The 41,021-nt window shown below is 38.1% G+C and carries 35 protein-coding genes, 1 tRNA gene and 2 pseudogenes; 24 read left to right on the top strand and 14 right to left on the bottom strand.

Annotated elements, in window-relative coordinates; translation table 11 throughout:
• Positions 1 to 51: 51 nt before the first annotated feature.
• Positions 52 to 125: transfer RNA gene (locus CBF29_RS11930), tRNA-Pro, on the top strand.
• A 154-nt stretch (positions 126 to 279) separates the two neighbouring features.
• Here CBF29_RS11930 and trpB read toward each other — a convergent pair.
• Positions 280 to 1,497 (bottom strand): tryptophan synthase subunit beta, encoded by a 1,218-nt coding sequence (gene trpB, locus CBF29_RS11925; RefSeq protein WP_211334298.1) that lies wholly within the window; start codon positions 1,495 to 1,497, stop codon positions 280 to 282.
• Positions 1,498 to 2,203: 706 nt separating this feature from the next.
• Between trpB and CBF29_RS11920 the strand changes: the two genes are divergently transcribed.
• From CBF29_RS11920 to gor, 5 genes are all read left to right on the top strand, one after another.
• Positions 2,204 to 2,680, top strand: coding sequence for a CtsR family transcriptional regulator (locus tag CBF29_RS11920; RefSeq protein WP_126809948.1), 477 nt, complete (start codon positions 2,204 to 2,206; stop codon positions 2,678 to 2,680).
• 4 nt (positions 2,681 to 2,684) lie between these two features.
• Positions 2,685 to 5,171: an ATP-dependent Clp protease ATP-binding subunit gene (locus tag CBF29_RS11915; RefSeq protein WP_126809947.1), complete on the top strand. Its 2,487-nt coding sequence runs from the start codon at positions 2,685 to 2,687 to the stop codon at positions 5,169 to 5,171.
• A gap of 166 nt (positions 5,172 to 5,337) precedes the next feature.
• A complete protein-coding gene (locus CBF29_RS11910; protein WP_126809946.1) occupies positions 5,338 to 6,264 on the top strand; it encodes a peptidase U32 family protein in 927 nt (308 codons plus the stop codon).
• Positions 6,265 to 6,266: 2 nt separating this feature from the next.
• Entirely contained in the window at positions 6,267 to 7,511 is a 1,245-nt protein-coding gene (locus CBF29_RS11905; protein WP_126809945.1) for a peptidase U32 family protein, read from the top strand.
• Between the two features lie 201 nt (positions 7,512 to 7,712).
• Positions 7,713 to 9,062, top strand: a complete 1,350-nt coding sequence (gor, locus tag CBF29_RS11900; protein ID WP_126809944.1) for a glutathione-disulfide reductase — start codon at positions 7,713 to 7,715, stop codon at positions 9,060 to 9,062.
• Between the two features lie 137 nt (positions 9,063 to 9,199).
• On the opposite strand, the pseudogene CBF29_RS11895 reads toward gor, so the two are convergent.
• The 5 genes and pseudogenes from CBF29_RS11895 to CBF29_RS11875 all read right to left on the bottom strand — a co-directional run.
• A pseudogene (locus CBF29_RS11895) lies at positions 9,200 to 9,636 on the bottom strand (recombinase family protein); the annotation flags it as partial.
• 447 nt (positions 9,637 to 10,083) lie between these two features.
• On the bottom strand, positions 10,084 to 10,572 hold the full coding sequence (locus CBF29_RS11890) for a PTS sugar transporter subunit IIA (RefSeq protein WP_126809943.1): 489 nt from the start codon (positions 10,570 to 10,572) through the stop codon (positions 10,084 to 10,086).
• Between the two features lie 26 nt (positions 10,573 to 10,598).
• Positions 10,599 to 12,164: a PTS transporter subunit EIIC gene (locus CBF29_RS11885; RefSeq protein WP_126809942.1), complete on the bottom strand. Its 1,566-nt coding sequence runs from the start codon at positions 12,162 to 12,164 to the stop codon at positions 10,599 to 10,601.
• A 70-nt stretch (positions 12,165 to 12,234) separates the two neighbouring features.
• Positions 12,235 to 13,560: a 6-phospho-alpha-glucosidase gene (locus tag CBF29_RS11880; protein ID WP_126809941.1), complete on the bottom strand. Its 1,326-nt coding sequence runs from the start codon at positions 13,558 to 13,560 to the stop codon at positions 12,235 to 12,237.
• A 142-nt stretch (positions 13,561 to 13,702) separates the two neighbouring features.
• Positions 13,703 to 14,446, bottom strand: a complete 744-nt coding sequence (locus tag CBF29_RS11875) for a MurR/RpiR family transcriptional regulator (RefSeq protein WP_126809940.1) — start codon at positions 14,444 to 14,446, stop codon at positions 13,703 to 13,705.
• A gap of 414 nt (positions 14,447 to 14,860) precedes the next feature.
• On the opposite strand from CBF29_RS11875, the gene CBF29_RS11870 reads away from it, so the two are divergent.
• The 7 genes from CBF29_RS11870 (at position 14,861) to CBF29_RS11840 (ending at position 25,140) form a co-directional block, all read left to right on the top strand.
• A complete protein-coding gene (locus CBF29_RS11870) occupies positions 14,861 to 16,186 on the top strand; it encodes a family 4 glycosyl hydrolase (RefSeq protein WP_126809939.1) in 1,326 nt (441 codons plus the stop codon).
• A 16-nt stretch (positions 16,187 to 16,202) separates the two neighbouring features.
• Positions 16,203 to 17,762: a PTS transporter subunit EIIC gene (locus tag CBF29_RS11865; protein WP_126809938.1), complete on the top strand. Its 1,560-nt coding sequence runs from the start codon at positions 16,203 to 16,205 to the stop codon at positions 17,760 to 17,762.
• A gap of 26 nt (positions 17,763 to 17,788) precedes the next feature.
• Positions 17,789 to 18,583, top strand: coding sequence for a MurR/RpiR family transcriptional regulator (locus tag CBF29_RS11860; protein WP_126809937.1), 795 nt, complete (start codon positions 17,789 to 17,791; stop codon positions 18,581 to 18,583).
• A 1,415-nt stretch (positions 18,584 to 19,998) separates the two neighbouring features.
• Complete coding sequence (locus CBF29_RS11855; protein WP_126809936.1) at positions 19,999 to 21,426, top strand: PTS mannitol transporter subunit IIBC; 1,428 nt, start codon at positions 19,999 to 20,001, stop codon at positions 21,424 to 21,426.
• A 59-nt stretch (positions 21,427 to 21,485) separates the two neighbouring features.
• The gene (locus tag CBF29_RS11850; RefSeq protein WP_126809935.1) at positions 21,486 to 23,537 is read left to right on the top strand and encodes a BglG family transcription antiterminator; all 2,052 of its coding nucleotides are present in this window, start codon (positions 21,486 to 21,488) and stop codon (positions 23,535 to 23,537) included.
• A gap of 11 nt (positions 23,538 to 23,548) precedes the next feature.
• The gene (locus CBF29_RS11845; RefSeq protein ID WP_126809934.1) at positions 23,549 to 23,992 is read left to right on the top strand and encodes a PTS mannitol transporter subunit IIA; all 444 of its coding nucleotides are present in this window, start codon (positions 23,549 to 23,551) and stop codon (positions 23,990 to 23,992) included.
• Positions 23,989 to 25,140 carry a mannitol-1-phosphate 5-dehydrogenase gene (locus CBF29_RS11840; RefSeq protein WP_126809933.1) on the top strand — a complete coding sequence of 384 codons (1,152 nt, stop codon included), beginning with the start codon at positions 23,989 to 23,991 and terminating at the stop codon, positions 25,138 to 25,140. Before CBF29_RS11845 ends, CBF29_RS11840 begins: the two co-directional genes overlap by 4 nt.
• Positions 25,141 to 25,497: 357 nt before the next feature.
• On the opposite strand, the gene CBF29_RS11835 is transcribed toward CBF29_RS11840, so the two are convergent.
• The 4 genes from CBF29_RS11835 to CBF29_RS11825 all read right to left on the bottom strand — a co-directional run bounded on the left by CBF29_RS11835 (position 25,498) and on the right by CBF29_RS11825 (position 28,380).
• Positions 25,498 to 26,052 (bottom strand): NADPH-dependent FMN reductase, encoded by a 555-nt coding sequence (locus CBF29_RS11835; protein ID WP_126809932.1) that lies wholly within the window; start codon positions 26,050 to 26,052, stop codon positions 25,498 to 25,500.
• A gap of 88 nt (positions 26,053 to 26,140) precedes the next feature.
• A complete protein-coding gene (locus tag CBF29_RS11830) occupies positions 26,141 to 26,794 on the bottom strand; it encodes a CPBP family intramembrane glutamic endopeptidase (RefSeq protein ID WP_126809931.1) in 654 nt (217 codons plus the stop codon).
• 267 nt (positions 26,795 to 27,061) lie between these two features.
• The gene (locus tag CBF29_RS13805) at positions 27,062 to 27,235 is read right to left on the bottom strand and encodes a hypothetical protein (RefSeq protein WP_170170070.1); all 174 of its coding nucleotides are present in this window, start codon (positions 27,233 to 27,235) and stop codon (positions 27,062 to 27,064) included.
• Between the two features lie 344 nt (positions 27,236 to 27,579).
• Positions 27,580 to 28,380: a helix-turn-helix domain-containing protein gene (locus CBF29_RS11825; RefSeq protein WP_126809930.1), complete on the bottom strand. Its 801-nt coding sequence runs from the start codon at positions 28,378 to 28,380 to the stop codon at positions 27,580 to 27,582.
• A 257-nt stretch (positions 28,381 to 28,637) separates the two neighbouring features.
• Between CBF29_RS11825 and CBF29_RS11820 the strand changes: the two genes are divergently transcribed.
• On the top strand, positions 28,638 to 29,225 hold the full coding sequence (locus CBF29_RS11820; protein WP_126809929.1) for a helix-turn-helix domain-containing protein: 588 nt from the start codon (positions 28,638 to 28,640) through the stop codon (positions 29,223 to 29,225).
• A gap of 218 nt (positions 29,226 to 29,443) precedes the next feature.
• On the opposite strand, the gene CBF29_RS11815 is transcribed toward CBF29_RS11820, so the two are convergent.
• Complete coding sequence (locus tag CBF29_RS11815) at positions 29,444 to 29,974, bottom strand: LURP-one-related/scramblase family protein (protein WP_211334297.1); 531 nt, start codon at positions 29,972 to 29,974, stop codon at positions 29,444 to 29,446.
• Positions 29,975 to 29,995: 21 nt separating this feature from the next.
• Complete coding sequence (locus CBF29_RS11810; protein WP_126809928.1) at positions 29,996 to 30,865, bottom strand: Cof-type HAD-IIB family hydrolase; 870 nt, start codon at positions 30,863 to 30,865, stop codon at positions 29,996 to 29,998.
• A 193-nt stretch (positions 30,866 to 31,058) separates the two neighbouring features.
• Here CBF29_RS11810 and CBF29_RS11805 point away from each other — a divergent pair, with 193 nt between their 5' ends.
• The 4 genes from CBF29_RS11805 (at position 31,059) to CBF29_RS11790 (ending at position 34,418) form a co-directional block, all read left to right on the top strand.
• Positions 31,059 to 31,730 carry a uracil-DNA glycosylase gene (locus CBF29_RS11805; RefSeq protein WP_126809927.1) on the top strand — a complete coding sequence of 224 codons (672 nt, stop codon included), beginning with the start codon at positions 31,059 to 31,061 and terminating at the stop codon, positions 31,728 to 31,730.
• Positions 31,731 to 31,852: 122 nt separating this feature from the next.
• Positions 31,853 to 32,830, top strand: a complete 978-nt coding sequence (pta, locus tag CBF29_RS11800) for a phosphate acetyltransferase (protein ID WP_126809926.1) — start codon at positions 31,853 to 31,855, stop codon at positions 32,828 to 32,830.
• 157 nt (positions 32,831 to 32,987) lie between these two features.
• Positions 32,988 to 33,467 carry a tRNA (adenosine(37)-N6)-threonylcarbamoyltransferase complex ATPase subunit type 1 TsaE gene (tsaE, locus tag CBF29_RS11795; protein ID WP_170170069.1) on the top strand — a complete coding sequence of 160 codons (480 nt, stop codon included), beginning with the start codon at positions 32,988 to 32,990 and terminating at the stop codon, positions 33,465 to 33,467.
• A gap of 69 nt (positions 33,468 to 33,536) precedes the next feature.
• On the top strand, positions 33,537 to 34,418 hold the full coding sequence (locus CBF29_RS11790) for an alpha/beta hydrolase (protein WP_126809925.1): 882 nt from the start codon (positions 33,537 to 33,539) through the stop codon (positions 34,416 to 34,418).
• 393 nt (positions 34,419 to 34,811) lie between these two features.
• On the opposite strand, the gene CBF29_RS13885 is transcribed toward CBF29_RS11790, so the two are convergent.
• Positions 34,812 to 35,003 (bottom strand): hypothetical protein, encoded by a 192-nt coding sequence (locus CBF29_RS13885; protein ID WP_211334296.1) that lies wholly within the window; start codon positions 35,001 to 35,003, stop codon positions 34,812 to 34,814.
• A 150-nt stretch (positions 35,004 to 35,153) separates the two neighbouring features.
• Positions 35,154 to 35,816, bottom strand: coding sequence for an alcohol dehydrogenase catalytic domain-containing protein (locus tag CBF29_RS11785; RefSeq protein WP_211334295.1), 663 nt, complete (start codon positions 35,814 to 35,816; stop codon positions 35,154 to 35,156).
• Between the two features lie 200 nt (positions 35,817 to 36,016).
• On the opposite strand from CBF29_RS11785, the gene CBF29_RS11780 reads away from it, so the two are divergent.
• The 6 genes and pseudogenes from CBF29_RS11780 to CBF29_RS11755 form a co-directional block, all read left to right on the top strand.
• The gene (locus tag CBF29_RS11780) at positions 36,017 to 36,559 is read left to right on the top strand and encodes a helix-turn-helix domain-containing protein (protein ID WP_126809924.1); all 543 of its coding nucleotides are present in this window, start codon (positions 36,017 to 36,019) and stop codon (positions 36,557 to 36,559) included.
• Between the two features lie 16 nt (positions 36,560 to 36,575).
• The gene (locus CBF29_RS11775; RefSeq protein ID WP_126809923.1) at positions 36,576 to 37,673 is read left to right on the top strand and encodes an ABC transporter ATP-binding protein; all 1,098 of its coding nucleotides are present in this window, start codon (positions 36,576 to 36,578) and stop codon (positions 37,671 to 37,673) included.
• A 21-nt stretch (positions 37,674 to 37,694) separates the two neighbouring features.
• Positions 37,695 to 38,492, top strand: coding sequence for an ABC transporter permease (locus CBF29_RS11770; RefSeq protein WP_126809950.1), 798 nt, complete (start codon positions 37,695 to 37,697; stop codon positions 38,490 to 38,492).
• Positions 38,489 to 39,322: an ABC transporter permease gene (locus CBF29_RS11765; RefSeq protein ID WP_126809922.1), complete on the top strand. Its 834-nt coding sequence runs from the start codon at positions 38,489 to 38,491 to the stop codon at positions 39,320 to 39,322. The genes CBF29_RS11770 and CBF29_RS11765 overlap by 4 nt, the downstream gene beginning before the upstream one ends.
• Positions 39,319 to 40,392 carry an ABC transporter substrate-binding protein gene (locus CBF29_RS11760; RefSeq protein ID WP_126809921.1) on the top strand — a complete coding sequence of 358 codons (1,074 nt, stop codon included), beginning with the start codon at positions 39,319 to 39,321 and terminating at the stop codon, positions 40,390 to 40,392. The genes CBF29_RS11765 and CBF29_RS11760 overlap by 4 nt, the downstream gene beginning before the upstream one ends.
• Before the next feature lie 371 nt (positions 40,393 to 40,763).
• A pseudogene (locus CBF29_RS11755) lies at positions 40,764 to 40,895 on the top strand (IS256 family transposase); the annotation flags it as partial.
• Between the last annotated feature and the right edge of the window lie 126 nt (positions 40,896 to 41,021).

Genomic DNA, 41,021 nt, shown 5'->3' with positions numbered 1-41,021 from the left:
CGGATCAGAAGGTTAGGGGTTCGACTCCTCTTGGGTGCGTTTGAAATAGTACGGGAAGTAGCTCAGCTTGGTAGAGCACTTGGTTTGGGACCAAGGGGTCGCAGGTTCGAATCCTGTCTTCCCGATTATATTAAAAAAACTCTGTAAACCATATGGTTTATAGAGTTTTTTGGTTGTTTGTCAGCTCTTCGCCAAATAGTGTTACGAGGTCTAAATTATCACCTCATTCAATGTTCTAAACGGCGATAAAGATAGCAAATCCCCCAACTGTCTTCTGCTTTATCGGGTACCGTATTTTTCGATGATATAATCCATGTCTTTATCACCTCTGCCGGAGAGGTTGATAAGAATCGAACCTTTGCCCATGTTTTTAGCCAGCTTCATTCCGTAAGCTACGGCATGGGAGCTTTCGATTGCCGGGATGATTCCCTCCATTCTGGAGAGTTCAAAAAAGGCGTCAATAGTTTCATCATCACTTATGCCATCGTATTTCACTCTACCGAGATCATGCAAGAAGGCGTGCTCGGGACCGCTGGACGGATAATCCAGACCTGAGGCAACTGAGTAGACAGGGGCAGGATCGCCATTTTCATCTTTCAGCATAATGCTGTTGAAACCGTGCATGACACCCTCCTCGCCATAGGTTAGACTGGCGGCATGATCCCCCAGTTGAATACTTTTACCAAAAGGTTCCACACCGTAAATGTCAACAGGATCGTTGAGGAAGCCCGAAAACAAGCCCATTGCATTGGAACCGCCGCCGACACAGGCAACCACTGTATCAGGAAGTTCACCGGTCATTTCAAGAAACTGTTCCCTTGCTTCGATACCCACCACACTTTGGAAGTCTCGCACCATCATCGGGAATGGGTGGGGACCGACGACTGAGCCGATACAGTAGATCGCCTCCTTGTATTCCTCAGCATAAGCCTTAAAAGCAGCATCCACAGCTTCCTTTAAGGTGGCAAGTCCATCAGTAACTTCAATGACCTTGGCACCTAGGATTTTCATTCTGGCAACATTGGGTGCCTGTTTTATAATATCTACTGAGCCCATGTAAACGTCACATTCCAAGCCAAAGTATGCGGCAGCAGTGGCAAGAGCGACACCGTGCTGACCTGCCCCCGTTTCTGCGATCACCTTTTTCTTGCCCATGTATTTGGCAAGCAGCACTTCGCCCATACAGTGGTTGAGCTTATGTGCCCCAGTGTGGTTCAAATCTTCACGTTTCACATAAAGCTGGACATTTCCCAGTTTGCCGGACAGTCTTTCCAAATAAGAAATCGGCGTCGGTCTTCCTTGAAATTCCCGGCGGATGCGGCGGAGTTCACTGATAAATTTTGAAGATTTACAAATAGTCTGATAGGCATCATTGATTTCATTCATCGCAGTCTGTAGTTCGGGAGGGATATAGGAACCGCCGTATTTGCCGAAATAGCCATTGTCATCGGGATAGTTTTTAAAATAGGTGTCAAATTCAATATCGTTAAATTTCATTTTCTTTTCCTCCAAATAGATAAAGTTTAGGTTGATTTTGGTTTGATTCTTATTTTCTTGTTTGATTTTTCTACTAGGCGCGGGGAGCGCCACCAGCGTTTGGTAAACAGCATACTATGACCTCCTAAAATTGAAAAACTCCTTTGACTGATATTTCATGTCAAAGGAGTTCGGGGAAACAAAAATCGCCCTTGACAGAAAAAAACTGCTCTGTCAAGGACGAATAACTACACATACAGTACGAGACTATTCGCGGTGCCACCTTGATTCACGGCATGAGCCGTGCTCTTAGCAGGATACTAACATATCCCCGGCAATTGACGTATGCCAGACGTTGCAGAATACTTTGGGATTTTCCCAGTTGACTGCACCCTCAGCGGTCCATTTGACAACTTGTTTCTTACCTGACTCTCAGCACCACAGGCTCTCTGTAAAGGCATTATTGCCGTTATCTCCGCATCAACGGTTTGGTTTACTAAATTGTCTGATATTGTAGCATCGGAAAACTTTTCTGTCAACAGGTATCGCTGAACAGCTACAAATCTCCTGTCTTTTAACGATAAGCATTTTGTTATAAAAAGTCCGATGGAGCAGGTTTCTTATTTAAGCAGATTTTTTTTAACAATCAAACTTCTTTCCCTTTAACAGCAAGTTTTGTATAATACTAAGTAAGGTCAAATATAGTCAAGAAGCAAGGTGAATACATATGAGTCATCAAAGTATGTCGGATTTGATTGAACAGTATCTAAAATCAATTTTAAATGAAACGGAAGAAGAAATTATTGAAATTCGCCGCTCAGAAATGGCAGATTTGTTTAGCTGTGTGCCATCTCAAATCAACTATGTGATTAATACGCGGTTTACTTTGGCTCAGGGCTATACCGTTGAAAGTAAGCGAGGCGGGGGCGGCTATATTCGCATTCAGCGTGTGGAATTGAATTCACATGATGAGGTGTTATCTTATTTGCGGAAAAGCATTGGCGACCAATTGACGTATAAGGATGGTGTGGCTGTCCTACAGCAATTGTATAATTATGATATTATAAGTAAAAGAGAAGCAGAGTTGCTAGTGTCTATAATCAGTTATGAAGCAATCGGCAAGCAAAATCCGAGTGAAGATAATGTCAGGGCTGCTATAATAAGGGCGCTGTTGGATCGTCTTCGTTACGAAGAAAAGAGGTAGAGATATGGAGCGGACATTTACAGAAAAAGCAAAGAAAATATTATTAATTGCTCAAGAGGAAGCAAAAAACTTTCGCCATCAGTCGGTGGGGTCTGAGCACTTATTGTTAGGTTTAGTGATTGAGCAAGACGGTGTGGCAGGTAAAATATTACGTCAATTGGATGTTCAAGAAGAAGATTTGCGTGATGAAATTGGCAATTTGACAGGCTATGGCACCATGAGGAAAAAACAAGCTATTCCTTACTTGCCCTACTCCCCAAGAACGAGACAAATTTTAGCTTTCTCACAAGATGAAGCTAAAAGATTACGTTCTTCTCAAGTAGGGACTGAACATATTTTGCTGGGCATTTTGCGAGATGAAGAAATTTTAGCCTCGCGAATCTTAAAAAATTTCGGGTTGGATTTGGCTAAGACTAGGCAAATGGTTCTTAAAAAGATGGGATTGACTGAAGGCAAAGGAATGAAAACGGGCAACCGCAGACCAAACATGCGAGAAGCCAATTCGATAGAAGACAGCAGCACACCGGTTTTAGACTCCTTGGCTCGTGATTTGACTGCCCTAGCAAAAGCTAAAAAAATGGACCCTGTGGTAGGGCGTGAGAACGAAGTCAAACGTCTGATTCAAATACTAAGCCGAAGAACGAAAAACAACCCTGTTTTAGTCGGGGAACCCGGTGTAGGTAAAACTGCGATTGCTGAAAGTTTGGCACAGAAAATCATTGAAGGCTCCGTGCCGGAAGAAATGACGTCTAAACGCCTGATGATGCTGGATATGGGGTCGGTAGTTGCCGGAACTAAGTATCGTGGCGAGTTTGAAGATCGGATGAAAAAAGTTGTCGAGGAAATTTATCTTGACGGCAACGTGATTTTATTTATTGATGAACTTCACACGTTGATCGGTGCGGGGGGCGCAGAAGGGGCAATTGATGCGTCAAATATTTTAAAACCCGCTTTAGCCCGCGGAGAATTACAAACAGTGGGTGCCACGACGTTAGATGAATATCAAAAATACATAGAGAAGGATTCCGCTTTGGAGCGCCGTTTTGCAAAAGTTCAAGTGGATGAACCTTCGGCTGAGGACACTGTGGAGATCTTAAAAGGGATTCGGCCAAAATACGAAGAACATCATAAGGTGAACATTACCGATGAGGCGCTGGAAGAGGCGGTAAATTTGTCCGTTCGTTACATCACTTCCCGCCAGCTGCCGGATAAAGCCATTGATTTGATTGATGAAAGTGCGGCTAAAGTGAGACTAAGCGATTCGGATAAAATCTCCCCGAGAGTAGCTCTTATGGACAAACTGGAAGAACTTCGGGAGGCAAAAGAAGCAGCCATTTTGGAGCAAAACTTTGAATCAGCTTCTGCGTTGAGAAAACAGGAAAAACGTCAACAGGAAAAACTTTTGAAGTATGATCAAGCACAGGCAGAAAAAAATAGTTATGAGCGCTCAGTGACAGTTATGGATATTGAGGAAGTGGTGTCTCAATGGACAGGAATTCCTTTGCAACAGTTGGAAAAGAAAGAAAGTGAACGTCTGCTGAACTTGGAAAAGGTTTTGCACCAGCGAGTGGTGGGACAAGAAGAAGCAGTAGAAGCTGTTTCCCGGGCGATTCGCCGGGCGAGAAGTGGATTGAAAGACCCTAAACGGCCCATCGGCTCCTTTATGTTTTTAGGACCTACAGGAGTTGGGAAAACAGAATTGGCAAAAGCTTTAGCGGAAGCCATGTTCGGGTCGGAAGATGCGTTAGTGCGGGTCGATATGTCAGAATATATGGAAAAGCATACGACTAGCCGATTGATCGGCTCTCCTCCAGGCTATGTTGGTTATGATGAGGGTGGTCAGTTGACAGAAAAAATTCGTCAAAAACCATATTCAGTCATCCTTTTTGATGAGGTGGAAAAAGCCCACCCAGACATATTTAACGTGCTGCTGCAAGTTTTAGATGATGGTCATTTAACGGATGCTAAGGGACGCCAAGTAGATTTCAAAAATACGATTTTGATTATGACCTCAAACGTTGGGGCAACGGCCTTAAAAGAAGATATTTCTGTTGGCTTTAATGTTCTTGATATCACTCAAGACCATAAAGCAATGCAAGATAAAATCATGGAAGAACTGAAAAAAGCTTTCCGTCCGGAATTTTTAAACAGAGTGGATGAAACGATTGTTTTCCGTTCTTTGATCAAAGAAGAATTGCGTGAGATCGTAAAAATCATGTCTCGTTCTGTGATCGAACGTCTGGCAGAGCAAAATATCGAGTTGAAAATCACCTCGAGAGCGCTGGATGTGATTGGTCAAGTCGGCTTTGATCCCGAATACGGTGCTCGGCCGCTGAAACGTGCGTTGCAAAAAGAAATTGAAGATAAACTTAGTGAAGAACTGTTGTCAGGTAAGATTGCTACAGGAGATAAAGTGACCATCGGTGCCACGAAAGGCAAAATCACGGTCAATGTGAAAACCCCTGCACCAGAAAGAAGTCTGCCGGTATAATCAGTAAAAACTGCCGGCTGTCGACAATGAAGATAGGACTGTTATATTTAAGAGTAATTCTGCTTAAATATAACAGTTTTTTGATGGTGGCAGTGATGAAAACATCTTGGTTTTTCATGAAACTTGTGATAGGATAGCAATGATTATTGAGGGGAGAATTTTGATAATGAAGATTAACATTACCGCTACAGTAGAATCAATATCTCAGGCTGAGAAACTTTTAGAAGCGGGAGTAGATACTCTTTATTTTGGCGGTAAGACGTTTGGCTTAAGATTGCCGTATAACTTTTCGTTAGAGGAACAGCAGGCGCTGACGGAACTTTCACACCGGTTCGGCAAAAAAGTGACGATAGCGGTGAATGGTTTGATGCATCCAGAGAAGATGGCGCAGCTGCCAGAATATTTGAGTTTTTTAGAAGGAATCCAAGCAGATGCTGTCGCCGTGGGAGATCCGGGAGTAATCCACGTCATCAGGCGGGACAATCTTCAGCTGCCTTTTATTTATGATGGGCATACGATGGTCACGAGTGCCAGACAGATGAATTTCTGGTATAAACGTGGGGCAATCGGCTCGGTGGTCGCCAGAGAAGTTCCTTATCTGGAGCTTAAAGAGATGAAAAATAAGTTGTTGGGATTTGGAGAGATACTGGTCTATGGGGCAACTTGTATTCATCAGTCGAAACGCCCGTTACTGGAGAATTATTTTAATTTTGTTGAGTCTGAGGCTAGGGACACAACAAGAGAGAGTGATTTGTTTTTATCTGAACCAAAAAAAGTTGAGACACATTATTCGATTTACGAAGATGAACACGGGACCCATATTTTTGCGACGAATGATCTTAATTTGATGGAACACTTAGATAAGCTGGCGGATTTGAATTTCTTACATTGGAAACTGGAGGGCCTTTATACTCCGGGAGATAACTTTGTCGAAATTGCCAAGCAATTTGTTGAAGCGAGAGAGGCTTTGGAACAAGGACGATGGAGTGAAGACTTAGCGCAAGAATTAAGCAAAAATGTCAGCTCTTTACATCCTGATAAACGAGCACTTGATACAGGATTCTTTTTGATGAGTCCAGAAGAGGTGAAATAAGTATGGGGATAGTTAAAAAACAACTAAAACGTCCAGAGGTATTAGCACCGGCCGGGACTCTTGAAAAATTAAAAATAGCGATTCATTATGGAGCAGATGCCGTATATATCGGCGGAGATGCTTATGGTTTACGCAGTCGGGCAGGGAATTTTTCTTTTGAAGAGATGTCTGAAGGGGTGGCTTTTGCTAAAAAGCATGGAGCTAAAGTTTATGTGGCTGCCAATATGGTTACTCATGAGCATGATGAGGAAGGAGCAGGAGAATTTTTCCGACGGTTGAGGGACATCGGTATTAATGCCGTTATCATTTCCGATCCTGCCTTAATAGAAATCTGTGCCATGGATGCCCCGGGACTGCCGATTCATTTGTCTACCCAATCTTCTGCGACTAACGTTGAAACGCTGGAGTTTTGGAAAAATGAAGGACTGGAGCGGGTCGTACTGGCTCGTGAAGTTTCAATGGAAGAAATCAAAACAATGCGTGCACACACCGATGTTGAAATAGAAGCCTTTATCCACGGGGCCATGTGTATTTCTTACTCAGGGCGTTGTACGCTATCTAATCATATGTCAAAACGGGATGCGAATCGGGGCGGATGTTGTCAGTCTTGTCGCTGGAAATATGATTTGTATGAGGTGCCTTTTGCCGGCAAGAGACATTCCCTTACGGATGAATTTGACAAGGACGAACCTTTTTCTATGAGTGCAGTGGATATGTCTATGATTGAATACATCCCAGAGCTAATAGAAAACGGTGTGGATAGTTTTAAAATCGAGGGCCGGATGAAGTCGATTCATTACGTTTCTACGGTGGCGAATGTTTACAAAGCTGCTGTGAATAGTTACATGGAGGACCCGGAAAATTATATTTGTAAACAAGAATGGATTGACGAGTTGTGGAAAGTGGCTCAACGGGAGTTGTCTACTGGTTTTTATTTCAGCACACCAAGCGAGAATGAACAATTATTTGGGGAGCGGCGTAAAATACCTTCCTATAGTTTTATCGGAGAAGTCCTTTCTTATGATGAAAAGACAAAGATAGCTACTGTCCGTCAACGTAATCATTTTAGTGTGGGAGATGACATCGAGTTTTATGGTCCGGGCTTTCAACATTTTGAGCAAACCGTTGATGTGATGTGGAACGATGAAGGGGAGTCTATCGATAGAGCGCCCAACCCAATGATGGTGTTGACGATGCCGGTGGTGCAACCGGTCAGCGTTGGAGATATGATTCGAAAGAAAAAATAATTTTTTCTAGAGGCGACTCACCATGAATAGTATATTTAGAAGACAAAAGACAGGCTTTGTCTTCTTTTTTTAGTTATAAATAGAATTTTCAGGAAATTTTAAAGTTGTTAGTCTGATTTATTGCAATGTGTTAATAATTTTCTGTATAATTTGAAGGAGTATGTGTCTTTAAATGTTCAGAATAGAAAGGAATTTAAACTAATGATACCCTACGATTATATAGTGATAGGCGGAGGAAGCGGCGGAATTGCATCGGCAAATCGTGCAGGTATGCATGGCGCCAAAGTTCTTCTGATCGAAGCAAATAAAATTGGCGGAACGTGTGTCAACGTGGGCTGTGTCCCAAAAAAAGTTCTCTGGGAGGCGTCCACCCTGCGAGAAAATATTTTACTAGATGCGGAAAGCTATGGTCTGGATGTAGAGTTGAAAGGGACAGACTTTAAGCAGTTGGTAAAGAACCGTCAAGCTTATATAGAACGACTGCACGGTCATTATGATAAAGGCTTGGCTAGCAACCATGTGACTGTGGTGAAGGGCTTTGCTAAATTTGTTGATGAGCAGAAGGTTGAAGTCAATGGTCAAACTTATACCGCTCCTCATATTTTGCTGGCAACGGGCAATCATACAGAGTTTCCTGAAATACCGGGGGCGGAGTATGGTGATGATTCTGATGGTTTCTTTACATGGCAAGATTTGCCTGAAAAGGTCGTGATTGCAGGAGCGGGCTACGTTTCCGTGGAACTTGCCGGGCTGCTTCATGGTTTAGGCGTTGAAGTTCATCTGGCTTTTCGTTATGATCGTCCCTTACGTTCTTTCGATGAAGAAATCGTCAGAGAGATGCTGGCAATTTATAAACAGGAAGGGATTCATCTACACTCCCACTCAGTGCCCGAAAAAGTGGTCAAACAAAAGGATGGACGTTTAGTGATTAGTTTTGAAAGCGGCGAGGAAATCGACACTGATCGGCTGATTTGGGCAGTGGGACGCAAACCGAATATTGAAAATTTGGGCTTGGAAAAGACAGCTGTCGTCACTGATGACAACGGCTTTGTCAAGGTAGACAAGTACCAGAATACCACTCAAAAAGGGATTTATGCCATAGGCGATTTGATTGGGAAAGTCGATTTGACGCCCGTGGCAATTGCGGCAGGACGCCGTTTGTCAGAACGTTTATTTAACGGGAAAGAGAAGGAATATTTGGATTACAATAATATCCCAACAGTTATTTTTACCCATCCGCCAATCGCAACGATAGGTTTGACGGAAGAAGAAGCCTTGGCGATGTACGGAGAAGATGAAATAAAAATATATCGCAGTCAGTTTAATCCAATGTTTTATGCTTTGCAAAAAAGAAAAGTCAAAGCGACGATGAAGCTGATTTGTCTAGGCAGTGAAGAAAAAATCATTGGTTTGCATGGTATCGGCATTGGTGTCGATGAGATGCTGCAAGGCTTTGCCGTGGCAATCAAGATGGGAGCGACTAAAAAAGATTTTGACCAAACGGTGGCTATTCATCCTACGGGAGCAGAAGAATTTGTGACCATGAGGTAGTAAGTGTTCCGATAATGCAATGCATTGCTTGTCTGCATAAGTATTCGAAGGGTTTGATTCACTTATAGGATTTTCAACTATCCACCCCTGAATGTAGTCCCCCTAAAAAATCTGAACTTTTTTCGGAGTAGAGAAATCTGCTCCGATTTTTTTAGACGTCCTTCTTTAAAACCGGCGCGTTGTTTAGCGAGTTCTTTTCCCTCTTGGGTGCGCTCCACGATCAAATCACGCTCAAAATCTGTAAAGGCATTAAAATCGTGAAAATCAACCGGCCTGTTGACGTGTTTTCAATAATCCCTAAATTTAACACATTAATGCGGACCCCTTTTTCAAATAAAAACTTAATCGTCTTTAGCGCATCTTGAGTACTGCGCGCAAAACGATCCAACTTTGTGACAACCAACGTGTCACCGGCATTTATTTCGGCCAGCAGTTCTTGAAACGCTGGTCGGTCGCTGTTGGTTCCCGTTATCTTTTCTGAATAAATTTTGTCACACTTTTCTTGTTTTAATTGAAACAGTTGTCCTTCTAAATCTTGTTGTCGCGTACTCACGCGTGCATAACCATATTTCATTGAGTTCACCTGCTCTTCTTGTTTATTTTTGGTTATAAGTTATGACCACCTTCAATGCCTTGATTTTACGCCAATAAAAAAACCATCGTCAATACTCAAGAGTTATGACCATCTAGACACGGACGACTACCAACGTTGGGGTAAACGATTTAGAACGCGCATCGGATAAATGGAGCGAGGTGCAGCAAAAAAGGAGTGGATATCTCCACTCCTTAAAAGTCTAACTGTTAGGGGTCACTGCAGGTATATAAGTAACTCTTTTTGTCATAGAAAAAATTCCCTTTAAAATAATATAGAAATTTTATTTTCTTAGTATCTATTTTAAATGAATTATTCGACTATTTTTGTCCTGAACCTTGACATAACATTCACTTCATTAAACTAATCTCTTTGGATTTCTATTTTATTAGTTTAGTGAATTTGCTTTACAGGTAGTTCATTTTATTATTAATTGAAAATAATGTTTCCTACCAAATCATTAGCAGATACATTTATACTACTTGTCATTTGAAAGTCAATGGCTTCACCACTTGTGATAATAACTAAAATATCACTTTGTTTATTGCTCACATCTAACATAGCTAAATCTATATCTGCTATTTTAGTTGAAGGAATAACCATATCACCTTCTTTAACAAAGACTTCAAAAGGTCTCCCTTGTAATTCCACTGTATCAATTCCCATATGAACTAATACTTCAACGCCAGTTTCTGATTTCAAACCAATGGCATGTTTCGTCGGAAAAACAGATGTTACTACACCACTGATAGGTGAGTATACCTCTTTTATATTAGATCTAATAGCAAAGCCATCCCCTAACATTTTTTGAGAAAACACATCATCTTTCACTTCCGAAATTGGGACAAATAGTCCGGTGCTTACACTATGTAAGTTTAATTCGTTCGACCTCTTTTTTAATTTTTTAAATAAATTCACAATTTTCCTTCCCTTCAAAGAGACAATTATTCCATTTCTAGTAATTCCCTCATTTCTGTCTTATAGACTGCTGCTTTATTACCATAAATAATTTGAATACCAGATGGAACGTTAACAACACCGCTTGCCCCTAAGTTTTCCGTAAAATAAGTACTTGATTCAACTTTACTTGGCTCATTTAAAACTATTCTCAAACGAGTAAAACAAGCATCTACTTTTTCAATATTATCTTTACCACCTACAGCGGCAATGATCGCTTCTAAAAGCTCTTTAGAATCTGTTGTATTTTCAACAGTATCAGCAGTAGCAACCTCCTCTACTTCTCTACCTGGTGTTTTTAAATTCCATTTAGTAATAGCAAATTTAAAAATGAAATAATATAAACAGAAATATAAAGCACCTAAAGGTAGCACCCATAACCAGTTAGAACCTTTATCCGCCCCCATAATTCCGTTAAAAATAAGTGACATGAATGGGCCACCAAATGAAGCAGAACCAACTACGTTAAATGATACTATATAAGTTAATAGGTAAGCGATTCCTGATAAAACTGCATGAATACCAAATAATATCGGCGCTACAAATAAGAAACTATACTCTAAAGGCTCACTGATTCCCATTAAAGCACAAGGAATAACTGCAGCGATCATTAATGAAGCAACTTTTTTCTTATTAGCTGGTAGGGCTGTTTTATACATAGCTAACGCAGCTCCCGGTAAACCAAACATCGCAAAGATTACTTTTCCATTCATTAAAAAACGACTAACACTAATATCAAAGTTTGCCCCTGGCGTATTTAAAATAGCATTATAGATATTAACCGCACCTTCAACTACTTGACCACCAATCTCCTCTACACCACCCAAGCTAGTAAAGAAGAACGGTAAATAAATAAAATGATGTAAGCCAAATGGTAATAGCAAACGCTCTGATGTTCCATAGACAAAAGATCCTAAAGATCCAGTCGACACGATAAATTCAGACATAGCCCCCAAAGCATTTTGAATTGGTGGAAAAACAAATGCCATTATTAAACCAACAAAAGAAGAAGCAATAATAGTAATAGCTGGAATAAAACGTGTCCCATTAAATAAGGAAATAACAGATGGTAGTTCAATTTTATAATATTTATTATGTAAGTAACTGACTAAAAGTCCAATGATAATACCTCCAAAAACTCCTGTATCTAAAGTTAACACTCCTAAAATACTACGCTGACCTGTTAATAGATTCTCTGGATCAATCGTTCCCTTTAAGACTAAGAAAGAACCCATCACAGTGTTAAGTGTCATGTAACCTAAAAAGCTAGCTAAAGCAGCTGTTCCTTTCTCAGATTTAGCAAAACCATAAGCAATTGAAATAGCAAAGATAACTGGAATATTATTATTAACTACATTTCCAGCGTCCTTCATCAAACTAAATAGATAAACAAAAAAAGTACTACCTAAAAATGGAACTGATTTGATTAAGTTAGGATTGGAAAAGGCACTTCCTACGCCAACTAAAATACCTGATATCGGTAAAATCAACACAGGGGCCATTAGAACTTTTCCTAATTTCTGAAATGATTCTAAAATCTTCTCTTTTTTCATTACTTTCCTCCCAAAAAACGATTTCTTTTATTTGTATTAAATAACAGAAGGAGCTTAGAGCTCCTTCTTATTATTTTAATTCTGGCCAGTAATCTACATTTACTTCAATTAAAGCATCTAAAATTTTTCTAGCTTTTTTAGCATCTCCAATAGTTCTATTTAAAGTTAAGGCTTGCAATGCTTTTGTATATGATTTTTCTAAATAAGCTTCACATGTTAATTTTTCGTAAGCATATTGGCCTTCGATTAATCCTTTGTAGAAAGTACCAATCTCACCTACTGCGTATGGTTGTGGTCCATTAGCGCCTAATGATGCTGCTACTTCAATCATTAAATCACTTGGTAAATTAGAAACAATCCCATTATTTGGAACAATCACAATAAAGGTTTTTCTTAAATTACCATAGATAGAAGCTGCTACTTCAACAATCATATCCCCATGAGCATCGTTATGAACAATATGGGAGTCTTTTGCTGTTCCAGCCTGAGCAATTCTTTCACACTCTTCAAACACACGTTTTTCACGTCCATCCATTACCTCATTAGCTCTTGTGTAATTAGGATCTAATTTAGATAACTTGTATTCAGGATATAAATAATATTGTAAGTAAGTATTTGGTAGATAGTCTGGGAAGTCATTAATCATATCTTCCACCATAGCATAAGTATCTAGCCATGATTGATCACGTTGTTCCGCATCAACTGGTAAGAAACCATTTTTAATCGTATAATTTTTGATTTCAGGTAATAAATCATTTCCCTCTTTATCATACACATGTGTGAACCAACCAAAGTGATTTAGCCCAAAATAAGTCGGTTCAAATTCATTAAAATCACGATTGATTAAACGTCCAAACGAACGTAATAGATTGACTGGTTGATCACAAATATTTAAGATACGTTTATCATCTGGGAAGACCATGTTTAATGCATGTGCAACAATGGCTGCTGGATTTGTATAATTTAAAATCCATGCTTCTGGACTTAATTTACGAACATCTTCAACTAATTCTATCATGTCTCTAATTGATCTCATTCCATAAGCAAATCCACCAGGTCCACATGTTTCTTGTCCGATAAGATTCATTGCCAAAGGAATTTTTTCATCTTTTTCACGCATTGGATAGCCACCCGTACGCATTTGGCAGAAAACAAAATCAACATCTTTAAAAGCTTCTTCTTTATCAGTTGTATAGATAAACTCTATATCTGGTGTTTCTTCTCTAAATAAAATCTCACCAAATTTTCCAATGACTTCTTGTCTTTTTTCATCAATATCATACAAAGTTATTTTATCAAAAGGAAAGATATCTTGATGTTTTGTCAAAGCTTTTAAAATTCCTGGAGACCAAGTAGATCCTCCTCCAACAATAACAATATTATTCTTTTTTCTCATTCGAACCACTCCGTTTCATTTGATAAATCTAGTCTATACGATTTTTAATCAAAAAAACGCTTTTTCGATTACTCTATACTAACAACACTCATAAAAAAAAAAAAAACACCGTTGTGTTCTTCAACACAACGGTGCTAATTCTTCAACACAACGGTGCTAATTCTTCAAAAATATAATTTAAGACATAATGAATACCTAATCTAGAAGAAACATCCATGTCAGCATAGGTTAATCTGTCATAAAAAGTATACATAGTAACATCAGCTATCTGAGAAATTGAATTTTGAGAAAATCCTGTAATTGAAATCATCTTGGCCTTAGTTAGTTTAACTAAGCGAGCCGCATCTAAAGGTGTTTTAGTCTCCCCACTTAGACTCACTACAAACACTAAATCATTTTCTTTCAGTTTTTTAGCTCGTTGACTCATCACATGAGGCTCATAATAAAGAGAAGACTCAAAACCTAATATTCTTAATTTCTCTTTCATCTCCTCACAAGGAAATTTAGAAGGTCCACAACTAAAAAAGTAAATATGGTTAGAAGCTAGAATTAATTGTAATACTTCTTTTACTGTGCCTGAACTTAATAACTCCTCTGTTCGATTTATTTGATCGATAAGCTTTAGTCGATTCCCTTTCTTTAAAGAATTGCTCTTATTATGTTCCGTTTCAATAGCTATTTTCAATTCAGTATACCCACGATATTCCAACTTTTTAGCCATTCTAACAATCGTATTCGGCGAAACATACAGTCTGTCAGCTAATTCTTTTAATGTACTACTCTTTAAAAAAGAAAAATTTTCTTTATCCATCATATAGTTTAAGTGTGTTAACTCTTGTTCATTTAATAGATGCTGATTGGCTTGAAGATGACTAAATAATCCCATGATAAAATCTCTCCTTACTTGTCATCGTTGCTTAATTTTATTATATTTTAACACATCATACACACTTAGATGCTATTAATTGCTAAATTATGTGAATCACATTATCATAAAAAAATTTATGTAACATTTTCCAATTTAAACATTTATGAAGTACTTGATTAATTTTATCAACAAAACCATATATGAACGCTTCTAAATAGTCCCCATTATCTTTTCATTAGATCTTTTTTGCCAAGGTGAATAAAAAAAGAGATTAAAGGAGATACTGTACCGGCTCTAACTTTAATAAAAGGTGCTCAGGTGGCTCTCAATTCATATAAAACTTTCATAATATGAAAGTTTTAAGCGCACTCACCCTTTTAATGATACATTACGGGTGTACTAAACAAATGAATGGAAGGAAGTAAGATAAAAATGAAAAAACAAGCAGTTGTCATCGCTGGAGCTGGGAGTACTCACACACCAGGAATTATTCAAAGTTTATTACAAAAGAAAAACGAGTTCCCACTTAGAAAATTAGTGATGTATGATATTGACAGTAAAAGAGTGCATTTAGTTTATGATATAATGAAACAATTTATCTATCAAGAATGTCCAGAATTAGAGGTTATAGTTACAACAGACAAAGAAAAAGCGTATACAGATATTGATTTTGTTTTTGCTCAAATCCGTCAAGGTGGATTAAGTATGCGCTCAGCAGATGAAAAAATCCCATTAAGATATGGCGTGGTCGGTCAAGAAACATGTGGACCAGGAGGCTCTATTTCATATGGTATTCGTTCAATTACTGGGGTAATCGAGTTAATAAAAGATGTTCGTCGCTATTCGCCAAAATGTTGGATTTTAAATTACTCAAATCCAGCTGCAGTTGTTGCAGAGGCTACACGTCGTGAATTCAACAATGAGCGTATTTTAAATATTTGTGACATGCCTACTGCTATTCTTTTATCTTTTACTAAGATGTTAGGGTTAAAAAACTGGCAAGAATTAGATCCTTGTTACTTTGGATTGAACCATTTTGGTTGGTTCACAGAGTTATATGATAAAGAAGGTGTTGACCGTCTCCCAGAATTGCGTGAAATGATTTTAGAAAAAGGAATGGCAGTAAGTGATAAACACCACCAAGATCCAGATTGGAATAAGACTTGGAAACAATATGTTGATATTGTAAAAGATTATCCTGAATTCTTACCAAATAGTTATTTACAATATTATTTATATTCTAAGGAAATGGCTAAACATATGGATCAAAATTGGACTCGTGCGGATATGGTTATCAACGGACGCGAAAAAGAAATGTTTGCCGAACATACTAAATATTTAGAAAATCCCGAAAGTTACGAAAGTCCAATTCAAGACTTCACTGTCTTCGGAGACTTCATCGTAGACGCAGCGTCTTCAATTGCTTATAACAAAGGAGAACGTTTCCTAGTGATTGTTGAAAATAATGGTGCAATTCCAAATTTACCAGCAGATGCGATGGTTGAAGTTCCAGCTTATATTCGTTCATGGGGACCAGAACCAATTTCACGTCCAGCAATTTCAACATTCTATAAAGGATTAATTGAAAATCAAGTAGCTTCTGAAAAATTAGCGGTAGATGCTTATTATGAAAACTCATATGAAAAAGCACTTCAAGCTATTGCAATTAATAAGACAGTCCCATCTACGACAGTCGCTAAACAAATTTTAGACGCTTTAATCGAAGCAAATGGTGATTTTTGGCCAGAGCTAAATTAATTGAGAGGAGTATGACATGAAGAATAATAAAGTGTATAATGTTTTTCAAAGATTAGGCAAAGTATTAATGACCCCCGTTCTATTACTACCGATTTCAGGTATTTTAGTTGGTCTTGGTAGTGCTCTTTCTAACCCAAGTTTACAAAATGCAGCTCCTTTTTTAAAATATGAACCCATTGTATTTTTTAGTATACTTATTAAAGATGCTGGTAATGTTATTAATAATAATATTCCTGTTCTTTTTGCTATGTGTATTGCTTATGGATTTGCCAAATCAGAAAAAGCCACCGCTTGTTTATCAGGATTTATTGGCTATATGACAATGAATACTATTTTAGGTAGTTTCTTAATTTTTACAAAGACAATTAATCCAGAAAATTTGTTGACTGGACAAAAAACAATCTTAGGTGTTTTGACCCTAGATACTGGTGTTTTTGGTGGGATTATAATTGGATTGACAGTTGCTTATCTTCATAATAAATTCTATAAGATTCAATTACCAGCAGTTTTTTCTATCTTTAATGGAACACGATTTATACCTGCAATTACCGTCATTGCAGCAAGTGTTGTAGGAATCATATTAGCGTTTATTTTCCCTCCAATACAAGGAATGTTGAATAATGCAGCTGATTTAATTGATCGGACAGGTGTATTTGGAGCTTTCATTTACGGAACATCAGAACGTTTACTGCTACCATTTGGCTTACATCACTTTATTTACTTACCGTTCTTCTTTACTTCCTTAGGTGGAAGTATGGAAGTTGGTGGTGAGGTAGTTGAAGGTGCGGTTAACATATATAATCAAATTTTAAATACACCAGGCATGATGTTTGATATTGATGTTAGTAAATATGTGATGAATGGTAAAGTTTTATTTGCTATGTTTGGTTTGACTGGAGCAGCATTAGCTATTTATAAATCTGCTTTGCCAGAAAATCGAAAAAAAGTAGGTTCATTAATGATCGCGGCGGTTATTCCTTGTGCTATTATGGGGATTACAGAACCATTAGAGTATTCATTCCTTTTTGTTGCTCCTGTTTTATTTGGAATTCATGCTCTATTATCAGGTGTTGCTTATGTACTAACATATCTTTTCCAATTTAATGTAGCAGGACCATCCGCTTTTGGAGGACCATTTTTATCATTGATTTTTAATGGGATACTCAATGCAGATAAAGGTTCAAACTGGTGGACTATTCTCCCTCTTGGAGTTATTTATTTTATCATGTACTATTTATTATTTAGTTTTTGTATTAAACGATTCAATTTGAAAACACCAGGTCGAGAAGTTGCTATAGTTGAAGAAAATAAACAAGAGACCAAAGATGTGGATGAGTTAATTCCACTTATTATCGAAGCCGTAGGAGGTAAAGAAAATATCATCAGTGTTGACGCTTGTTTTACGCGTTTACGCATAAAATTAGTCGATGCGAAAAAACTGATAGAAGATGATTACTTTACCAACCAATTAGGTGCAAATGGAATTGTTCATGTTGGTGATGGAGTTCAGATTATTTATGGAAATAAAGCCGCTGTTTATAAATCTGAAATGCGTGAGTTTTTAGAGTTTGAATAATTATTAAAGAAAAGGGGATGTGAGCAATGTTTGCTGTTTATTCTAATTTAAAAACATGCGTTGAAAATTTGAATAAGTCAGGATCAATTGACAGCTATATTGCTCACTATATTTTAAAAAACCACGACTTTATTCCTAAAATGTCAATCAGCGAACTAAGCTTGGCTTGTAATACGTCTCAGTCATCAATTAGTCGTTTTTGTCGCCGAATAAACAATTCTAACTTTAAAGAGTTAAAACTAGAATTGATGGAATACAATTCCTATTTAAAAAGAGAAGTACAGGGAGAATTAACTGCACAAGTTATGAATTATAATGATTACTTCTCTGTTTTGTACCCATCAATTAAAGAAACAAGAGAACTTTTAACACCCAATATTTTAAATAAAGTCATTCAATGGTTGGGTTCTTCTGAAAATATTTACTTTTTTGGAAGTTCTTTTTCTAATAATGTCGCAAAAGATGCATGTGAAAAATTTACACGTATTAACCAACTGTGTTTTTCATTCTCATCAGTAAAATCACAATTAAATGCAATTGAATTGATAACAGCAAATGATTTAATCGTATTTGTCACTTTTTCAGGGACAACAAAACATATCAAGCGTTTATATCGAAATTTTAAAAATAAAAACTGTCGAATAATTTGGATTACAGCTAATCAAGAACGAGGAATGAATCAGCAAAATGAAATGATTTTACCCGTCAGTTCCTTAGCATTACATCAATATGAAACCTCTCTGATTGAAGGGATTAACTTGAGAATCGCTGTTGATTTAGTCTATTTATACTATACGGATTATCTGCGTCAACAACTCTAAGCTTTTTAAATTTAACGGAAGGAATAAAAAGATGTTTAATTTATTTAATGCTGTCATTTTTACTCGGCAATCTACAAGATTAATCCCACCTAATTTAACTTTGATTTATTTGTGATTGTAGTAATAAGTCTAATTTTCAATCCACTTTTCAACTTCTTAAAACTATGAAATGTTCTGCCGTCACACATTTGTTTTCTTTTTATGACTCCCAATCATCCTTCCTTTAAAAAAATTCGATAGACAAGCACCCAGTTCTTTCCTTGTGTCTTATTTTTCTAATGGATCTAGAAATATCCTCCTCTATTAACATTGTTTCGAAACTTGTCTACAACTCTCTGTTTTCGAATATACTTTTGAGTCGTTTTTAGATTCAAATTTATAACATTAGTAAATTGTTATTTAAACTAAATGGATTTGTTACTGCTGTAACATTTTTAGATTTCTATGCTGATTGTGTAATAGTGAAGTGCTTCTTCTTTTAAAAAATTTATAAATTCAAAACAGATTATTTGGACGTTATTCCTTCCAACCTGTGAATATATCTTATCCATACATGCGTTTTCCTATCACGATATCTTTCATTTCACATAAATTTCTTAACTTACCATAAATCACTTTCCTTCTAAAATTTGGGGCAAATACAAAATAAAATTTATAATTCCATCTAGTTTATCGAAAGGAGTTTTCTATCGCTTAAGCAGGTTTATCCAAGGGCCTTAAGCGGTTTTTTTGTTTCGCACAGCATGGTCTTCAACCAGCTAAAGTCACTAAAAAATAAAGCCACCATAACACTTCCTTTTTGAATCAGCCAGCAAATATAAAAAAAAGATGTTGTTGGGTTGGATTTGAGGCTAAGGCCGAAAAAAGAGGGGGATCATCTGAAGAGTAAACTTTCAGCTCGTACTAGAAGTTTTGAATGAGCTAGAAGTTCAAAATATCAGGAGTATATCGCAATTATCTAAACATCGTCACTCCTTGAGTGATTTTGTCAGGTCAGATAATTAAGACACGTCACATATGATTACTTAGTTAGTTGTATCTGACAAAATGCTTACATTAGAAATTTATTAATCGACTGAATGTTTAGCAAATGTAAGAGTCTTATATGAAATTTATGTTTATTTATTGTTTTTTTACAGTGAATTGGAAAAGTTGAGTGCCGTACAATTGTTTTTTGTCGACTTAATTTTTGATTCACCAAGAGAGATTCTTGGTTAAAGTGAAGTCTTGATTATTGATACTCGTCGTTTTTTAAAAAAACAAAACGTTCGTTATAATAAAACAAAGGTTTGTCACGATAAATGTTGCCAAACATGTGAACTGTATTCATTGAATAACAAGTTGTATGCGTTTACAATATGATTATCGGCTGTCATTATTGTAATTATTCAACATTATAGAGAGGGGATTTCAATATGAATGAGAACAAAGGGTTCAAGGCGAAAGTTCAGCAGTTAGGTAGTTATTTGAGTGGCATGGTCATGCCGAATATAGGCGCATTTATCGCGTGGGGGGTATTGACAGCACTTTTCATACCGACTGGCTGGATGCCAAATGAATCTCTTGCATCAATTGTCGGCCCAATGTTGACCTACCTTTTACCATTATTGATTGGATATACTGGTGGTCAAAAAGTTTTTGGTCAAAGAGGAGCTGTAGTCGGGGCGATTGCTACCATGGGGGTGATTGTTGGTTCAGATGTACCGATGTTCATTGGTGCAATGATTATGGGACCACTTGGTGGTTTTGTCATCAAGAAATTTGACGATATTTTTAAAGAGAAAGTTCCTTCAGGCTTTGAAATGCTTGTCAATAATTTTTCGTCAGGGCTGCTTGGTTTTGCGTTAGCGATTCTGGCTTTTCTGGGGATTGGACCTATCGTTGGAACTTTGACTGAACTTATGGCTCAAGGGGTTGCGGCAACCGTTAATGCAGGCTTGCTTCCTTTGGCAAACATCTTAATCGAACCAGCAAAAATTCTTTTCTTAAATAATGCAATTAACCATGGGATTTTAACGCCGTTAGGTGCTGAACAGGTGATAGAGGCAGGAAAATCGATCTTATTCTTGCTTGAAGCTAATCCAGGACCTGGTCTTGGCGTTCTGTTAGCTTTTACATTTTTTGGAAAAGGGTCTGCTAAAGCGTCAGCACCGGGGGCAATTATTATCCATTTTTTAGGGGGGATTCACGAAATATACTTCCCTTACGTCATGATGAAGCCGGCATTATTCTTATCAGTTATTTTGGGAGGAGTTTCTGGGACATTTACTTTTCAATTGTTTCGTGCAGGTCTGCAATCGGCAGCATCTCCTGGGTCCATCATAGCAATTCTTGCAATGACACCTCGGGGGGGATATTTGGGTGTTTTAGCAGGGGTAATTGTTGGAGCAGCTGTTTCATTTCTAGTCTCTATGGTGATTTTAAAGTCTGATAAATCGATTGAAATGGAAGGAGCATTCGAAACTTCGCAAGCTGCAATTAAGGCAAGTAAAGCAAAAAGCAAGACAGATGCGTTAGACAGGGCTGTTGATACGGTGTCAAACCGCTATGCTACGGTGATTAAAATTATTTTTGCTTGTGATGCTGGCATGGGTTCCAGTGCCATGGGGGCATCGATTTTAAGAAAAATATTGAAAGAGAAGGGAGTGGCGATACCGGTAACAAATGCAGCAATTAATAGTTTGGAAGATGAGGAAGATACGTTAATTATTACGCAGGAAGAATTAACGATGAGAGCAAAGAAAAAAGCGCCTAATGCACTCCATGAATCTGTTGATAATTTTCTGACAAGTCCCAAATACAATGAAATTGCCGAAAAAATTAAAGCAGCCGCTGATCAGTAAATATAAAGCATCATATGCAAGTACTTGTTTCTCTGCTTTTTTATAAGGGGTGAGCAGTTTTGTATTTCTCATCACGAGAGAAAAAAATAATCAACTATATGATTGACTATCATGCCGGAATCAGTGTCCGGGAGTTACAACAACTATTGAATGTCAGCAAAAGAACCATCTACCGTGAAATTGTCAGTTTAGAAAAAACTATTCAACCGCTAGATATCAAGATTATTAAACCTCGGGGGCGAGGGTATCGTTTAGTTGGGAAAGAACAGGACTTTAAAGAACTAAAAAAAAGTATTTTAGAAGAATCACCATCGTTTCTCGACAATATTCAAAGGCAGAGTGCTTTAACGGCTCGTCTACTTGTTGGTAAGAAAGGTCTTTCAATTGACGACATTGCTGAATTGTTTGAAGTCAGCCAAACAACTGTCGCTAACGATCTTGACACTATTAAAAATATTTTACTTGAATATCAGTTGTGCCTGGAAAAAAATTCAGAGAATTACTTAAGGGTTATCGGCGAGGAAGACAAACGACGACAAATTTTGACAAGCCTCATTTATAAGGAGGTTACTGAATTTCACTTTTTTGACTATCTTCATCAGTTAGAAGCCGACCGTCAGGAGGATCATCTTGATCACTATCTTTTAAATGTCATTGATAGCTCTTCTTTAATTTTAGCGAAAAATATTATCTTAATGTACTCGGGTAAAGTCTTTTCTAATGTAACCGATAGCCAGTTGCAACAAGTCATCACAATTTTAGCTGTATCGATCGATCGAATGGTTCAGGGACAGATCATTGATACTCCTGCCGATGAGATGTTTGATGTGACACTGGAAGTTCAAGGAATCTCAAGGCGTATATTGGATTTCGTTCAGGTTGAAAAAAATGTAACAATCTCAAAAAGTGAGTATCATTTTTTGGCAAATCAATTATCAGGCATCAATTATAAACTCCCACAAAATATTTTTCTGAAAAATTTCAATGTAGAACTGTCTTATCATGTCAGAGAGTTTGTCCGTTTAGTCTCTCTAGAATCGCGAATCGACTTTAGACAAGATACGACGCTCTTTTATGACTTATTGGCGCATCTGTCAGCGGCTTTACAGCGTAACAGTACCTTTATTTTTCTTGATAATAACTTATTTCTTAAAACTATTATTGATGAGTATCATGAGTTGTATGTTGCGGTTAAGAACAGTCTGAAAAAAGTGTTCAGTAAAATAAAGTTTTCCCAAGACGAACTTGCTTATATCGTGATTCATTTTGCTACTTCTTTAGAAAAGCATTCCGATCCACCGGCGTTATCGGTTTTAGTACTTTGTTCCAATGGTATTGGAACTGGAAAAATTCTAAAGAACCGGCTTTTAAAAAACATTCCCGTTATTGACAAGATAAAAGTTGCCAAACTATCAGAAATGAAGCATTTGAATTTTAAAGAATTCGATATTATTTTATCGACCATTTTTTTGCCCGATTTCAACTTGCCTTATAAAATAATTTCTCCCTTGTTACTCGATGGGGAAATCCAGGAGTTAAAAGAAATGCTCCAAGAAAAAGCAGTTCCTCATACAGCTAAGATTGAAAAGAGTGCAGACGCTGACTTTACTGTTATTTATGAGAGAATGCGCATTGCAAACAATATTTTAGAAAATTTTCGTCTGGCAAACGTTGAGGCAGAAGAGAGTTTGGAGCAAACACTTTATAACATCGTCAATGAGTTAGAAGATCTGGTTGTTAGGGATGTTCAAAATGTGACTGAGGCCGTGATTCAACGTTATAAAATTGCTCCTCTTGGGGTGCCTGGAACAAATTTTGCACTTTTTCATAGTGCTAACCCATGGGTTAAAGAGCCTTTTTTCAGTATTTTTCATTTAGACACCTCTTTTATCATTACGGGCATGGATCAGCAGGCGATTCAATTGAATCGTTTGTTACTGATGTTGGCTCCTGATCCGATGACATTAAATGAACAGACCATTCTTGGCAAAATCAGTAGTTCGGTGATCGAAAACGATTTAAGCACTGAAACTTACAGAAATGGCAATCAAAATGACATCTATCAGTTGCTTAGCACCCTTTTCATAAATGAATTAAAGGAGCTCGATTAGGAGGGAACAAAATGAAATTAGAAACGGACATGATTCTATTAAATCAAAACTATGAGAACAAAGAAACAGCAATACGAGCCAGCGGGGAACTCCTTGTCGAAGCTGGATGTGTGACCAGTGAGTATGTTGAAGCAATGTTGGAAAGAGAAAAGTTGGTTTCTACTTATATGGGCAATTTTATTGCCATTCCACACAGTACTGAGAACGCTAAAAAGTATGTGAAAAAAAATGGCATCTCAATTCTCCAAGTTCCCGATGGGGTTGATTTTGGTACGGCAGATGAAGAAAAAACAGTGATGATTGTTTTTGGCATTGCCGGAATCGGAAATGAGCATTTAAATATACTGCAAAAAATCGCCTTATTTTGTTCAGATGTGGAAAACGTTGTTAAATTAGTCGAAGCAAAAACAGAAGAAGAAATAATAAAATATTTAGAGGAGAATCAGGAGGCATGAAAGCAACTCACTTTGGAGCAGGTAACATTGGCCGTGGTTTCATTGGAGAAATCCTTTTTCTGAATGGTTTTACAATTGATTTTATCGACATCAATGATGAAATAATCAAAGCCCTGACTGAAAAGCAAGAATACATGATAAAAAAATCTGGTAACGCTGAAGAGAGAATTCACATTGAAAACGTTACTGGTATCAACAGTCGAGAGAATCCTGAGGCTGTCATTCAGTCGATTGCTGGAGCGGATATAATCACGACAGCAATCGGTCCCAGTGTCCTCCCTCTCATTGCAGAATTGATTGCCCGGGGCATCCAGCAACGAAAAACAGCTAAGAATCAGCAGCCTCTTGATATTGTTGCGTGTGAAAATATGATTAAAGGCAGTTCCTTTTTAGGAAATGAAGTAAAAAAATGGCTTGGGAAGTCTGATATGGCATACTTTAATAAGTATATTGGCTTTCCTAATGCCGCAGTTGACCGCATCGTTCCGGCGCAGAGCAATGATGACCCATTATCTGTAACAGTAGAGCCGTTTCGTGAGTGGCTGATTGATCAGACCGCTTGTAAACAGACGAGTATAAAGCTTGAGGGGGTTGAGTATGTCTCAAGTCTTCAGCCTTACATCGAACGTAAACTTTTTTCCGTCAACACAGGACATGCCACGGTTGCCTATACAGGTGCGTATTATGGTTGCCACACTATCATTGAAGCAATGAAGCATCCCAAAGTATTGAGGCAATTAGAAAATGTTTTAAAAGAAACGAGTGCTTTACTGCTAGAAAAGTGGGGATTTGATCAAGAAGCACATGCTAAATATACTTCAAAAGTAATTGAACGGTTTAAAAATCCGTATATTTCAGACAGCATTGCCCGGGTTGCTCGAACACCCATCAGAAAGATTGGCTACGATGAACGTTTTATTAAGCCTATTCGGGAGTTGAAATCCTATCATCTGCCATACGAGCATCTGTTAGAGGTCACTGTGTATCTCTTAAAATATTACGATGAGTCAGATTCGGAAAGTGTTAAAATGAATCAATTATTAAATACTAATGAACTTTCAAAGGTAATTGCCCAGTTCACTGGCTTGAAAGACTGTGAATTGGTTGAAGAAATCGTCGTTTCCTACCTCACAGTAGGAAACCATTAAAATATGACACGCCGTTGGAAGTATTATAAGTCATGTAGATAAAGACAGAGGTTTTGTCTAACTTATTTTGATAAATGAAAAAATTTAAAGAGTTTTGGACATAATGATGATAAGACACATGGATATTTATTTCTGGAAGGTAGTGGTGACAATATTCTAAATGGGAAATTCGCAGTTTGTGATTTTTTATAACAAAATCGGTGCCAGTGAATTTCTTCTTTCAGACTCTAAAATATATGACCAGAAAAACAGGCGAGTCCCTTATTAAATTGGGACTCGCCTGTTTTGGATAACTATATAAGAGAAAACCGGGAAGCTAGTTCCTAGTTTGCTTAATTCTCGTGGTTTTTTTGGAAATCAAAATTTTCCCATCCAGTCGACAAAACTGTTGACCAGCAGCTGGAAGAAATCTTGTGTGCCTTGATTAACTAACACACCATTTTCGTCGTATAATTTATTTGAATAGGCAATGTATGCTTCCGGCTGCTGCATTGTCGGCATATTCAAAAAGACCAGTGACTGACGTAAATGATGATTGGCACCAAATCCGCTGATAGCACCTGTGGATGAGCTGACCACAAAGGCAGGCTTGCCATCCCAAACACTTGAACCATAAGGGCGTGAACCAACATCTAACGCATTTTTTAAAGCAGCTGGGACAGAACGATTATATTCTGGTGTGACAAAAATAAATGCATCAATGTTTTTTAATTTGTTACGAAAAGCGGTCCAATTTTCTGTTGGGCGGTTTTCATCGTCCAGGTCCTGGTTGTACCATTCTAAGTTGTCGATGTCGATGAATTCTGTAGTAAAGTTTTCAGGGAAAAGATTTGCCAATGAATGGGCAATCTTCTTGTTATAAGATTCTTTTCTCAAGCTACCTACTAAAATACCAATTGTTTTCTTTTCCATATTAAACACATCCTTGCTCGTAGTCTTTGTATAAATTAATGGTAACACAAAATTTCAGAAAACAACTATATTATGCTTGCTTACTATTTTATAGCAACTCTGGAGCGTATATAATAACAAGAAATGGCAATAAGTTATTGACAAAATGCAGCATGATAGCCACTTCCAACCGCTGGGACTTGAGGTAAACTAGACCGATAATAAATCCCATGGCAGCGTACGTCAGAAAAACAACGAAAGACTCTGGGACATGGGGCAAACTAAAGAGGGCGGCACTGGCAAGCAAGCCGATAAATTGTCCGCCTTTTTGGTTAGGATTTGAGACGTCTCCAAAACTGTTAATGATACAATAACGAAAAATGATTTCCTCGCCGATAGGAGCCAAAACGCATAACAGTAAAAATAATGTCAGTGGGGAAATTTGTTCGGCTAATGCATAAATCGTCTGATTATTGTCTGTTGTCGTCTGTTCCATGAAAAATTGTAAAACATAATTACAGATAAAAATGCTGACATATCCGGCAATAATCATGGCAAAATTTTTCCAGCGAAAGATTTTTTTAAGTCGTTTATTTTGTGTTTTGAACAGATAAAAACTGATGAACGCAAAAAGGATGACCCCGATGCTGATATTAGCTAATAATTCTTGCTCCATAATGATCAAGGTGCGGGGTAAATTGTAAATGATAAAAAGGCCAAAAGCAGTCAAGAGACCGCCGATGATTTTTAAAAATGATTTCACAGTGTATGCCTCCGATGGCAGTCGGTCGTGTCTGACAGAGGAATTAGCGAAAGCTGTTTGCGGTTAGACCTCTGAGGGCAAATAAAAATAATTGGCAATAGATGTTTTTGAGTTGCGAGACACTATATCAACTGCTGTTCTTTTAAGTATATATAAACTTGATTCATTATAAATCAAAAAGACTGAATTCTCAATTTTTAGGTGATATTGGAGCTAGGGAATAAAAAAAGAGGAGCTGATCTTTTGAAAGAAATAAAAAAGAGACGACTAGTCATCTCTTTTTTCTTCGCGTTTCTGCTGTTCATTTTTAAAAAGATTAGATTCATTGATGCCGTTTCTTACGGCAAGTTTAATGATGAAGTACAAAATGACCCCAGCCAAGATCCAAAACAGCGGTATGAGAATCACGAAAAAAGATGAAAAATTATGGATGAGCTGCATGTTCCTTCCTCCTTTTCACAGGGCGTCAATTGCTTCGGGATAATAGATACTTATAAGAAACGAGACATTTCCACAATATTTATTGATCACTTGGGTTTTGCGGATGACAATTGACTGAAAGAGCAAAAATTTGGACCAAAATGATGCTTGCCAAAACACTGAAAGGGTAAAAATTGCAAAGCCTTTCAAACATATTATATCATTACTGTCTTAAGTAGAAAAATAATTGTGTTCTTGCGATACTTAAAAGTACGGACAAGTAAAACTTGAATGACAAGGTTAAACTTTAAAGGCAGACCATCGTTTTTGTAAATCTTTGTCTTTATACATATCCTCAGGTTAAATTATTTTTTTAAATCAGATTGTTTTAAGAGAGTCCAACTTTTTATATTGGAATCTATATTTGTTCCGCCAGAACTATTCGGACCCAATGTTGAAATAGATTCGGCAAGGCTGTTGACGTCTAAAATTTTTATATCTTTATTTTTTATCATTCTTTGAACATAATTCTCATCAATCTTTATATTTTCGTTTTCTCCGTACAACTTGGCATCTGATGAAATCATAAAAGTATGTTCGTCGTTTGACGGAAAGAGGGTACGGTTGCCTCTTATGTCCACATAGATATTGTCTTGGTCTTGATCAAAATAGTATCCTGTCTGTATAGTTGTAAATGATTTTTTTACTTTGTATTTAATTTGATAGGAAACATCTTCTGGCAAAGTTACTTTTTCTTCGGTAGCCACATTAATCACATTGATACTAGGATTTTTTTCGATTTTTATTGAAGTTATTTCAATATCCGAAGGTTTAAGCTGGATGCTTTTCCTTGTCCAAATAGAGTACATTGAGTATAAAGTAAAGAAAATAATTATTAGCAGAGTAATTATCATCCCTGTTAATAAGTGTTTTCTTTTAATAATGGTATTTAATTTTTTTGTCATTTTCTTATCTCCCTTCAATAGTTCATCAAGGGTCAAATCAAAAAAATCACTTAATATTAGCAGCTGCTCTAAATCAGGATAACTTTTTCCGTTCTCCCATTTAGAAATCAAAGGCCGACTAACAAATAATTCTTTAGCTAGTTGTTCTTGAGTCATATTTTTAGCTGTCCTGTTTTCTTTTATTATTTTTCCGATTTCCACTTGAATCACGTCCTTGAGATAATAATAAGTCGATTGTACTTTAATTAGCTAGAAACAAAAAGGAACATCACGGAAATTTAATGTTCTAAAGGCTAACACGCAAGTTTTGTTTGCATAGTGGGTGGTAATACGTGGCTAAATTCCCTGTTTGCATTAGTGTAAACAAATGTATACACTAGATAAATGTCAATGTGTCTTACCATAGGCAGACAATTATTTTATCTCAGTGTACTCTGAAATCACTAGGAGGTAACAAAATGAACTTCAGCAAACAATTAAAAAAATATCGGGAATTGAATAAACTTTCTCAAGAAGCCTTGGCGGAAAAAATATACGTTACCCGTCAAACGATTTCAAAATGGGAAAACGATAAAACCTATCCTGATCTGCAAAATTTAATTGCGCTAAGTATTCTTTTTGATATTTCCCTAGATGAATTAGTTAAAGGGGATATGGATAAAATGAAAAAGATGATTAACCACGACGACATGTATAAGGATACGAAAGGGATGCTGCTTTTTTTAGTATTGATGTTAATCATTGGCGCTCCAAGTGTTATTATTTGGGGCAAATGGGGCTTTATTCCGCTTGTTTTTTTATGGGTGATCAGCATGTATTTTGCGTTCAGAGCTGAAAAATTTAAAAAGCAACATGATATTAAAACCTATAAAGAAATCGTTGCATTTTCAGAAGGGAACTCGAACTTAGATGAATTGCGGGAACAAAGAGATCAAAAAAAATATCTGAAAGAGAAAACACTTATAGTATTGTTATTCGCTTTAGTCATGGGTATGTTGGCTTTAATTATTGGTTTGACGACAGTTTTTTTGATGAACTTCTTTTAAAGAGGTTCATTTTTTTGTTTTTGTCTGAGTCTCACAAGGGGCATCGGAGAACGATTTAGCATGGCAATTTGGCAGATAGAAACAAAGCATCATCTGTCATTCACTGCGGATAAAGTGAATGACAGATGATGCTAGAGTGGCTGTATGACTTGGTTATTTTTTCACGGCTGATTCATGGAGGGTGTCCAACCTTTTTTTGATTGGGTGCTTCTCCTATTTTAAAACCCCAAATTTCTTTGCGGCGACTGTTGTTTGAAAAATTTATGCTCTTTTTTACGGTCGATTGACCAGTAGTCCAAAACAGCTGCAATGCAAATACAGATGGGAGCATATTCGTCTTGAGGCACGTCTAGTTCATAGAAGCTCCCTTTAGCATGATAGGTTTTCTCCATGCTCATGATTTTTTTCTGGAGAGAGTAAATATTATATTCATGCTTGGGGATATCTCCCACGACGACCCACGATAACTGGGGAATAAAATAAAAATCTTTTTGAAAAGAAAAGACGCGTCTGAGACTGCCGACTTTTTTGAAATGATAGTAGATGTGGAACAGGGAGCCGATACCGGTACCTCGTGAAATTTGCTGGACATTGGCGACCAGTTCCCCCTCAAACGTGTACAGTGATAAGACATCTCCACGAGAACCCCACTTTCCAACCATCAGAAAAATTGTTTCTCCTTCTTCATTGCGGACAACAGTGGGCTGTCTAGCTGTCAAAAGATTTTCTTGAATATAATAACGCGACATCCTGAATCACCTCGATGCGTTTTACAGATTTTCTTCGATGGCACGACGGATTGCCTTTCCTACTCCGGCTTCTGAGTGGACATCAGTCACATATTTTGCCACATTTTTGACATCCATCTCGGCATTTCCCATGGCAAAACTGACACCAGCGACACCCAGCATACTGACATCGTTTAAATTATCACCGATGGTCATCACGTTTTCCATTGGAATTCCCATTTTATCAGCGATGCGTTTGACGGCGATTCCTTTTTGGGCGTATTGGTGATTGATTTCAATATTGTTTGGATATGAAGAAGTCACGATCAAATCAGGCAACTTTTCTACATTTTTCCGGATAGGTGCAAGGACTTTGGCTTCCTCATGAGAGAAGGCGATAAATTTTAGAATCCTTGCCGTATCGTCTTCCAATAATCGTTGATAATCATCGATATACTTGATAGGCAGCACATCTAATTGAGAGGTTGCCATGGACAATGCCATCTTGAAAGTCAAGTGAGGCATCATATTTGCCAGATTCATCGCCATGTTTTCTATCCTTTGGGCCGGGCTGTTAGAATAAACGTGACCGTCAGCACAGATTTCAAAATAGACTTGATCATCTTCCAGTGTTTTGACGATCTCGCTTGCGCTGTCTTTGTTTATTTCAATGGTGAACAATTCATTTCTGTTTTCATCGAAAGCCTGTGCCCCATTTACAGCAATGATCGGACATGTTATCCCAACATCTTCCAATGGAGGACGTGCTTCGGACAAGTTTCTTCCAGTGGCAATCACGAATTTTACTCCGTGCTCCTCAGCAAAACGGATAGCTTCGACATTTTCTTGTAAAACTTCCATTTTTTTGCCTAATAGTGTGCCATCCATATCGGATGCAATTAATTGTATCATTGTTGTTCCTCCTTTTGCAGTTTACTCTCTCATTTTACCATTGATTAAGAAAAAACTATACAAATGAAACCAAAAAGAATATTTGCATGTTTATCCCATGTTTAGTATTCTGAAAATATAAGATTAAAATCGGATACCAAGCTAGTCAAAATAAGGCGGCAACTGAGGCAAGAAAGAAAAAGGATGGGACCCTATGAAGACAATTATTTTTAATAGTTGGCAGGAGCAGTTGGCAGAGGAATTTCAAAAAGAGTACTATCAACACTTGAGGGCATTTTTAAAAGAGGAGTATGCCGAACAAACTATTTATCCGGAAATGGAAAATATTTTTGAAGCTTTTCAACGTACCCCTTATGAAAAAGTCAAAGTCGTGATTTTAGGGCAAGACCCTTATCATGGACCGGGGCAGGCTCACGGGTTGAGCTTTTCGGTGATGCCAGATGTAGCACTGCCGCCCTCATTAAGGAATATTTATAAAGAGTTGGAAAATGATTTAGGAATTCCTGTAAGTCCTCAAGGGAACTTGGAAGCTTGGACAGACCAAGGGGTTTTACTGCTGAACACCGTGTTGACGGTGCGAAATGGTCAGGCAAATTCTCACCGGGGGAAAGGTTGGGAGCAGTTGACAGACGCTGCTATTGAAAGATTAAATCAAAGAGAACAGCCTGTTATTTTTGTTTTGTGGGGCAGGCAGGCCAGAGATAAAAAAAGGATGATCGATATCCAGCGGCATTATATACTTGAAGCTCCTCATCCCAGTCCTTTATCTGCCCATCGAGGTTTTTTCGGCTCTAAACCTTTTTCAAAAATCAATCAGCAGCTCAGTAAGTGGGGACAAGAGCCGATAGACTGGAAAACTGATTAAAACTGTTATAGTTTTTTTATAGAATATTATAATAGTTCTTATTTTTTAAGTAAAAACCTGTTTTTTCAAAATAAAAAGGTGTATTATAGGATTTAGTAGGTGAAAAAAATGGAGGTAAGGAATTGGATATTTTAATTGGTTTGACTGCTAAAGTAAAAGGTAATGGCGTAAGAATCGTTTTCCCTGAAAGTTCTGACATTCGTGTGCTGGGGGCGGCCATTCGTTTGAAAAGAGACGCGGTGGTAGAGCCTATCATGGTGGGGGTAAAGGCAGAAATTGAGGCTTTTGCTAAAGAAAAGGGTTTGGATGCTTCAGCACTGACGGTGATGGATCCGGAAAGTTATGACGCATTTGACGAAATGGTGGCAGCATTTGTTGAACGACGCAAAGGAAAAGCAACAGAGGACCAAGCACGTACGATATTAAAAGATGCCAATTATTTTGGTACAATGCTGGTTTATATGGACAAGGCGGAAGGCATGGTCAGCGGTGCCATTCACTCAACAGGAGACACTGTTCGTCCGGCATTGCAAATTATCAAGACGAAACCAGGTGTCAGCAGAACGAGCGGTGCATTTTTGATGATGCGGGGAGAAGAAAGTTATATCTTTTCTGATTGTGCTATCAATATCAATCCTGATGCTCAAGCGTTGGGTGAGATTGCAGTGGAAAGTGCCAAGACCGCTGAAATGTTTGATATTGAGCCAAGAGTTGCCCTGCTGAGTTTTTCTTCTAAGGGTTCTGCGGTTTCAGAAGAAGTCACAAAGGTCGCCGAAGCAACAAAAATTGCACAGGAGCTGGCTCCTCAATATCTTATTGATGGAGAATTACAGTTTGATGCGGCTTTCGTAGAATCTGTGGGCAAGCAAAAAGCGCCTGACTCTAAAGTAGCTGGACAAGCGACAGTCTTTGTTTTCCCTGAAATCCAATCAGGAAACATCGGTTATAAAATAGCCCAGCGCTTAGGAGGGTATGAGGCAGTAGGTCCGATTCTCCAAGGGTTGAACAAGCCGATCTCTGATTTGTCTCGAGGATGTAACGAGGAAGATGTTTACAAATTGTCCATCATTACAGCTGCTCAATTTTTGATTGGCAAGTAGGTCGTAATAATGATACTGTCAAAAGATGGTGACATCTTTTGGCAGTTTTTTTGTCTGGTGGAATATAAATTTGGTACAATAATCCTGAGAGCTGACAAGAAGTTTAAAATTCATGCTAAAGGGTTGCTAGTCGATGATAGGCTGAAAGAGGGATGAGATGAATAAATTTTGGATTCAAACTGAGGAAGAGATGTTAGAGGCTGGAGAAAAAATCGGCCGTACACTGAACTCTGGAGACGTTTTGGTGTTGACAGGGGAATTAGGCACAGGGAAAACCACGCTTACCAAAGGGATAGCTAAAGGTTTGGAAATTTCCCAAATGATTAAAAGCCCCACATACACTATTATTAGAGAATATACCAAAGGCCGTCTGCCTTTATTCCACATGGATGTCTATCGGCTGGGATCGGGTGAGGGTGAAAGTATCGGTTTAGATGAATATTTTGATCGAGAAGGGGTTGTGGTGATGGAGTGGGGAACCAATCTATCAGAGGAATTGCCTGAAGATTATGTAGAAATTCTTTTGACCTATGAAAAGGATCAGGGAGGTCGCCTTCTTGAACTGGTTGGGGTTGGAGAACAGGGTCAGGCAAGGGCTGATCAACTATCAAAGGTTATTGCTGAGGATAAACTTTAGCAGAAATTAAAATCGCAGGATTGAAATTGAAGATATCTTCGAAAATTTGGGTGGTAGGAGTGTGAAGTCGTGGGAAAAGGCAATAAATGGGAAAAAATATTCTTTGCGGCAGGTTTTTGTTTGGCAGGGGCCGGAGTCTATCGGGTCGTCAAGAATCATCGGCAGGCAAAACAGCTGGCACTGGAGTTGAAAAGAGAAAGACTTACTCCCACATTGATGCTTCATGGCATCCATGGAGATAAACGCACGATGCAGGGGATGATTCGCAGGTGGCGTTTGGCGGGACTGGCTTATAAAGCTTTGGAAATTCAGATCACAAAAGATGGAGAGATGATCATAGACGGTCTCTGGATTAAAAATGACGAGGGTTGCCATCCAATCATTCAAGTGTTTTTTGAAAACAATGATGCTACACCGGTTCTTCAGGTCAGCTGGCTGCTGAAAATTATGACCTTTTTAAATAAAGAACTGGGCATCGATGAAATAAATTTGCTGGGGCATTCCATGGGCGGGGTCGCTGTCCTAGGGTACTTGACCCAAGCCACAAAATATAAAGACATGACTCCTAAAGTCGAAAAATTTATTGCGTTAGGCTCCCCATTCAAAGGAGAATTGGTAGATTCTTTGTTAAGTCAGGTTTATCAACTGGAAAAAGACGGCAAACGGAACTTTGACCGCTACTATGATTTTTTTATGGCGGAACGAGCAGGGATTCCGAAAGATTTGCGAGTGCTGAATGTTTACGGTGACTTAAACAATGGCAGTGAGAGTGATGGGATTGTAGCTACAAAAAATGCAGCTATTTTAAAAGACATGCTTGGAGACAGTGTTAGTTTTTATGCCGAACATGTGATAAAAGGTTTGGGCGGACAACATACACTCCTTCATGAAAACGCAGAGGTGGATCAGCTGGTCGCCAAGTTTTTATGGCAGGAGGAAAGCGAGTTTTGATGATTTAACGAAGGTATTTATTTCTTATAAAGTCTTGCGGGTTACAGAAACCTAAACAAGAAAAAACTCCCAGTTTTTCACTGGGAGTAAAGGAGATTTATTTACTTTGGAGGAGTAAATAATGAAAAGATTGTTAGGGTTGTTTGTTGGTATGCTTATAATATACTGGAGAAATGTGAAAATCATGTGACTTTACTTAAACAAGTTGATGAATTTTATGTTAAGAACTGGTTAAAAAAGCAGCAAAGAACCGTGGATTAAGCTTTGTACCAATAGCTGACAAAACTTTTTAAAGGTAATACTTAGTGTAAATTATTTAATTACAAGGAATATATGTCTAGAGTTATCAAAACACGTCAAAAATTTTGACGTGTTTTTGATTTGTTTAAAGACTTATAGTTTTACCAAGTAGCGTCCGGTCATTTTACCTTCGATTAAATGGGGAAAAATATGGGGAAGTTCTGTCAGAGAGACGGTATTTTTGATGAACATCTCTAGGTTTTCAGGTTTCAGCTCGTTGCCCATTTGCTGCCACAGATTCACTCTTTCTTCATGTGAGATTTGAACAGAATCTATCCCTAACAAATTAATACCTCTTAGGATAAAAGGTAAAACAGAGGCTGAAAAAGTTGTTCCCCCTGCATTGCCGCATAGGCTGACACTGCCCTGATAGCTGACTTGGGGAAGAATAAATTCCAGTTGCCTGCCCCCTACAGTGTCTAAAACAAAATCAAATCATTGTGTCATCAAGGGACGTAAATGTTCAGGAGTCATTTCCTCTGGCGAAAAAATTTGGTTGACACCAAGTCGGTCAAAATATTCCTTAGAGGTTATTTTCTTTCTGGTGAGGACCGTCAGATTTTCGTATCCCAGCTTTTTCAACATCCCGACCGCCAGACTGCCCACACCGCCGGAAGCCCCTGTGATTAATACTGGTGCCTGTTTATTATCTGCTAGTCCGTGTTGCAATAGGGCGTTGATGGAAAGGGCAGCAGTGAGTCCGGCGGTTCCTAAAATCATCGCCTCTTTTAAAGTCAAGGTGTCCGGCAGTTTGATTACCCATTGAGCAGGGACGCGGGCCACTTGACTGTATCCGCCATGATGACTGACCCCAAGATCATAGCCCGTTACCACTACTTGGTCGCCTTTCTGAAATCGTTTGTCCTCTGAAGAAATAACTTCTCCGCTTAAATCAATACCGCCAATCAAGGGATAGTGACGTATGACACCTGATCTGCTGTTGACAGCGGCAAGGGCATCTTTGTAGTTGACACTTGAATAAGCTACACGAATAACCACCTCACCAGCATCAAGATTTTCTAAAGTGTTTGTCTTAATAATAGAACTGACTTCTCCTGTTTCGTCCAACTCATAAACTAAACTTTTAAATGTTTTCATTGCTATCTCCTTTAAATATCAGTTGTGTAATTGTCTTGAAAAAATCGTAGCAAAAAAACGGCTAAAGTTTAAATGAAATGCTTGAAATCAGACCACTAAAGTTGTATACTGATTTTGTTTCTAAACTAATAGTTTAGTATTAGAAAACTATTGCGGTTTAGAGTTTACCTATACTTAACTTCAAGAAGGAAGAGGATCAAATGGATATCGGGCAACGAATTAAAAATCTGCGGATTCAAAAGGGACTGACCCAAGAGGAACTGGGCGAGCGGACAGATTTAACCAAAGGCTATATCAGCCAGCTGGAAAGAAATTTAAGTTCTTCCTCCATGGAGACTTTTTTTTCTATTCTAGAAGTTTTAGGTTCCACACCACAGGAGTTTTTTAATGAAGAACAAGAGGAACAAACAATTGTGTATCGGGAAAGTGAGCGTACGGTCTTTCTCGATGAAGAAAAGAATTACAAAATTGAGTGGCTAGTCGCCAATTCCAATGAAAATGACATGGAACCGATTTTCCTCACCCTTGAGGAAAAAGGCGAATATAAAGAATTCGGTCCTTCCCTGTCTGATACTTTTGGGTATGTGATGGAAGGGGCAGTCTGTGTGGAAATAGGTTTGCGGCGATACTACGCTGAGGCGGGAGAAACAATTTATTACAAAGCCACAGACAGCCACCAGATAAAAAATAATTTTAAAGGGACGAGCCGGCTTTTGCTGGTAGTCACAGAGTCTTATCTATAGAAAAGAGGTTGGGTCATTGCCAAATAATATTATTCATTTTCATGAAGTCCGTAAAGTGTATGACGACGTGGCTGTGTTAAAAGATGTGAGTTTTGAAATCGAACAAGGGAAATTTTATACGTTGTTAGGGCCGTCAGGATGCGGGAAGACAACGATTTTACGTCTGATTGCCGGTTTTATCGAAGCGGATGCCGGCGATATTCGTCTGGAAGGAAAGCGGGTCAATGATATCCCCGCCAACCAAAGAAAAGTAAATACGGTGTTTCAGGATTATGCGTTATTTCCCCATTTGAATGTTTTTGATAATGTTGCCTTTGGCTTATCATTGAAAAAATTGCCTAAAAGTCAAATTGCCGAAAAAGTTCGGAATGTGCTTAAAATGGTTCAGCTTTCAGGTTTTGAAAGCCGTGAAATCAGCGAGATGTCCGGGGGGCAAAAACAACGGGTAGCGATTGCCCGGGCGCTGGCTAATGAGCCGGAAGTATTGCTTTTAGATGAACCTTTATCTGCGCTAGATTTAAAATTGCGGACAGACATGCAGTATGAATTGCGTGAATTGCAAAAACGGTTGGGAATCACGTTTATTTTTGTGACTCATGATCAAGAAGAAGCTTTAGCCATGAGCGATGAAATTTTTGTGATGAACAAAGGAGAAATTATTCAAAGCGGGACACCAGTGGATATTTATGATGAGCCGATTAATCGTTTTGTGGCTGATTTTATCGGTGAAAGCAACATTGTGGACGGCATTATGCTGGAGGATAATCTAGTAGAATTTGTCGGTAAAAAATTCGAGTGTGCCGACAGCGGCATGCGGACAAATGAACCGGTGGAAGTGGTACTGCGTCCGGAAGATATCCAGATTACTTCTGTCGCAAAAGGCAAGTTGAAAGTAACTGTGGATACTCAACTATTTAGAGGGGTTCACTATGAAATCATCTGCTTCGACGCTGACGGCAATGAGTGGATGATTCATTCTACCCGCAAGGCAAAAGAAGGAGAAGAAGTAGGCCTGTTTTTTGAACCGGAAGATATTCACGTCATGCGTTTTGGAGAGACAGAAGAAGAGTTTGATGCACGTTTGGAAAGCTATGATGATGGACAGGAGGGATAACAAGTGACGAAAACGAAAACAATGTATTCCATTCCTTACATTTTATGGCTGCTGCTTTTTGTCGTGGCACCAGTCCTTTTGATTGTCTATCAATCTTTTACCGATATAGATGGGGCGTTTACCGTCGGAAATTATGGGAAATATTTTACTTCTAGTACAGCATTGAGAATGACGTTTAATTCTTTGTTATATGCAGGAATCATTACGGCAGCGGTGTTGTTGATCAGTTATCCAACCGCTTATTTTTTAAGCCGGACAGTGCATAAGCAGCTTTGGCTGATGCTGATTATTTTGCCCACATGGATTAACTTATTGTTAAAAGCGTATGCCTTTATCGGTATTTTCAGTGTGAATGGGACAATTAATAATTTTTTAGAATTTGCAGGCATCGGGCGACAGCAAATTTTGTTTACAGATACTAGTTTTATTTTTGTGGCTGCTTATATTGAGATTCCTTTTATGATACTCCCGATTTTTAATGCTTTGGAGGAAATGAATCCTTCCCTAATCAGTGCCAGCCGCGATTTAGGGGCAAACACATGGCAAACATTTCAGCGGGTGATTCTGCCCCTATCTATGAACGGTGTCCGTAGCGGTGTGCAAGCTGTTTTTATCCCGTCTTTAAGTTTGTTTATGCTGACACGTTTGATTGGCGGTAATCGGGTCATTACTCTGGGAAAAGCGATAGAACAGCACTTTATGGTCACGCAAAATTGGGGGATGGGTTCGACGATTGGCGTTATTTTGATTTTGTCTATGGTAGCTATCATGCTGCTGACAGGAGAAAAAAAGCGTCGTAAAGGGGGCAATCGGGCATGAATAAAAGAAAAGGCCGCTTAGCTAACTTATATTTATTTATGGTGTTTGTGTTGTTGTATTTGCCTATTTTTTATCTGATTTTCTACTCGTTCAATGCTGGGGGAAATATGAACGGTTTTACCGGCTTCACGTTGGAATATTATCAAGCTCTAGCAGAAGACACCCGTTTATTGGGGATAGTCGTCGATACGTTTTTACTAGCCTTTTTGTCGGCATTGTTGGCAACGGTTATCGGTACATTTGGTGCCATGATGATTTTTTATACAAGGGGCAGAAAAAATAGAAATGTGCTGTTAAGTATGAATAATATTTTGATGGTGTCGCCAGATGTGATTATTGGGGCAAGTTTCTTGATTTTCTTCACGGTATTGGGTATTAGTTTAAATTTTTTGTCGGTACTGCTTTCCCATGTGGCCTTTAGTATTCCGATTGTGGTCTTGATGGTACTGCCTAGGCTAAAGGAAATGAATCCTTCTTTAATCGATGCGGCTCGGGATTTAGGTGCGACAAACTGGCAAATCATTTATAAGGTTATCATTCCTTTTGTTACACCGGGGATTATTGCCGGTTACTTTATGGCGTTTACTTATTCTTTAGATGACTTTGCCGTGACATTTTTCGTCACAGGGAATGGGTTTTCTACCTTGGCAGTAGAAATATATTCTCGGGCTCGTCAAGGCATCAGTTTGGAAATCAATGCCCTAAGCACTTTGCTGTTTTTGTTTTCAATGATTTTAGTGATTGGTTATTATTTCATCAGTCAAGGCAATACGAGTAAAAAGCAAAAATCTCTTAATAAATCCCGGCAGGAGGCGATCGACACATTATGAGAAACTTAAAAGTTCTGTTCGTCGGTATTATCGCCATCATCTGTGTTTTATTTGTGACCAGCCGGCAGATGAGAACCTCCCAAGGTCATACTGGTGATAATACGCTGACGATTTATAATTGGGGCGATTATATTGACCCTGAGTTGATTAAAAAGTTTGAACAAGAAACAGGTTATAAAGTGAGCTATGAAACCTTTGATTCCAACGAAGCCATGTTTACAAAAATTCAACAAGGCGGTACAGCCTATGATTTGACGATTCCCAGCGAGTATATGATTCAAAAAATGATGGCCGAAGAAATGCTGATTCCGTTGGATTACACGAAAATCAAGGGCATAGAAAATATTGATTCCCGCTTTATGGATTTAGATTTTGACCCTGAAAACAAATATTCTATTCCTTATTTTTGGGGGACATTAGGGATTATTTATAATGATAAATTTGTTGATGGAGAGAATATCCAGCATTGGGATGACCTGTGGAAAGAAGAACTGCGTGACAGTGTGATGTTGTTTGATGGTGCCAGAGAAGTCATCGGTTTGGCGCTGAACAGCGACGGAGAGTCTTTGAATAGTAAAGATGATGAATTGTTGGCGCAAGCTGCCCGCAAGTTGGCAAAACTCCCTGATAATGTCAAAGCAATCGTGGCAGATGAAATAAAAATGTATATGATCAATGAGGAAGCTTCTGTGGCTGTGACCTTTTCCGGTGAAGCTTCTGAAATGTTGGATAACAACGAACATTTGCACTATGTAATACCAAGCGAAGGGTCCAATGTCTGGTTTGATAATATTGTGATTCCTAAAACGACGAGAAATATTGATGGAGCGTATGCGTTTATCAACTTTCTTTTAGTGCCGGAAAATGCGGCTCAAAATGCGGAGTATATCGGTTATTCCACACCTAACAAAGAGGCTATGGGTCTTTTACCAGAGGAGATTATTGAAGATGAGCAGTTTTATCCGCCAGATGAAGTCATCAATCATTTGGAAGTCTATGAGGACTTGGGGGTCGAATATATCGGCATTTATAACGATATATTTTTGGAGTTTAAGATGCATAGGAGATAGGGTGGAAACTTGGTAGCATCAGTGTAAAATGAACAACATGGAAGCTTGTATCATTGTTCTTGAATGATTGAAGCTATAAGAAGTACTTTTTATAATGGAATATTATTTTTTTAGAAAATATTTATCAGCTCAAGTAATGAAGCCCTTTTTAGTTATGAATTATTAGTTCACATGAGTTATTAAGTTACTCTAATTTTATAGTGTTATACTTAATATGTGAGTCTTTTTCTAACAATAATTCAACGTAAGAGTTGGTAGTGAACTAATAGCCTAAAATATTTTGTATAAATAGAACTTTAGGGTAGAAAAAAAGAAAGTCCATTCTGTAAAATTAAAGTTACCAGACAACAATTTTATATGAGGACTTTCTCATGCCCAATTTTACTAAAGGAATTATGGAAACACTCCTCAATAAAGGCGATTTAGACGAATTATTTCGTAAACATTTGGAATCTGCTGTCAATTCTTTGCTACAGGCTGAGTTAACGGCTTTTTTAGATTACCTGAATTGTAAAATTAAGTTAGAAAAATAAAAACAGTCATTTGTGGTACACTCAAATTGTATTTCCGACCAAAGAAAACAAGGAGTGAGCCACAAATGACCTACAAACATCTTACCATAGACGAAA

This window comes from Vagococcus elongatus (assembly GCF_003987645.1).
Lineage (GTDB): Bacteria > Bacillota > Bacilli > Lactobacillales > Vagococcaceae > Vagococcus_A > Vagococcus_A elongatus.
Note: the sequence above shows the minus strand (reverse complement) of the source record. Positions and strands in the feature narration are given on the sequence as shown.

What these genes read in the sequence shown, in the direction of transcription:
- trpB (WP_211334298.1), bottom strand. Translation starts at nt 1,497, where the DNA reads ATGAAATTTAACGATATTGAATTTGACACCTATTTTAAAAACTATCCC.
- CBF29_RS11920 (WP_126809948.1), top strand. Translation starts at nt 2,204, where the DNA reads ATGAGTCATCAAAGTATGTCGGATTTGATTGAACAGTATCTAAAATCA.
- CBF29_RS11915 (WP_126809947.1), top strand. Translation starts at nt 2,685, where the DNA reads ATGGAGCGGACATTTACAGAAAAAGCAAAGAAAATATTATTAATTGCT.
- CBF29_RS11910 (WP_126809946.1), top strand. Translation starts at nt 5,338, where the DNA reads ATGAAGATTAACATTACCGCTACAGTAGAATCAATATCTCAGGCTGAG.
- CBF29_RS11905 (WP_126809945.1), top strand. Translation starts at nt 6,267, where the DNA reads ATGGGGATAGTTAAAAAACAACTAAAACGTCCAGAGGTATTAGCACCG.
- gor (WP_126809944.1), top strand. Translation starts at nt 7,713, where the DNA reads ATGATACCCTACGATTATATAGTGATAGGCGGAGGAAGCGGCGGAATT.
- CBF29_RS11885 (WP_126809942.1), bottom strand. Translation starts at nt 12,164, where the DNA reads ATGAAAAAAGAGAAGATTTTAGAATCATTTCAGAAATTAGGAAAAGTT.
- CBF29_RS11880 (WP_126809941.1), bottom strand. Translation starts at nt 13,560, where the DNA reads ATGAGAAAAAAGAATAATATTGTTATTGTTGGAGGAGGATCTACTTGG.
- CBF29_RS11875 (WP_126809940.1), bottom strand. Translation starts at nt 14,446, where the DNA reads ATGGGATTATTTAGTCATCTTCAAGCCAATCAGCATCTATTAAATGAA.
- CBF29_RS11870 (WP_126809939.1), top strand. Translation starts at nt 14,861, where the DNA reads ATGAAAAAACAAGCAGTTGTCATCGCTGGAGCTGGGAGTACTCACACA.
- CBF29_RS11865 (WP_126809938.1), top strand. Translation starts at nt 16,203, where the DNA reads ATGAAGAATAATAAAGTGTATAATGTTTTTCAAAGATTAGGCAAAGTA.
- CBF29_RS11860 (WP_126809937.1), top strand. Translation starts at nt 17,789, where the DNA reads ATGTTTGCTGTTTATTCTAATTTAAAAACATGCGTTGAAAATTTGAAT.
- CBF29_RS11855 (WP_126809936.1), top strand. Translation starts at nt 19,999, where the DNA reads ATGAATGAGAACAAAGGGTTCAAGGCGAAAGTTCAGCAGTTAGGTAGT.
- CBF29_RS11845 (WP_126809934.1), top strand. Translation starts at nt 23,549, where the DNA reads ATGAAATTAGAAACGGACATGATTCTATTAAATCAAAACTATGAGAAC.
- CBF29_RS11840 (WP_126809933.1), top strand. Translation starts at nt 23,989, where the DNA reads ATGAAAGCAACTCACTTTGGAGCAGGTAACATTGGCCGTGGTTTCATT.
- CBF29_RS11835 (WP_126809932.1), bottom strand. Translation starts at nt 26,052, where the DNA reads ATGGAAAAGAAAACAATTGGTATTTTAGTAGGTAGCTTGAGAAAAGAA.
- CBF29_RS13805 (WP_170170070.1), bottom strand. Translation starts at nt 27,235, where the DNA reads ATGCAGCTCATCCATAATTTTTCATCTTTTTTCGTGATTCTCATACCG.
- CBF29_RS11820 (WP_126809929.1), top strand. Translation starts at nt 28,638, where the DNA reads ATGAACTTCAGCAAACAATTAAAAAAATATCGGGAATTGAATAAACTT.
- CBF29_RS11815 (WP_211334297.1), bottom strand. Translation starts at nt 29,974, where the DNA reads ATGTCGCGTTATTATATTCAAGAAAATCTTTTGACAGCTAGACAGCCC.
- CBF29_RS11810 (WP_126809928.1), bottom strand. Translation starts at nt 30,865, where the DNA reads ATGATACAATTAATTGCATCCGATATGGATGGCACACTATTAGGCAAA.
- CBF29_RS11805 (WP_126809927.1), top strand. Translation starts at nt 31,059, where the DNA reads ATGAAGACAATTATTTTTAATAGTTGGCAGGAGCAGTTGGCAGAGGAA.
- tsaE (WP_170170069.1), top strand. Translation starts at nt 32,988, where the DNA reads ATGAATAAATTTTGGATTCAAACTGAGGAAGAGATGTTAGAGGCTGGA.
- CBF29_RS11785 (WP_211334295.1), bottom strand. Translation starts at nt 35,816, where the DNA reads ATGAAAACATTTAAAAGTTTAGTTTATGAGTTGGACGAAACAGGAGAA.
- CBF29_RS11780 (WP_126809924.1), top strand. Translation starts at nt 36,017, where the DNA reads ATGGATATCGGGCAACGAATTAAAAATCTGCGGATTCAAAAGGGACTG.
- CBF29_RS11770 (WP_126809950.1), top strand. Translation starts at nt 37,695, where the DNA reads ATGTATTCCATTCCTTACATTTTATGGCTGCTGCTTTTTGTCGTGGCA.
- CBF29_RS11765 (WP_126809922.1), top strand. Translation starts at nt 38,489, where the DNA reads ATGAATAAAAGAAAAGGCCGCTTAGCTAACTTATATTTATTTATGGTG.
- CBF29_RS11760 (WP_126809921.1), top strand. Translation starts at nt 39,319, where the DNA reads ATGAGAAACTTAAAAGTTCTGTTCGTCGGTATTATCGCCATCATCTGT.